The organism is Streptomyces sp. NPDC034103 (genome assembly GCF_055575395.1).
Genome location: NZ_JBVISS010000006.1, coordinates 356869 through 414539 on the forward strand (window position 1 = coordinate 356869; position 57671 = coordinate 414539).

Sequence of the window (57671 nt, forward strand, 5' to 3'; positions counted from 1 at the left end):
CGCTGTGCAAGCTGCTGCTCGAGGCGCCGGACCTGCTGCTGCTCGACGAGCCCACCAACCACCTCGACGCCGAGTCGGTGAACTGGCTGGAGCAGCACCTCGCCAAGTACGAGGGCACCATCGTGGCCGTGACCCACGACCGGTACTTCCTCGACAACGTCGCCGGGTGGATCTGCGAGGTCGACCGCGGTCGCCTGCACGGCTACGAGGGCAACTACTCCAAGTACCTGGAGACCAAGCAGACCCGTCTCAAGGTCGAGGGCCAGAAGGACGCCAAGCGGGCGAAGCGGCTCAAGGAAGAACTCGAGTGGGTTCGCTCCAACGCCAAGGGGCGGCAGGCCAAGTCCAAGGCGCGTCTGGCTCGCTACGAGGAGATGGCCGCCGAGGCCGACAAGATGCGGAAGCTGGACTTCGAGGAGATCCAGATCCCGCCGGGCCCGCGGCTCGGCAGCATCGTCGTCGAGGTCAACAACCTCACCAAGGGCTTCGGTGACAAGGTCCTCATCGACGACCTGAGCTTCACGCTGCCGCGCAACGGCATCGTCGGTGTGATCGGCCCGAACGGCGCCGGCAAGACCACCCTCTTCAAGATGATCCAGGGTCTGGAGCAGCCGGACTCCGGCTCCATCAAGGTCGGCGAGACCGTCAAGATCTCGTACGTCGACCAGAGCCGCGCGAACATCGACCCGAAGAAGACCCTGTGGGCGGTCGTCTCCGACGAGCTCGACTACATCAACGTCGGTCAGGTCGAGATGCCGAGCCGTGCCTATGTCTCGGCCTTCGGCTTCAAGGGGCCCGACCAGCAGAAGCCCGCCGGTGTCCTCTCCGGTGGTGAGCGCAACCGCCTCAACCTCGCGCTCACCCTCAAGCAGGGCGGCAACCTGCTGCTCCTCGACGAGCCGACCAACGACCTCGACGTCGAGACCCTCGGCTCGCTGGAGAACGCGCTGCTGGAGTTCCCGGGTGCGGCCGTGGTCGTCTCCCACGACCGGTGGTTCCTGGACCGGGTGGCCACGCACATCCTCGCCTACGAGGGCGATTCCAAGTGGTTCTGGTTCGAGGGCAACTTCGAGTCGTACGAGAAGAACAAGATCGAGCGGCTGGGCGCCGAGGCCGCGCGTCCGCACCGTGCCACCTACAAGAAGCTGACCCGGGGCTGATCGATCTTGCGGCACATCTACCACTGCCCGCTGCGCTGGGCGGACATGGACGCGTACGGCCACGTCAACAACGTGGTGTTCCTCCGCTATCTGGAGGAAGCCCGTATCGACTTCCTGTTCCGCCCGGAGAAGGACTTCAAGCAGGGGTCCGTGGTGGCGCGCCATGAGATCGACTACAAGCGGCAGCTCGTCCACCGGCACACGCCCGTGGACATCGAGCTGTGGGTCACGCAGATCAGGGCGGCGTCCTTCACCATCTCCTACGAGGTGAAGGACGGCGCCGAGATCTACGTACGCGCCTCGACGGTGATCGTGCCGTTCGACTTCGAGACGCAGCGGCCGCGCCGGATCACCGCCGAGGAGCGGGAGTTCCTCGAGGGGTACCGGGACGACGCCGAGGAGGAGGCCGTCGCCGCATGACGGTGCTCCATCTCGCCGACGAGGGGGAGGCGGCGGATCTCGCGGCCTTCCTCTCGCGGTTGCTCCACTACGACCGTGGGGCGGCCGTTCGGCTCCAGGCCTCCGGGACCGCGCTCGCGGTGTTCGGGCGGCCGCCGTCCTTCGAGGTGCTGGCGATCCGCGCGGTGCGGCTGGCCAAGCCGTACGAGAACGGGCTGGACGCCACGCTCGACGTGACCGTGTCCGCGGGCGAGTTGCTCGAGACCGTGGACGAGACGGGCGCGACCGCCACGGTGCCGGGGGCCGTGACCGGGCCGCCGTGGGCCGGGGTGCTGCCGCCGCGTGGCGGGTGGCAACCGGTGCCGGGGCTGCCCGCGGCGGATGACCTGCGCGCGATGGTCGGCGCGGGGGTCGCCGAATTCCGGTCCCGTACGCAGGGGTTGGCGGCCGAGAGCCGTACCCGTGCCGAACTCGACCGGATCGGGCGGGAGATCTGGTCCCGGACGGTCGGGGACACCGAGCTGCCGGTGCGGGCCGTGCACGCGGCCCAGTCGCTGGGGTTCCTGCGGTCCGCCACCGAGGAGTTGGCGCTGCTGGCGTCGGGCGCGTGGCTGCGGCTGCGCACGCCCTACGGCTCGATCGCCGTGCGGCGCGGGGGACTTGGCGCCCTGGGCGTCAGCGTCCGCTGAATCCGCCCGCGGTCGTATCCCCCAGCGTTCCCCGCGGTTGAATTCCCCCACGGTCACCGTCCGGCACGCCTGAACGGCCCCCGCGTGCCCCCTCAGCCGTGCTCGCTGTCGTCCGGCCACACGCCGATGTGGTCCGTCTCCAGTTCCAGTGCCACGCGGTCCCGCATGCCCAGGGCCTCGGTGTACTCGGCGGGGAGCTGCAGGCGGCCGGCGCGGTCGAGCATGGCGTACTCGCGGGCCACGACCGTCTCGTGGCCGGTAGTCGCGTCCACCTCGCTGCGGCGCAGCACCTCGGTGGAGGTGCGGCCGTCGCGGATGGCCACCGTGCGGCGGACCTCGCTCGCCACCGCCTGGTCGTGGGTGACGATGACGATGGTCGTGCCGAGCCGCTCGTTGGCGGTGCGGAACGCGGCGAAGATCTGCTCCGCGGTGTGGGAGTCCAGCTCACCGGTGGGCTCGTCGGCGAGCAGGACGGCGGGCGCGTTGGCGAGGGCCACGGCGATCGCCACGCGCTGCTGCTGACCGCCGGACATCTCGCGCGGGTGGCGGTCCCGGCAGTCCGCCACCTCCAGCAGGTCCAGCAGCTCCAGGGCGCGCTCGCCCTGTGCCCTGCGGGCCGTCCGGCCGGACAGCCCGACGCGGCCGGCCAGTTGCATCGGCAGGGTGACGTTCTGGGCCGCGGTGAGGTAGGGGAGCAGGTTGCGGGCCGTCTGCTGCCAGACGAAGCCCACGGTTCTGCGGCGGTAGGCGAGGCGGTCCTTCGGGGTCATCGCGAGCAGGTCGTGGTCGGCGACCCGGGCCGCGCCGGCGGTGGGGGTGTCCAGCCCGGCGAGGATGTTCATCAGGGTGGACTTGCCGCTGCCGGACGCGCCGACCAGGGCCATCAGCTCGCCCTCGCGGACCAGCAGATCCAGTCCCTGCAGGGCCTGGACCTCGATGCCGTCCGTGGTGAAGATCCGGACCAGGCGGTCGCAGGTGATCAGGGCGTCGTGGCCGTAGGCGGGAGTGTCGCGGGCCGAGGTCGCGCGGGTGGTCAGGTCGGCGAGGGTCGGGTTCGTGGTCACTGCGGCCTCCTGAAGTCGTCCGGCTTGCTCATCGCGCGTCCCCCGCCCTCAGCTCGCCCACCGAGCCCCGCCTCCCCGACCACCACGCCTGCACCCCGGCCACCCCCACGGTCACCAGCACCACCGCCGCGGCCGGGACCGCCAGGGACAGCGGGGAGGTGCTCAACTCGGCCCGGCCCGCGGGCGACTGGGCGGTGGCCAGGGCGATGGTGGTCAGATCGATGCCCGGGGACAGCAGGGCCACGGTCGCCCACCCCGTCAACGCGCCGCCCACCGCCGCCAGTACCGCCTGGGGCAGGGACTCCAGGATCAGCAGCCGACGGCCCTGGGCGCGGGTGAGTCCCATGGTGCGCAGCCGGGCCAGCAGGGCGACGCGTTCCGGGGCCGCGCGGAGCAGGGACAGCAGCAGGGCCAGGACCGCGTAGCCCGCGCCCGCCACCACCGCGGCCGTGTAGATGTCCTCGGCGCCCGACTGGAGCGGCGAGCCGGCGTAGCGGGCGCGTTCCCGCGATTTCAGCTGGAGGTGCCCCGCGCCGTCCGTCGCCTCGCGCAGGGCCGCCGCGTCGATGCGCGCGCCGGTCAGGAGCAGGGCGGTCGGGCGGGCCGCCGCCCCCGGCAGCAACTCCCGGTCCACGAGCAGGAACTCGGTGCCCGCCAGGGCCGGGGTGCGCTCGCGGACCGCCGTGACGCGGACGGTGAAGGTGGTGCCGTCCTGGAGGCGTACCTCGATCGGGCGGTCACCGTAGGTCGCGGCGACGGTGGGGGAGGCCACCGCGGGCAGCGCGCCGCCCGTCGTCGTCAACTCGCCCTTGTCGAAGGGCCCCAGGCCCGTCCGGGAGGCCAGCGCCGTGTAGCCGGCCGGGTCCACGCCCACCAGCGGCGCCGTCTCCCGGCCGTCGGCCAGTCGGGCGTCGTAGGCGATGCTCACCGCCGTCACGTCCTGGACGCCCGGCGTACGGCGGACGCGTTCGGGCAGCGCGGCGGGCAGGGGCTCGTTCGCGTCGACGCGGGCGTCGGCGCCGACGGCGAGGAGTGCCGCCCGGTCGCGGGCCTCGCTCACCCCGGACAGGACCGAGCCACCGAAGGCCGCCGTGGTCAGGGCGGTGAGCAGGGCGAGCAGCGGGAGGACCGCGGAGGCGGAGGTGCGGCCCGCGCGGGCCAGGGAGAGAGGGGCGACCACACCGCGCAGGCGGCCGGCCGGGCGGGCCAGCCGGCGCAGCGGGAGCGGGTACAGGCGGACCAGGACCAGGGCCGCGATCACCCCCGTCAACACCGGTGCCACGTACGACAGTTCGCCACCCTGTGAGCCGCGACGGCGCAGGGTCTCCACCGCGACCAGGGCCAGTACCAGCAGGGTGAGTTCGGCGACCGTGCGGCGCCGGGAGGGGCGTGCCGTGGCCACGTCCTCGCGGCCGGTGTGGATCCGTACGACCCGGTGGACGACGACCGCGCGCAGGGGCAGCGCGGCGCAGGCGGCGACCGTCACCGCGACGGCCGCCGCGAGCGCGTATGGGGTGCGGCCCTCGGGGATCAGCAGCAGCGCGGCCGTCAGGCCCAGGGCACCCGCGGGGACGGCCACCGTCGCCGTCTCGGCGGACAACCGGCCCGCCAGGCCCCGCAGGGACGCGCCGCGGGCCCGCAGCAGGGCGAGTTCGGTGCGCCGGCGGTCGGCCGCGAGCCCGCCCGCCATCAGCAGCACCACGCCCGCCACGGTGCCCGCGCCGACCGCGGCGACGGAGACCAGCGGGGTGACGCCCGCCCGCAGCCGCTCGTAGCCGGTCAGGATCTCGTCGAGGTCGGTGTCCGCGTCCGTGAGCGGGCCGGTCAGCTCGCGGATCCTCTGGAGCGTCGGACCGGCTTCCAGGGACGCCACCGCGGACTTCAGACGGTCGGCGTCGTACGCGTGCAGCTGGGCGGTGTCCGGCGCCAACTGCCAGTAGCGCCAGGGGTTTCCGGGGGTGCCCAGCAGGGCCGGGGCCGCGTCGGGGGCGAGCAGCAGGGCGCCGAGCCAGTACTTCTCCGCGTTCGCGCCGGGGACGGGGACCAGCGAGGGGCGGTGCAGGACGGGGTGCGTCGACCAGTAGGCGCCGGCCGGGTCGCGCGGGGTGACGATGCCGGTGACCCGGACCACCAGCGGGTCGCGGCCCTCGCCGGGGACGTGGAACCGGGAACCGACCTTGACGTGCAGGCCGGCGGCCGTCGCCGCGCTGACCGCCGCCTCCACCTCGCGCGTCGCCGCGGTCACCGGCGTCGACGCGCGCGGCAGCCGGCCGGTGACCGGGCCGACGTGGTCCGCGAGGCCTTGCTGGGCGACCAGGGTGACCTGCGCGGGCGTGCCGGTGGGCCGGGGGATCCAGCGGTCCGGCACCTCCAGGCTGGCGGCGGTGCGCACGCCGTACGTCGACTGGGAGGGGTCGGGGACCACGGGCCCGGGAACCGTCGCGAGGATCTTCCGGTACTGGTCGGCCAGGGTCGAGGGGCGGACGTCCTGCTCCGAGATGACGCCGTACTCGGGCTGCGCGTACAGCTGCACGGTCGTCCGGTCGGGGCCCGCCTGCTCGACGGCGCGGTGCAGTCCCGCGTCCTCGTACCGGTCGACCGCGCGCGGGAACGCCGCGGCGAGGCAGGCGGTGAGCGCCACCATCAGGGCGAGGGCGACGGCCGCACCGGGGGCCGCACGCAGCCGGATACGGATCCAGGGGGCACGGACTCGGGTCACCTCACTCGCCCCCCTGTTCCCGCAACGCCGCCACCGGATTCGCCCGCCGTGACGCCAGTACCCCCGTCACCACCAGTGGGGTCACCGCCACTGCCGCCAGCAGCAACACCACACGTGGCAGCGGGAGTTCGACCAGGACGCCCGGCACCGGACGGGTCGCCTCGGAGGTCAGGACGACCAGCGGGATCACCGCGCGGGCCAATGCGGTGCCGAGCGCCGCCCCCACCAGCAGGGCCAGCGTCACCAGGACGCCCTGCTCGACCGCGATCGTGCGGGCGAGCCCGCGCCGCGGGGCGCCCAGCGCGCGCAGCACCGCGAACTCCGGGTCCCGCTCCCGCAGTGACCCCGCCGCGCTCACCGCGAACCCGAGCGCGGCCAGCGCCGCCGCCACCCCGGCCGCCGCCGTGAACGCCGCCTCCGGGCCCGCCCCGAACGGGTCGTCCCGCAACTCCTCGGCGATCTCGTCCCGTACGACGACCTGCGCGGGGTCGAGGTCCGGGCGGGCCCGCAGCGCCGCCGCGACCTCGGTGGGCCGGTCGGTCGCCAGCCACCACTCCGTCGGCGTCACGCTCTCGCCGTACCGCGTCTCCAACGCCCGGTTCACCGACCGTAGATCGACCAGCAGGGCCCCGCCGTCGGTCACGGTCGTCGGCAGCGCCTCGACGGAGGCCACGATCCGCACCGGCAGCGTCCGGCCACCGAACGGCACGTCCACGCGCTGTCCGGTGCGGGCGCCCGCCGAGGCGAGGTAGCGGTCGGTGGCCACGGCCGTGACCTGGGCCGGGGCGGGCTGGGCGACCCGCATGCGGACCGTCAGCGAGGCGATGACCCAGGGGTTGTCGGGCGGCAGGTACCCGGTGCCGTACGCGACCGTCGGCGCTCCCGAGCCGCTCACGCGCGGCTTGCCGGGCAGGTTGCTGCGGTCCGGCGTCTCGACGATCCCGTCGGCGAGCGACCGGGCCGCCCAGTCGGCGGGCAACTCCAGCCTCCGCACCGCCCTGTCCGGCCGTACCGCCTCCAACCTGTCCAGTGTCAGGCGCTGTTGCTGTGACCGGCCGACCGGGAGGGGCTGGACCAGCTGGACGTCCGTGAGGGTCAACGGGCCGGAGGGGACGGCCAGTTCGAGGGCGTGCGGGCGCCCGTCCCCGGTGAGGGTGCCCGCCGGGAGCCGGTACGGGGTGCCGTGGCGGTCCTCCAGCGTCACCGTCGCATCGGCGGCCGTGTCCGCCGCGGCGCCGCTCAGGGTCGCCGTCAGCCGTAGCCGGGAGGTTCCCGCCGGTATCCTCGCGCCCGCCGACGCGTCCTTCGGACCGAGCCCGGCGAGCAGCGGCCCCACCGGGTCGGAGGCCAGGTCCTGGCGCATCAGCACGGTGTCGGAGCTGTGCGCGGTGTCCAGGGCGAGCACGGCCGCCGTGCGGTCGCCGGACAGCGGCAGGTCCGTGCGGACGGCGGGGGCGGCCTGCGTCACGTGCTCGACGGCCGCGTACTCGTCGGTGCGGCCGAGGCCGTCCTGACCGTTGGCCAGCACCCGCACCGGCACCCCGGCCCGGAAGTCGGCCTGGTCGTCCTGCGAGCGGTCCCAGGAGGCGCCCTGGGCGATCGCCAGCATGCCCAGCGCGACGGCGAGGACCAGCAGCAGCACCGGACCCGCGCCGCGGCCCGGGCGGCGGCCGATCTGCCAGCCCGCCAGGGCCGCGGCCAACCCCCGCCCGGCGGCCGCCCGGCGCTCGGCGAGCCGGGCCAGCGGCGGCAGCAGCCGGAGGGTGAGGACCGTACCGGCGAGCAGCGCGAGGGCGGGGGCGGCGACCAGCAGCGGGTCCACACCGAGGGCACCGGAGCTGTCGTCGGTCACGGCGCCGGTGGTCTGGCGGCTCAGCTGCCCGTACGCGACCCCAGCGACCACCAGCAGCCCGAGGTCCGCGCCCGAGCGCAGCGCGCCCGGCAGCGCCCGCGCCCGGCCGGTGGCGAAGGACGAGGTCAGCGCGGGCAGCGTCACCGCCAGGGCACAGCCCAGCGCCACGCCCGCCGCCACCAGCCACACCCCGGCCCGGCCGGCGGCCGGCACCTCCAGACGCAGTCCGATCCGGGCCAGCGCGCCCTGTCCGGCGAGCAGCCGGGTCAGCGGCCCCGCCAGCAGCGGCGCGCACACCACCGCGGGCAGGGCGAGCAGCAGCGCCTCGACGGCGGCCAGACCCGCGACCCGGGGCCGGGAGGCGCCGCGGGCCCTGAGCAGCCGCGTCTCGCCCGTGCGTTGGGAACTGAGCAGCCGGGCCACCAGCAGCAGCGCGCAGCCCGCCAGGAGCCCCAGCTGGAGCGCGACGATCAGCAGGGTGGAACGGGAGACGAGCAGCGAGCGTTCGACACGGTCGAGGGCGGCGGGCAGTTGGGTGTTCGCGGCCGTCGTCCCGCTGAGCGCGGACTCGCCGCGCAGCGCCGAGCCGCCGTCGCGGGCCGCCTCGCGCAGCGCGCCGATCCGCCCGGTCGTCAGGGTCGCGAAGTCGGCCGTCGCCAGCCACCCCGACGACCCGGCGCTCACCCGGCCGCCGGTCAGCGCCTCGGGAGCGGCGAGCAGGGGGCCGTACGTCGTGAAGTCGAGCTGGTTGACCCCGCGGCCGCGCAGGTCGTCCAGGAGCTGCCAGTACGGGGCGTCGGTGCGGGCGGGCCGGTACAGGCCGACGACCGTGATCCGCACGTCCGGGCCGCCGAGGCGGTCGACGAGGGTGAGCCGGGCGCCGGGCCCGAGCCTGAGCAGCCGGGCGGCACTCCGCGGCAGGGCGACCTCGCCGGCGGCGGCGGGCATACGGCCCTCGGTGAGCCGTACCTGGGTGCGGTCCAGGGCCGCGAAGTGCGTCAGATCCGGGTCCCCGGACCGCTCGGCGGCGGGCTGGAGCGAACGGGGCAGCGCGTACGGGCCCGACCGGGCGAGCGTCCGCACGGTGACCGGCAGCCCGTCGAAGGTCTTCCGCGCCCCTTCGCGTACGGCGGTGTCGGCGGCCTCGCGCTCCCCGGCCGGCACGTCGGCCTTGACCACCAGCGCGGTGTCGGCTGCGTTGCGGGAGTCCCCGAGGGAGTGGCGCAGCGCCGCGTCGCCGATCGCGCCCGAGTAGGCGGTGAGGGTGGCCAGGACCGCCGTGGTCAGCAGGACCGCCAGCAGCGCGGCGGCCAGCAGCGGGCGGTGCGCCCGCGCACGCCGCACGACGAACCGCGCGAATCCCCCGAACCCCGTCACCCCGACCCGGCCCCCCGCCGTGTTGTCCAGACCTCCCGGCGATGCTGTCAGAGGGAAGTGGGGGTGGGTAAGCGTTTGTGAGCCGGGCTTGACCGGATCGTGATCGGAATGCAGCGCCCTACGACCGGAATCCGGGACTCAGCCGGTCAGCTCGCGGTGTTCACCATCGAGGCCGCCGCGTACGTCAGGTAGTTCCACAGCGTGTGCTCGTGCTCCTCGGACAGACCGAGCTCGTCCACGGCCACCCGCATGTGCTTCAGCCAGGCGTCGTGCGCCGCCCGGTCCACCTGGAACGGGGCGTGCCGCATCCGCAGCCGGGGGTGACCGCGGTTCTCGCTGTACGTCGTCGGGCCGCCCCAGTACTGCATGAGGAACAGCGCCAGCCGCTCCTCGGCCGGGCCCAGGTCCTCCTCGGGGTACATGGGCTTCAGCAGCGGGTCCTCGGCCACGCCCTGGTAGAAGCGGTGCACGAGACGGCGGAAGGTCTCCTCCCCGCCGACCTGCTCGTAGAAGGTCTGCGTCTGCAGCGTGCCGCGCCGGATCTCTTTCACCCGTCCATGGTCTCAGACGGCAGGGACCAGGACCCGGGGCTTAGGACCTTTGCGGGAAGGGGGGATTCCGGATGGGGCGGCCGTGGTGCTCGCTTCGGGGACGGCCGCGCAGGACAGTGGACCTATGGGTGCGCACGCTCACCGCCGGGACCCGGACGACCTCGCCGTCGAGGCGCGCGCCGCGCTGGTGCACCGGATCGAGGCGAGCGGGGCCTGGGCGGCCGACCCGGTGTGGCGGGCGTCCTTCGAGGCGGTCCCGCGGCACCTGTTCGTGCCGTACTACTACGTCGGCGACGGGGAGGGCGGCCACGAGCGCCGGTGGGGCGAGAGTCCCGACCCGCGCGCCCGGGAGCGCTGGCTGCGCGGGGCGTACGCCGACGCCCCGCTGGCGACCCGGATGCGCGACGGGGAACTGGTCTCCTCCAGCAGCCAGCCCTCGCTCATGGCGATGATGCTGGCCGCCCTGGAGGTGGAGGACGGCGACCGGGTCCTGGAGATCGGCGCGGGCACCGGGTACAACGCGGCCCTGCTCGCGCACCGGCTCGGCGACGACGGGCTCGTCACCACCGTCGACCTGGAACCGGAGATCACCGAGGCGGCCCGGCAGCACCTGGCCGCGGCCGGCCACCACCCGCTCGTCGTCACCGGCGACGGCGCGCGCGGGGTCCCCGAACGCGCCCCCTTCGACAAGGTCATCGCGACCTGCACCCTGGCCTCGGTCCCCCAGGCCTGGCTCGCCCAGTGCACCCCCGGCGCCCGCGTCCTGGCCCCGCTCGCCACCGGCCTGATCGCGCTGACCGTCCGGGACGCCGGCCATGCCGAGGGCCGCTTCCTGCACACACCCGCCTACTTCGTGCCGCTACGGGGAGAGGGGCGCCCGGAGCCGGAGCCCGTGCCGCTCGGCGGAGTGCCGCGCGCGGCCCGCGAGGACGAGCTGTTCCGCTTCCTGGTGACGCTGAGCCGCGGCAGCCTCGATCCGCGGGAGGCCCACCAGTTGTGGGAGCGCGAGGGGCGGCCGCCCCGGGAGCGGTACGGCATCACGGTGAGCGGCGGGCGCGAGTGGGCGTGGCTGGACGATCCGGAGGGGCCGTACGCGTGGCCCCTCCGGTGAGGGTCGAGCCGGTCGAGGCGGCGGTCAGCCGCGGCGGACCGTGATCGTGGTCCAGGCACCCACATGCACCCGGTCACCGTCCTGGAGCGGTACCGGCACGAAGGGCTGGATCGGCTCCTCGGAGCCGTTGACCGTCGTACCGTTCGTCGAGTTCTGGTCGACGACCGCCCAGGTGCCGTCGGGCTGCTGGACCAGGACGGCGTGCTGGTGCGAGACGCCCGGGTCCTCCGGCGGCACCGACAGGTCGATGTCGGGGGTGTCGCCGGTGGAGTGCCGACGGCGGCCGATGGTGATCTGGTTGCCGGTGAGGGTGCGCTGCTGCTCCGGCGAGTAGGCGGGGAGGTTGAGTCCCGCGGCCTCGGGGCCGGAACGCTGCATCATCGCCATGAAGTACTCGCGGTCCGGACCGATGGTCGCGATCCACGTGGTGGGCTGCTGCGGGTAGCCCGAGCCGGGCGGGGCCTGGGTGGCGCCGGGCTGCGGATAGCCGTAGCCACCGCCGGGTCCGGCACCCTGACCGCCGCCGGGGCCGCCGGGCGCGGTGGAGGACGGCGGCGAGATCACCCAGTCGTCGTCACCGCCGCCGAAGCCACCGGGACCGCCGGGGCGGCCCGTCTCCTGCGGGAACGGCGGCGCGGGCGGGCCCCCGGGACCGGACGGCCGGTAGGCCGAGGGGGCGCCACCGGTCGCACCGGGGCCGGCGGGCGGGGTCGGGCCGGGAGGCGGGGGCACCGGTCGCGAGGGGTCGCCACCGAAGGCGCCGGGAGCGCCGGGTGCGTTGGGGCCGCCGGGTCCGCCGAAGCCGCCCGGGCCGCCGGGGTTGCCGGAGCCGTCGAAGCCGCCCTGGCCGCTAGGTCCCCCTTGGCCGCCAGGTCCTCCCTGGCCGCCGGGGCCGTCGTAGCCGCCCGGCCTGCCGGGACCGCCGGGTCCGTTGGGTCCACCCTGGCCGTCGTAGCCGCCCGGGCGACCGGGGCCGCCAGGGCCGCCGAAGCCGCCGGGTCCGCCGGGGTTGTTCGGGTTGCCCGGGGCGTTGGTGGCACCGGGGCCGCCAGGACCGCCGAAGCCGCCGGGGCCACCCGGGCCGCCGGGCGCGTTCGGGTTGCCCTGGCCACCCGGTCCGCCGGGCCCGTTGGGGCCGCCGAAGCCGCCGGGCGCGTTCGTGTTGCCTTGGCCACCGGGTCCACCGGGTCCGCCAGGTCCACCGAAGCCGCCGGGACCGCCGGGGGCGTTCTGGCCGGGGGGTCGGGGCGGGCCCGCGGGGTCGCCGCCGAAGGGCGGGATCGGCTCGGCGGGACGGTTCATCTGGGAGGGGCGGGAGCCCTGGTACTCGTAGGAGTCACCGCCGCCGTAGGACGCGCCGGGCGGCGGGCCCTGGAAGCGGACGCCCGGGCCGGGGGCCGGCGGGCGCGGGGCGGCCGGGGTGTACGAGGTGGCCGTGTTGGTCAGGAAGTTCCACCGGCACTCCTCGCAGAACGGCGCGCCGCCCTCGCGGGGGGTACGGCACTGCGGGCAGAGCTCCGGCTCGGGGTCCGGCACGGCCGACAGGTGCGGGCGGCCGCCCTGGCCGGCGCCCGGCGGGGGCGGCGGGAAGCCGTAACCGCCGGCGGGCGGCGGGGGAGGGGGCGGAGGTACGGCACCAGCCATGCGGTGACCGCAGACCTCGCACCAGTCGTCGGAACCCGACTGGTGTCCGTTCGGGCAGGTCGGCATGTCGGCGCGTCCCCCTCTCCTTCTGCGTCCAACTAGGGTCGTACTCGGGCAGAGCTAGGTCACTTCTTTACACGAACGGTCTTTGTGGACCGCGTCTCGAGAGTCATCTCGTCAGCCTCCTCGACCTTCGCCTTCAACCGCACAGTACCTGTCGCGACATCGACCACGTCCACCACCTTCGCAAGCAGTTTCGCAGTATCGGCGTTCCCCGAGGCGCTCGCGAGCTGAACGGCCCGCCCCAGTTTGGCCGTTGCTCCATCCATATCGCCCGCTTTGCGCAGATCGAGCCCTTGTTGGATGGCCTGTGCCAGTTCCGCCTGGCCGGTGTAGTGGGCGACCTGGGGGTTGATCGACGTCGAGGCGACCATGTCGTCGGTCCACACCGCCCGTACCAGCCCCTGGGCGCCCAAGTTCTGCGCGGTGCCGTCGGGTTGGGGCACCACGAGGGAGACCCGGGCGGCCAGCATCTCCTGGCCGAGGTGCGCGACGGGCACCTCGACGCACAGGTGGTAGTCACGGGACTCGTCTCCCCAGGAGCCCGTGGGGTAGTCCCCGGCGCGCGGGCCGGCCTCGGTGCGGCGGTCGGTCAACTCCACGACGGTGGGGGCGACCTGCTTGACGAACCTGATGGTCGTGCCGACCGGCGTCCACACCCGCAGGGAGACGTCCGCGACCTCCTTGCCCATGGCCGTCTCCATCATCCGCGTGAAGTCGGCGGCGAGCCCGGCCGGGTCGGCGACGATGTCCGCCGTGCCGAGCAGGGCGGAGGCGATCCCTGTGACTTCGCTCACCACCCAGTCGGTGCCCACGCCCCGGGCGTCACAGGTGAAGCGTCCGGCACACGCGTCCAGGGAGGCCTTGAGGTCCTCGGCGGACTCGTGCTCGTTGCGTCCGTCGGTGAGCAGGATGCCGTGCCGGATGGCGACGTCCGCCGAGGACAGCAGCCGGTCGGCGAGCCGCAGCCAGGTGCCGATGGCGGTGCCGCCGCCCGCGCTGAGCTTGCGCAGGGCCTGCTTGGCCTGGTCGCGGGTGGTGGCGTCGGCGACCGCGAGCCGGCCCCCGCCCGGGTACACCTCCTTGGCCACGTGCGTACCGCCGATCACCGCGAAGTGCACCCCGTCGCGCAGGGTGTCGATCGCGGCGGCCGTGGCGTCGCGGGCGTTGCGCATCTTGGTCGGCGGGTAGTCCATCGAGCCCGAGCAGTCGACCATGATCGCCACGGCCGCGTCCGGGCCCCGCCCCGGTCCGTACAGGTGCGGTGCCGTCACCGCGTTACCGATCGTGCCGCCCCCGGTGGAGGTCACCGTGACGATGGCGTTGACCTCACGGCCGCCTTCCGGCAGGTACTCGTTCTGGTACACGTCCATCGCGAACTGCGGCACGTTCGACTTCGAGAAATTGGCCATGCCTGCTGAATCCCCCTCGCAGACCCCACGGTTGTCGTGAGGTGACGACTGTGTGCGGACCGGTCCCCTCCGGCCCGCTGAGGCATCCCCGTAATCGGCCTCAGGCCGATCCTGCCCCCTGGGGCGGCGCGGGGAACGGCACGACGGCCACTGTTACGTTGTCGTGGCCCCCGCCGTCCAGGGCGTGACCGACGAGCACCTGCGCGCTGTGCAGCGGCCGCTCGGCGGCGTCCGGCGGTACGGCCTCGGCCATCTCCTGGGCGGCCTCCGCGTAGTTCCACAGTCCGTCGGTGCACACCACCACCACACCCGCACGGTCCGGCTTGAAGGAAGCGGTGTGCGGCTCCAGTTCGTAGGCGTCCGCGCCGAGCCAGCCGGTGATCGCGTGGGCCCGCTCGTCGGCGTACGCCTCCGTCTCGTTCATCAGCCCCGCCGCGACCATCTGCGCGGCCCACGAGTCGTCCTCGGTGAGCCGGGCCGGCAGCGAGGCGCGGTCCACCGGGACCCAGTAGGCACGGCTGTCCCCGACCCAGCCGACGACCAGCAGGTCGGAGGTGACCACGGCGCCGACGATCGTGCAGGCCGGGGCGTTCTGGTGGGGGGCGTGCTCACGGGCCGTGGCCGGTTCGGCGGCCAGCGAGTTGACCGCGCGGGAGGCGGCGACGATCGCCTCGTGCATGGCCTGCTGCGGGTGCGTGCCGCGCGGCAGGGCGGCCAGCAGCGAGGCGCCGGCCGCGCGGGACGCGGCGAGCGAGGCGTCGTCGGGGCGGGTCGCCGAGGAGACGCCGTCGCAGACGATCGCCACGGCGGCCGAGCGGCCGTCGGGCAGGACGGCGTTGCCGATGGCGAACGCGTCCTCGTTGCGGTGGTGGCGCAAGCCCCGGTCGCTGACGGCGGCGATCGGGCCCGACTCCTGCTCCATGTGGTCGCGTTCGCGAGGCTGGGCGTGTCCGCAGTTCTCGCAGTAGCCGTCGTGGTCGACCCGGCCGGCCCGGCAGGCCACGCACACCTTGACGCCCCCCGGCGGGGTCGGTGTCTCCTGGGCGACCCGCGGGTCGGGCGCCTGGAGCGGGTACTCCTCGGGCTCCGAGGGGTGGTCGAAACGCACACCGGTGACGGGGGAGACCGGGTTGCCGGTGGGCGGCGGCTCGTGGGCCGCCGCCGCGGGCGCGGCCGGCAGCTCCCCGCCGCCGGAGTCGGTGCCCTGGAGGTCCGTCGGCAGATGGGTGGCCGGCGGGGTGTCGGAGCTCGCCGGCGCGGAGGCGGCCGGCCAGGCGGCCCCCTCGGCCGGGCCGGAGCCGTCGATCACGACCGTCGGGGCGTCGTCCGGCGGGGCGGGCACGGCGGACAGGTCGTATCCGCACGCGCCGCAGAAACGGTCACCCGACTCGAGGGGTTCCTCGCAGCTCGGGCACTTCGACAGGGCGGTCGGCTGGGGCATCTGGGACATCAACTACACCCACGTCCGGGGGCGGTAACGGTTGGCACGTTCCACCAGGTCGATCCTCTCCTCGCTGCCCCGGGCCAGCCGGGCCAGCGTGCGGTACGAACGCTCCAGGCCGAAGCGGAGTCCCCGCTCGTCCAGCGCGCTGCCGAGCAGCACTCCGTGTGCGGGTGCGGTGCCCTGGCCACCGGAGAGTACCCAGTCCAGGGCGCAGCCGAGGACCTCGGTCGACAACTGCTCGCGGCGCGCCGGATCGAGGCCGTACGTCTCCAGCGCCTCGACCTGTCCCGCGGCCGCGGTCAGGTCGCCGAGGAACGCCATGTCACCGGTGGCCGTCGTGCGCCCGCGCAGCCGCGCTCGTACGGCGGCCACCCGGGCGGCGGTGTAGTGGATCGACGACTCCGGGACCGACTCCAGCGTCACCACGGCGCTCCGGCGGTCCCCGCTCGCGAGCTGCACGCGGGCCAGGCCGAAGGCGGCGCTCACATAGCTGGGGTCGGTGGACCACACGAGGCGGTAGTACTCGGCGGCGTTGTCGAGCTGCCCGAGCACCTCCGCGCACAGGCCGAGGGCGAGCTTCGGCGCGGGCTCGCCGGGGAAGGCGTCGTAGATCGCGTCGAAGGCGAGCGCGGCGGCCTCGTGGTCCCCGGTGACGAGGGAGGCGACGCCGCGGTACCAGACCACCCGCCAGTCGTCGGGCCGCTCCTCCTCCAGTCGCCGCAGCGCCTCCAGCGCGGTGTGCGCGTCGCCGTTCTCCAGCCACGCCCGGATCTGCCGGAGCCGCGTCTCGACGGAGGGTGCGGGAGCCGCCGCCAGCGCCCCGAGCAGCTCGGCGGCGGCGGTGGCCATGAGCCCCGCGAGGAACCCGGCGTTGGGGTCCGCGGGATCGACCCGGGGCACGGGCAGGGCCAGCGCCGCGGCGGGCGTCGCGACCACCTTGACGAGCGACTCGGCACCGCCGGGCGACGGGAGGGCCGCGCCACCCGGCACCCCGGCACCCACCGGAGGCAGACCGGCGGGAACAGGGGCGGCGGCGACGCTGGGGACCGCGGGCAGAGCACGCGAGGGAACGCCGGCCATGGCCCGGGGCCTGCGCCGCGGTTGCGCCACCCGCGCCCCGAGGCGGGACACCTCCCCGGTCAGCTTCGGGAACAACTCCGTGTCCGTCACCCGCAGTTCGGGCCCGAACAGCGTCGACAGGGCCGGGCGGGCGCGCCCCGTCTGGAGCGACACCACCTCGCGCAGGACGCCGGTCAGCTGCTCGGCCATCTCCTGCGCGGAGGCGAACCGGCGGGCCGGGTCCGGGTCGGTGGCCCGCACCAGGAGCCGGTAGAAGGACTCGTACTGCCGGAAGACCTCGATGTGGTCGGGGTCGGGCAGGGAGTCCACGAAGACGTTGGTGTAGCCCTGGAAGTCGAACGTCAGCACCGCCAGGGTGCGGGCGACCGTGTACAGGTCGGACGCCACCGACGGGCCGACCTCCGCGACCTCCGGCGCCTGGTAGCCCACCGTGCCGTAGATGGCCGACTCGTCGTCGTCCATCCTGCGCACCGCGCCCATGTCGATGAGCTTGAGCTGGTCCTCGGTCTGGATGGCGTTGTCGACCTTGAAGTCGCAGTACAGCAGGTTGCGGCTGTGCAGGTGGCCGAGGGCCTCCAGGGCCTCGATGCCGTACGCGCAGGCCTGCTCCACCGGCAGCGGGTCCCGCTTGCCCGTGGGCGTGCGGCGGCCGTTGGCGATCTCCTTGAGGGACTTGCCGCCGACGTACTCCATGACGATGTAGCCGTCGAGCGAGCCGGTGCGCTGGTCCAGGTGCTCGACGAAGTTGTAGATCCGCACGATGTTGGAGTGCTCGATCTCCGCCAGGAACCGCCGCTCGGAGATCGCCGCGGCCATCGCGTCCTGGTCGCCGGTGTCGAGCAGGCCCTTGAGCACCACCCAGCGGTCCGACACGGCGCGGTCCACCGCGAGATAGACCCAGCCGAGGCCGCCGTGCGCCAGACAGCCCACGACCTCGTACTGGCCGTGCACGATGTCGCCGGCCCCGAGCTTGGGAACGAAGGAGTACGGGTTCCCGCACTTGGTGCAGAAACCCTCCGTGCGGCCCGGCCGGTCGCCGCGGGCGCGGCCCACCGGCGCCCCGCAGTCCGAGCGGGAGCAGAACCGCTTGCGCTCGGGGACCTCCGGGTTCTCCAGGACCATCGCGCGCGGATCGGGGCGCGGCACGCCCGGGACCTGCACCAGACCCACGCCGAGCCGGCTGCGGGCACTGGTGTTGGTCGAGGAGCCGGAGCTGCGCACCGACACCGAACGGCCGGTCGTCCGGCCCGACAGCGGGCGGGAGAGCCGCCCCGACACCGAGCGGCGGGACTTCGACGACTGCGACGACGTACGGGAGCTGGCGCGGGCGCTGGAACGGGAGCTCGCGCTGCCGGAGCCGCCCGTGCCCCTGCCGCCGGCGGTGATCCCGGTCGGCGGGGACCCCACCATGCCCTTCGCCGACACCACCGGCGCCAGACCGCAGGTGTCGCAGTACAGCTCGCCGCCGCCCATGTCCTCGTACGCACCGCCGCAGCCGGGCCGCTGACAGGTCTGCTGTGCCTCACTCATGACGGGGCCTCCCCCCTACGGTCCTCGGGCCCGTCCTGCCCCGGCACCCGCGGGGCGCCGAGCAGTTCGGCGACCGCCCGCTGATAGCGCAGGACGGCCTGTTCGGCGACGCGCAGATCACAGGGCGCGCTCCACAGCATGCGGCGCGCCGCGTCGTACCGCTCGATGAGGAACGGGTCCTCGGCCAGGCCGTGCCGGGCCACCTTCGCCTTGTACGCGTCGAGGCGGCCGCGCAGCTCCGCGCGGACCGCCAGCGGCTGGGTGACCGCGCCCAACGACTCGCGGGCCCGCAGCAGTTCGTCCTCCGCCTTCCGCTCCAGGGACTCCAGGAGCGGGGACAGGCGGTGCCACTGGCCCTGTCTGCGGTACTCGGCGGCCGTCGCCAACTGCTCCTGGAGCGCGGTCGGCGGGCCACTGACCACCGGCACCTCCGTGGAGGCGATCTTCGCCAGCACCTCGCCGCGCGCGATGCGGGCCTCGGCGAGCGTGCGGTCCGCGCGGGAGAGCACGTCACGGAGCCGCACCAGACGCTGCTCGGCGTCCTGCCGGACCGTCAGCACCGCGTCGATCTCCCGGCGCACGTCCTCCAGGGCACGCGCCTCACGGTCGTAGACCGTGGTGTCGGGCCGGCCGCCGCCCGGCGCCGAACTCCCCTGCGCCGGGATCCAAAACGCCAACGGGTCCGACACCACCTCCTCGCGCAGCCGCGACAGGGTGCGGGTGATCCGCTCCAGGTCGTCACCGGCCGGGTGCTCGCCCGGCCGTACGCCCACGGAGTGCGCGAGCTTGCGGGTGCGCTGGAGCTCCGCTGCCAGGAGGTCTATCCGCGCGGGCAGGGCCGACCACACCGCGTCGGCGGCGACCACCATGTCCAGGCTCGTCGCGTACAGCTCGTTCATCCGGTCGACCAGCTCGGCCAGGCTGAACTGCTCGCTGAGCTTGCCCGAACCGCCGTGCAGCGTCGGCGCGTTGGCCGTCGCCGTGGCGCTGCCGGCCACCGTGACCGACGCGCCGCGCAGCAGCTCCGTCAGCTCCGCCAGATCGCCCTGGCTGGACCAGCGGCGCCGGGACCTGATCTCCCGGGCACCGCGCAACGCGTCCGAGTACGCGTCGAAGTACGCCCACAGCAGCGTGATCGTCGCCTCCGCGGACGCCCAGCGGTCCTTGGTGACACCCGTGAGCGCGGCGCCCTCGAGCAGCCTGCGGCCCGCGTGGTCCTGGAGCGCCAGGAGCGAGGTCTCGATCGCCTCGTGCTCCGCGCCGAGCCGCGCCAGCGCACGGTCCACCTCGTCCCGGTCCATCACCGGCCCGGGGGGGTCCGTGACGCCCATCGATCACCTCTCGCTGCTGGGTTGTCGGGTGGGGGATTCGTGTTGCGGTTCCGCCTGGTGGGTGGTGCTTCGCGTCAGCTCTTGCGCAGGTACTCCGGAGCGGGCGGTTCGGACTTCGCCGAGTCCGTCCCCAGTGTCGCCGACAGCCACGTGTCGTACGACGCCTGCCAGCCGCCCGCGGTGTCCTTGCGGTAGTCCACCAGGATCTGGTTGACCCGGCGCACCAGGTCGTCGGCGTCGAGTTTCATCGCCACGCCGTAGTACTCGGTGGTGAAGGGGGCGTCGCCCTTGAGCTCGACCGTCGGGTCCTGCGCGGCCTGGCTGGCGGCGAGCGCCCCGTCGGTGACCACGGCGTCGACCTCACCGAGCTGGAGCCGCACCAGGCAGTCGAGTTGGTTGGGGACGACGGTGGAGGTGATGTCGGTGGAACGGGGGAGCGTCCTGGCCTTCTGGCGCTCGGTCAGCTCGGTGTTGGCCGTCGAACCGGCCGCCGTGCAGACCTTCTTGTCGGCGAGCGTGTCGTCGGGGCCGGTGATCGGCGCGGACTTGGGGGCGAGCACCTGCTGACCCGTCTTGAAGTACGGGGCGGAGAACGCCACGTCGGCCATGCGGGAGCAGTTGATGGTCATCGTGCGGACCACCATGTCGACCCGGCCCGACTGGATCGCCGGGATGCGCTGGTTGGTGGGGATCGCCTTGAACTGCACGGCGTCCGGGTCGCCGAGGATCTCCTTGGCGATCCGGTGCGCCAGGTCGATGTCGAAGCCCTCCAGGGTGTTGCCGGCCTCGTCGTTGTTGGGGTCGCGGTAACCCCAGCGGTAGCTGTTCTGGTCGACGCCCACGATCAGCTTGCGCTTCTCGCCCTGACGGGCCTTGATCTTCTCGATGGTGCCGCCGTCCGCGCCCGACGGGGACAGCGTCTGCTTCTCCGGCGCCTTCTCGATCCGCGGGTCCTGGCAGGGGTCGTCCTCGGCCTTGGCCTGGCTGCCGTGGGCCACGCCCTGGCCGCCGGTGCCCGCACCGTCGCCGGACGGCCGGGTCAGCGGCAGCAGCAGGGCGAAAACGGCGGTGAGGGCGCAGACGACCGCCATCGCCGCCACACCGCCCCAGCCCTTCAGGCCGGCTCGCCTACCTCGTGCGTGTGGTGTCCGCATGGGCTTGCCCCCTCTCACCGGTACTCCGACAGCCTGCGGCCGATGCCCAGCACCGCGCCGGCCGCACCCAGCACGGCGAGCACCGCGGCGCCCACCGGGAGACCCGTCATCGCGTCCAGGCCGTCACCGGCCGCCCGCGCGAACTCGGCCTCCTCGTGGTCGAGCGCCTTGGCGAGGTTGTCGTCGACGCTGTCGAAGCACTCGCCCGTCGCGCCCTTGGCGCCGATGACCCGGTCCAGCGCCTCCTGGTAATTGCCGAACTCGTCCTGCTCACGGGCCGCCGCGTGCCGCTCCTTCCACACCGTCATGTTGCCCTGCGCGGCCGTGACCGGCTGCTTGCCGGAACTGTCGTCGGCGAGCTTCGCCGCCTCGGCCAGGCCCTTGCCGAGGGTGTTCATGTCGGTCTGGAAATCGTGGTCGTAGGCGTCCACGGTGACCTCTTCGCCCTGGGCGTTCTTGACCGTCCTGGTCTCCGCGCCGCGGGCCACCAGGGTCAGGTTCTCGTTGCCGCGCGCCTTCAGGGACGCGATGCGGGCGTCGTGCAGCACGTTCAGCGAGCGGACGCCGTGGTCGTAGGAGTCGTTCAGGCCCGCGCGCGCCACGCTGTGACCGACGATCAGCCACAACAGGACGACCGTGGCGGTCGCCGTCGCGGCCACCAGACCGTGGTTCATGACCCGGTTCGTCCGCCGGTAGTTGCGGTGCTGGGCCCAGGCGAGCGCGGCCAGCGCGACGACGCCGAGGCCGATCGCGGCCCAAGGGTAGGGCGTGGCGTCGGCGTAGTCGGCGCGCAGGCGCTGGTTCTCCTTCTTGTAGAGGTCCTCGGCCGCCGGGAGCATGTCGTTGTGCATCGTGTCGTTGGCGAAGCGCAGCCAGGCGCCGCCGACGGGGAAGCCCTGGCGGTTGTTGGACCGCGCGCGCTCCACGTAGCCCTTGTACGCCGGCAGCAGGCGGTTCAGCTCGGCGACGGTCGCGGCGGCCGGGGAGCCGGGGTCGGAGTTCGCGGCGGCCTTGACCAAGCCGGCCGCGGCCCGGTCGATGTCCCGTTCGTAGCGGTCGCGGGAGGCGGCCGTCTCCTGACCGCCCGCCAGGAAGCCGCTGGAGGCGGCGGTGTTGGCGTCGGCGAGGCTGCGGTAGATGTCGGCGGCGGCGCTGCTGAGGGGCTGGCTCTTGTGCAGGACGTCGTCGGCGGCCGCGGCGCGGTCCGTCGTCTGCCAGGCGGTGACGGCGCCGAAGGCTACGACGAGCGCGGCGAGGAAGGCGCCGATGATGCGCAGGCGGCCGGGTTCGGTGGTGGCTGCGGCGCGTAGGCGGTCGATGCCCTCGGCGAACGCGGTGCGGCGGGCCTCCGGCGGTTCGGCGGTCGGTGGGGTGGTGGTCGTGGGGGTGGTGGGCGGCGGCGGGGTGGGGGTGCCGGTGGGTGGGGGCTGCTGGGGTGGGACGGTGGGCAGCGTGGGCATGCCTGGGCCCGGTGGTGGTGCCGCGCTGCTTTTCGGCGGGTGTGTCACTGTTGACCTCCCCCATGGTCATCCGTCGCCGCAAGTATCGCTGCCGGGAGCGACATCCGCACCGGGCTTCACTGGATCTTGATCGGATTGCAGTGCGGTGCGGTGCGGTGCGATGCGCCGGACCGCGGCATGCCTGGGTGGCCCGCACCATTCCCTGTCCCTTCACACGCGGGGGGAATCTGTTCGGTTCCAGGTTCGGGGGGTGGGGGTGCGCGGCTGTGCCTGCGGCGGCCTGTGGCTTGTGGGTGGGGGTGCGCGTTGCGCCTCCGCGGTGTGTGGGGGGTCGGGGCCGTACCGGGGGGTGTCCGTCCTCGGTCGGGCGGTGCTGTGGGGCCGAGTTGTGCTGTGGGTCGGACGCCCGACACTGCGGGCGGGCACCCCCCGGTACGTCCCCTTCCCGCCGTGGCGCCGGTGGCCGGTCCGTGGGGGCCCATCCAGCCCCGGTGCGTTTTCCCTTTCCGCCGTGGTGGCGGTGGCGGTTCGTGGGGCCCATCCAGCTCCGGTGCGTTTCCCTTTCCGCCGTGGCGCCAGTGCGGTGCGTGGGGGTGGGCGCTTCCAGCCCCGGGGCGTTTTCCTTTCCGCCGTGGTGGCGGTGCGGGTGTGGGGTGTGGTCCGTCGTTCCTCGGTGGTCTACGGCTCGTAGTGGGCTCGTAGGCGTGCCTGGGCGTCCGGGGGGGCTTGTGTGTGGTCCAGGCCCAGTAGGGCCGCGCCCAGTACCGGGCTTGCTGTTACCACCTGGGGTACGGCCTTGGGGGCTCGGGTGGTCAGGCCTTCTTTTATGGCGGTGTCCAGTTGGGGGTGGCGGGCGGCCAGGATGCTGCCGCCCAGGAGGACCGGGGTTTCCTCGTGCAGGAGGTCCAGCCTGGTCAGGGCCACCGTTGCCAGGGTGACTATCTCGTCGGCCAGGCGGTCCACCAGGGCCCGGGCGATCGGGTCGCCGCTCGTTGCCGTGGTGAAGAGGACCGGGGTCAGTTCGTGGCGGCGGGCCTGGGGGAGGTGGTCCAGGTGGAGGGCCTCGATGAGGGCGTACATGGTCGGCAGGCCGAAGTGGGCGGGCAGGGTCCGGGCGAGGGCCGTGTGTTCGCCGCGGCCGTCCTCGGCCCTCGCCGCGTGCCACAGGGCCTCCTCGGTCAGGCCCCACCCTCCGCCCCAGTCACCGGAGATGCGGCCCAGGGCCGGGAAACGGGCGGTGCGGCCGTCGGGGCGCATGCCCACGCAGTTGATGCCGGCGCCGCAGACGACCGCCACGCCCCGGGGCTCGGTGACGCCGGCGCGGAGGACGGCGAAGGTGTCGTTGCGGACCTCCAGCGTCGTGCCCCAGGCGCGGGTTTCGAGGGCGCTTGTCAGGCGCTCCTCCTCTACGGGCAGGTCCGCGTTGGCCAGGCAGGCCGAGACGTGGGTCGCGGCGGTGACGCCGGCTGTCTCGAAGACCTGCGTCACCGCTTCGGCGAGGGTGTCCACGGCCTTCTCTACGCCGACCGCCGGTGGGCGGAAGCCTCCTCCGCGCGCGGTGGACAGGACCGTGCCGTCGGGGGCCACGAGCGCCACGTCGGTCTTGCTGTTGCCCGCGTCGATGGCGAGGACCTGTGCGGTCATGCCCACGCGAGGTGCTCCCGGTTGTGGGCGAGGAGCCGGGTGGTGAGTTGCTCCGCGTACGCGTACTGGCCGACCAGGGGGTGGGAGAGCAGGGCCCGGAAGACGCGCTCGCGGCCGCCGTGCAGGGCCGCCTGGAGGGCCAGGTCCTCGTAGGCCGTCACCGCCGCCATCAGGCCCGCGTGGAGGGGGTCCACCGCGGGCACCGGCAGGGGGGGCGCGCCCTTGCGGTCCACCGCCGCCTGGACCTCGATCACCGCGTCGTCGGGGAGGAAGGGGAGCGTGCCGTCGTTCAGGGTGTTCACCACCTGGTACGGGCTTCCGGCGCCGGTGAGCAGCGCCGCCGTGAGGTCCACGGCGGCCTCCGAGTAGTAGGCGCCGCCGCGCCGGGAGAGGAGCTCGGGCTTCTCGTCCAGGGCCGGGTCGGCGTACAGCGTCAGCAACTGTTCTTCCATCTCCGCCACTTCGGCCGCGCGGGAGGGCTTCGTCCGGAGTTCCCGGACGGCCTCGTCGTGCGCGTAGAAGTAGCGCAGGTAGTACGACGGGACCACGCCCAGGCGGTCCAGCAGGGTGCGGGGCAGGTGCAGGTCGGTCGCGATCGTCTCGCCGTGCCGGGCCAGCAGGCCGGGCAGGACGTCCTCGCCCTCGGGGCCGCCGAGGCGTACGCCGGTCTCCCAGGTGAGGTGGTTCAGGCCCACGTGGTCCAGGTGGATCTCGGTGGGGGCCACGTCGAGCAGGGCGGCGAACTTCCGCTGGAAGCCGATGGCCACGTTGCACAGGCCCACCGCCCGGTGGCCTTCCTGGAGCAGGGCGCGGGTGACGATGCCGACCGGGTTGGTGAAGTCGATGATCCAGGCGCCGGGGTTGGCGCGGCGGACGCGTTCGGCTATGCCTAGGACCACCGGGACCGTGCGCAGGGCCTTCGCGAGGCCGCCCGCGCCAGTGGTCTCCTGGCCGACGCAGCCGCACTCCAGGGGCCAGGTCTCGTCCTGCCGGCGGGCCGCCTGACCGCCTACGCGCAGTTGCAGCAGGACCGCGTCGGCGCCGTCCACGGCCCTGTCGAGGTCGGCGGTCGTCACGATCCGGGCCGGGTGGCCCTGCTTGGCGAAGATACGGCGGGCCAGGGCTCCGATCAGCTCCAGGCGGTCCGTCGCCGGGTCCGTCAGGACCAGTTCGGTCAGGGGGAGGGTGTCCCGCAGCCGGGCGAAGCCGTCGACGAGTTCGGGGGTGTAGGTCGAGCCTCCGCCGACCACGGTGAGTTTCATCGCGTTCAACCCTTTACTCCGGTGAGCGTGACACCCTCCACGAACGCCTTCTGCGCGAAGAAGAACACGAGGATCACGGGGGCCATGACCAGGACGGTCGCGGCCATGGTCAGGTTCCAGTCGGTGTGGTGGGCGCCCTTGAAGGACTCCAGGCCGTAGGAGAGGGTCCAGGCGCCGGGGTTCTCCGAGGCGTAGATCTGCGGGCCGAAGTAGTCGTTCCAGGCGTTGAAGAACTGGAAGAGGGCCACCGCGGCGATGCCCGGCCTCGCCATCGGCAGGACGACCTTCAGCAGGGTGCGCAGGTCCCCGCAGCCGTCCACCTTCGCGGCGTCCAGGTACTCGTTCGGGATCGTCATCAGGAACTGGCGGAGCAGGAAGATCGAGAAGGCGTCGCCGAACGCCAGCGGGACGATCAGGGGCCACAGCGTTCCGGAGAGGTCCAACTGCTTCGCCCAGAACAGGTACATGGGGATCACCACGACCTGCGGGGGCAGCATCATCATCGAGATGACCAGCATCAGGGACAGGGTGCGGCCCCGGAAGCGGAACTTGGCCAGGGCGTACGCCACCGGGACCGAGGAGACGACCACCAGGGCCGTGCCGAGCACCGCGTAGAGGAGGGTGTTGCGCCACCAGGTGAGGAATCCCGGGGTGTCGAGGACCTTCTGGTAGTTGGACCACTCCCAGGGGTGTGGGACCAGGTCGCGGCTGAGGGCCTGGGACTCGCTCATGAGCGAGGTCAGCAGGACGAAGACGAAGGGGAGCGTGAAGAACAGGGCGGCCGCGATGCCGAGGGAGTGGACCGCTATCCATTCGAGGACGCTCCTGCGGCGGGCCGTGCGTTCGACCGGGGAGGTCTTCTGCTCCTTCAACTCCCGCGGCCTGGACAGCGTTTGGGTCATCCGTCAGTCACCTGCCTGGATCAGGCCGCCTCGGCGTCGCATCAGGAGCGCGGTGCAGGCCATGGAGAGGGCGAAGAGGACCAGGGCCACGACACAGGCCGAGCCGTAGTCGAAGCGCTGGAAGCCCAGGTTGTAGACGAGTTGGGGGAGGGTGAGCGTGGACTTCTCCGGGTAGCCGGGCTCGAACATGGTGCCCGCGCCCTGGATCACGCCCGAGGCGACCTTCCCGGCGACCAGGGGCTGTGTGTAGTACTGCATGGTCTGGATCACGCCCGTGACGACCGCGAACATGATGATCGGGGAGATGTTCGGCAGCGTGATGTGGCGGAAGCGCTGCCAGGCCGAGGCACCGTCCAACTCGGCGGCCTCGTACTGCTCCCGGGGGACGTCGAGCAGCGCGGCCATGAAGATGACCATCAGGTCGCCGACGCCCCAGAGCGCGAGCAGGGTCAGGGCGGGCTTGGACCAGGTGGGGTCGTTGAACCAGCCCGGGGCCGGGATGCCGACGCTCTCCAGGAGGGAGTTGACCGGACCCGTACCGGGGTTGAGGAGGAAGGCGAAGGCCATGGTGGCCGCCACCGGCGGGGCCAGGAAGGGCAGGTAGAAGAGGGTGCGGAAGACACCCGTGGCCGTCCTGATCCTGGTGATGAGCACACCGACGCCGAGGCCGAACAGGACCCGCAGGGTGACCATCACGAGCACCAGCCAGAGCGTGTTGCGCAGGGCCGGCCAGAAGTAGGGGTAGCTCTCGAGGACGTAGGTCCAGTTCTTCGTGCCGCTCCACGTCGGCGGCCTGAAGCCGTCGTAGTGCATGAAGGAGAAGTAGACCGTGGAGATCATCGGGTACGCGAAGAACACCGCGAAGCCGATCAGGCAGGGGGACATGAAGGCCAGGGTCCTCAGGGCCGACCTGCGGCGCTTCGAGGCCAGGGTGACGGTGCTCATCGCTACTTCGCCTGCGCGATGTCCGTGTCGATCTGCTTCGCCGTGGCGGCGAGACCAGCCTTGAGGTCCTTGGCCCTGCCGCTCTCGTAGTCGTAGCCGAACTGCTGGATGGTCGTCAGGTAGACACCGCCGTTGGGGGAGGCGGGCGTTGTCGTGGAGTCCGGGTTCGCCGCGATGTCCAGGAAGGTCTTGAAGCGTGGGTCGTACGTGAGGTCAGGGGACTTGAGGGCGGCGAGCGTGGAGGGGACGTTGTGGATGGCGTTGGAGAAGTTCACCACCGCCTCGGTGTCGGTGGTGATGTACCTGACCAGTTCCCAGGCCGCGTTCCGTTTCTTGCTGGTGGCGGCGATGCCGGTGATGGTGCCGGTGATGTAGCCCTTGCCGTACTGGTCCGCCTGGTCGTCCGGGACGGGCAGCGGGGCGACGCCGATCTCGAAGTCCGGATCGGCCTCCAGGGCCATGCCCAGGCGCCATTCGCCGTCGAGCTGCATGGCCACCTGGCCGGTGTGGAAGGGGTGCTTGGGGCCCCACTCGTCGCCCAGCTTGGAGCGGTACTTCTCCAGTTTCCGGTAGCCGCCGAGGTCGTCGACCAGCTTCTTCTGGAGGGTGAAGGAGGCGGCCACGGCCGGGTCCGTGCCGATCGTCGACTTGCCGTCCGCGTCGAAGTAGGTGGGGGTGAACTGGCCCATGTAGTGCTCGGTGGTGGTCTCCCAGCCGTGGTAGTTCGGCATGAAGCCCAGCTGCTGGTAGGTGTCGCCCTGGGGGATCGTCAACTTCTCGGCGACCGACCGGAACTCGGACCAGGTCCGGGGCGGGCTCGTGATGCCGGCCTTCTTGAACGCGGCCTTGTTGTAGTAGAGGCCGTACGCGTCCCCCAGCAGCGGCGCCGTGCAGCGGTTGCCCTCGAACTGGGTGTACTCGTTCATCGCGGCCGGGAAGGTCTTGACCGGGTCGATGCCCGACTTCTCGAAGAACGGGTTGAGGTCGACCAGCGCGCCGGAGGAGCAGAACTTGCCCACGGCGTTGGTGGTGAACGAGGAGATCACGTCCGGTGACTTGGAGCCGCCGGCCCGCAGCGCCTGGTTGATCTTGTCGTCCGTCATGTTGCCCACCACGTTGACGTGGATGTTGGGGTGCGCCTTCTCGAAACCGGCGACCAGGGACGTGACCGCCTTCACCTCGGCGGGCGCGCTCCAGGCGTGCCAGAAGGTGAGCGTGGTCTCGGCGGAGGCGTCGTCGTCGGCGCTCGCACCGGACTGGCCGGTACAGGCGGAGAGGGCGAGCAGGGCCGTCGAGGCGATCAGGGCAAAAGCCGCTGTTCGGGCGCGCTGAGGCATGGCGAGATCTCCCTGGGGCGGGACGTGGGTGTGAGAGGGGGAGGGGAGGGCTTAGCGCGAGGTGTCGAAGACCTCGTCGCGGGTGGCCGCCAGCGCGCTCTCCAACGCGCCGCGCAGCACGGGGTGTTCGGGGACGGCGCCCATGACCAGGCGGGGGCGGGCCGCGGCCAGTTCCTCCAGCTCGGACTGGACGAGGGCACGCAGGGCTTCACCGCCGGAGGCGAGCGAGGCGCCGCTGAGGACGACGAGTTCGGGGTCCAGGACGGACACGAGGGAGGCGAGACCGGTGGCGAGGCGGGTCGCGTAGGTCTCCAGCAGGCGTCGCAGGGCGGGGTCCTCGGACTCCGCCGCCCGCTGGACGAGGGTGGCCGCGACCTCGGTGCAGGGGCCGGTGGGCAGGGGCTCGACGCCGAGTTCGCGGGCGAGTTCGGGGATGGCCTGGGAGCCGGCGAGTTCCTGGTAGCCGCCGCTGCCGGTCCTGCTGACCTGCCGGACCAGGGGGGCGCCCGGCACCGGCAGGAAGCCGACCTCACCGGCGCCGCCGGTCCAGCCGCGGTGCAGCCGGCCGCCGAGGACCAGGGCGGCGCCGAGACCGCCCTCGTTCCACAGCAGGACGAAGTCCTCGTGCCCGCGGGCCGCGCCCAGGCGCTGCTCGGCCACGGCGACGAGGTTGACGTCGTTCTCGTACTCGACCGGCATCGGCAGCGCGGCGGCGAGTTCGTCGAGCAGGGTCGGGGTGTGCCAGCCCGGGAGGTGGGAGGCGTAGCGCAGTCGGCCGGTGTTGGGGTCGAAGGCGCCCGGGGTGCCGATGACCAGGCGGTGGACGTCGGCGCGGGCCAGCCCCGCCGCCTTCACGGCGCCGTCGAGGGCGTCGGTGACCTGCTGGACGACGCGGGTGCCGGTCCTTCTGCCGGGGGTGGGCAGTTCGTGGGTGCCGATCGTGCGGCCGGTGATGTCGGCGACGGCGGCGAGGACGCGTTCGGGGGTGACGTCGAGTCCGGCGGCGTACCCGGCGGCGGGGTTGACCTCGTAGAGCTGGGCGTTGGGGCCCGGTCGGCCCTCGGTGGTGCCGGAGGCGAGGACGAGACCGGCCGCTTCCAGGCGGGCCAGCAGTTGGGAGGCGGTCGGTTTGGACAGGCCGGTGAGTTTGCCGATCCGGGTGCGGGACAGCGGGCCGTGCTCCAGGAGGAGGTCCAGGGCGGCGCGGTCGTTCATGGCGCGCAGCGTGCGCGGGGTGCCTGCCATGTGTACCCCTCTCCCCGGGACCGTTCAGGGGTGACTGTACGGACATTGATTGTTAGGAAGGTTTCCTGTCGGATGCAGGGACCATAGGTCTGGGCCGGGAGGGAGTCAAGGGGAGCGCGAAAAACCGCCCCGGCGGGCAACGGAGTCGTCACCTGCCGGGGCGGTCCGGGTGGGGCGGGAGGGGCCTACTGGACGTCGACGTAGTCGCCGGGGGCCTTCGCGGCGGCGGTCGTGGACGTGCCCGCGAAGACGTAGCGGTAGTAGCCGTCCTTCGACGCCGTCACCGTCGCCCTGAGGGCGCCGCCGGTCGAGGAGGTCGCCGTCTTGACGGTGCTGTAGGTGTCCGAGCCCTTGGGGCGGAACTGGAGGGTGGCCTGCTGGGAGACGTAGCCGGTGTAGGAGCCGGTCTCCCAGTTGGCGCGGGTCAGCTTGCCGGTGACCGTGAGGGTCTTGCCCTTCCGTACCGGCTCGGGGGAGGCGTCGGTGGTGAGCCTGGCGGAGCGCTGGAGCTTGGCGGTGCCCTTGTTGCCCCAGGCCGCGAAGCCGTGCTCGACGCTGATGTGGTCGTCGGAGTCGTCCAAATCGGATTCCATCTGGCCGTAGTAGCCGCCGACCTTCCAGGTGGTGGCGTCCGCCGCCTCGAAGAGGCTGTAGGAGGGGTCGACGACGACGGTGTCGGAGCAGGACTGCGTGACGGTGGTGTCCGTCGTCGCCGTCGTGGTGCACGTCGGCGACGCGTCGTCCTCGATCATGTTGTCGGAGTCCGCGAGCCCGCCGCGGTAGAGCATGACGCCCGCCGCGTTGTTCTTGTAGTCGATCGTCAGGTCCGCGGGGCGGGTCAGGGTGTACGTCACCGGGACCGTCACCTCGTGGGTGGTGCCGACGACGATCGTGCGGCCCTTGTTGACGACGACGTCCGCGAAGACGAGGTCCGGCGTGGCGGCCTGGGCGGCGGGCACGGCCAGCGCGGACAGGGCCAGGGCACCGGAGACGACGGTGCCTATGGCGAGCTTTCTCATGCGTTTCCCCACATTCAGCGCGGGCCCCCGGGCATGGCGCTCCAGAACAAGGGCCCGCTGATCGCCACAACCTATGCGGTGCGGGCCGGTGGCGGAAATGCGGAGAGGATGTGAACGGGATTGATTCCGGCGGCGGCACGCCCCGCTCCCTCACGAACCGCCTTCCGCGGGTGAACGCGGTCGCCTTCACCGGCGCGCGGCGCCCCCGGGGACCGCCTTCGCAACGGCAAGGGCCACCCTCTCGCCGCCCTCGTGGCGTGGCGGGCTACTTCGTCACGGCCGGCGGGGTTATCGGGGTGGCCGCCTGGGCCTGCGGGGAGGCGGCGTTGGCGTAGGCCGACGGGGCCGCCATGCCCGCGGTCGGGTCGGCGTCCGGGGCGGGGTCCGCGGGTGCGGCCGGGCCGCCGACGATGGGGATCTGGGCCTCGTCGAAGGCGCGCTTGACCCGCCAGCGCAGTTCGCGTTCCACCGTCAGGGCCTTGCCCGGCATGGTCTTCGCCGAGACGCGCACGACCATGGAGTCCAGCAGCACGCTGTCCAGGCCGAGGACCTCGATCGGGCCCCACAGGAGCTCGTTCCAGGGCTCGGCCTTGCTCATCCGCTCGGCGACCTGGTCGATGGTCTCCTTCACCTTGTCCAGGTCCTCGTCCGCCCGGACCTGGACGTCGACGCCGGCCGTCGCCCAGCCCTGGGAGAGGTTGCCGATGCGCTTGACCTCGCCGTTGCGGACGTACCAGATCTCGCCGTTGTCGCCGCGCAGCTTGGTCACGCGCAGGCCCACCTCGATGACCTCGCCGGAGGCCACCCCCGCGTCGATGGTGTCGCCGACGCCGTACTGGTCCTCCAGGATCATGAAGACGCCGGAGAGGAAGTCCGTCACCAGGTTCCGGGCGCCGAAACCGATCGCCACACCCGCCACACCCGCGGAGGCGAGCAGCGGGGCCAGGTTGATCTCGAAGGTGCCGAGGATCATCAGGGCCGCGGTGCCCATGATCAGGAAGCTCGCGACCGAGCGGAGCACCGAGCCGATCGCCTGGGAGCGCTGGCGGCGGCGCTCGGCGTTGACCAGGAGGCCGCCGAGCGCGGTGCCGTCGACCGCCTGGACCGTGCGGTTCATCCGGTCGATGAACTTGGTGATCGCCCGCCGGACCGCCACTCTCAGGACCGCCGCGATCACCACGATCAGCAGCACACGCAGACCGATCGCCAGCCAGGTCGACCAGTTCTGCTCGACCCAGCTGGCGGCGTTCGTGGCGCTCTCCTGGGCGTCCTCGAGCGAGGGGACGGCAGGCGTCGTCGACTCCGAGGGGGTCGGGGTCGGCGACACACCGACGGCCAGTAGGACGGCGGGCAAGGACACGGCAGGTACCTCCAGGTGCAGCGTCCGCGGCCCGGCGGATGGACAAGGTCACGGAAAGGTCACCGGGCGGCAGACCCACCACACTAACGGTGCATCGTGGGGGGATCGTTGCAATGTTCGGGGGAGAGACCGTGCTCACCTGGGAATGAAGAAAGGTGTGGTCGAAAACACTCCCAGCCCGTTACCAGGAGATGGTGGCGCTTCCACCAGGGCTGAGGGGAAACTGGCTACAGATCGTCCCGGCGCGAGCCACGTGCCGCCGACGCCCAAGGAGGCATCCGTGCCGCATGTCCTGGTCCTCAACGCGTCGTACGAGCCACTGGGCGTCGTACCGCTCCGCCGCGCGCTCGTCCTCGTCCTGGAGAACAAGGCCGTCTCCCTCGAGGAATCCGGCGCCTATCTGCACAGCGCGTCCGTCACAGTCCCCGCACCAAGCGTGGTCCGGCTCAAGCGATTCGTCCGGGTTCCCTATCGGGGGCCCGTTCCTCTGACCCGCCGCGCGCTCTTCGCCCGCGACGGGGGCCGGTGCATGTACTGCGGTGGCGTCGCAACCAGCGTCGACCACGTCATCCCGCGCAGCCGCGGGGGCAAGCACGTCTGGGACAACGTGGTGGCGTCCTGCCGCCGCTGCAACCACGTGAAGGCCGACCGCCACCTCTTCGAGATCGGCTGGCGGCTGCGCCACAAACCCGCTCCGCCCACCGGTCTGGCCTGGCGCATCATCGGGACCGGCCACCGGGACCCGCGCTGGCTGCCGTATCTGCAGCCGTACGGCGCGGAGGACGCCATGGCCCGGATCGACGGCATCTCCGCCTGACGATCCGGGCCTTCGTGCAACCGCGGACGGTCGCGCACCGGCCCCGGGGGTCCCCCGTGCCCCCGGGGCCGGTCGTTCGCGCGCTCACGTGTAACGCAGCTCCGCGGGGTTCAGGGAGCGGCGCAGCAGCGGCAGTGAGGTGGCCGCGGCCAGGAGGCACGAGGCGTAGATCCCGAAGGGGACCAGCAGCGCGGCGTACGGCATGACGTCGGGGACGTTCCCGATGAGCCGGCCGTAGCCCACGCCGATCGCCATGCCCCCGGCGCCGCCCAGCAGCAGCGCGGGCGCGAGCGGCAGCGCGGTCTCCAGCAGCAGCGCCCGGCCGAGCACCCGCCGCGGCACCCCGGCGGCGGTCTGCGCGGCCAGGCCCCGGCGCCGGGTGGCCAGCGACTCGGCGGTGCCGACGGCGAGGCCGGACAGGGTGATCACGAGGGTCACCGCGATCGCGGCGGCCACCAGGTTCAGACCCGTGGTGTAGTACGACATGCTCGCGGCGAGCTCATCGGGGTTCCTGGAGTCCAGCTCGGCGAGCAGCGACCGCCGCACCCCCACGAACCCCGTCCCGACGACCGTCACCAGCAGGACCGCCCCATGGGTGCGGGCCGCCGCCCAGGGGTCGTCGCGCAGCCGTTCCGCCGCGATCAGCGTCGCCGCGGCCCGGGCCCGGCGCGCCAGCCACCGGCCGGTCAGCCCGGCGGTCGCCCCGACGACCCCCACCGCGGCCGCGCCGACCAGGAGGAGCGCCCCGGCCACCATCAGCGGCCCGTTCACGACCTTCGGACCGCCGTGCGGCATGCCGGAGGAGGTGCTGACCGAGGCGGCCACCGCCACCACCGCCACGAGCAGCACCCCGCCCGCCAGCAGCAGCCACGACCCGAGCCCCGCCCGCGGCCGCACCCGGCGGACCCAGCCCAGCGGCGAGGCCACCACCCGGCGCAGCGCCAGCACCGCCGCCGCCGCGCCCAGCGCCGGCACGCCGAGGGCGACCAGCGCGATCCCGGTCCAGGCGAGCCAGGACGGCTGCCGCCACTGGCCGAGCAGGACCGCGACCGAGGCGACGGTGGCGAGCAGCGAGCCGAGCAGACAGGCGAGCCCCGTCTCCAGCGCCGCGATCCGCCGCACCTGCCCGGCCGACGCCCCCGCCAGGCGCAGTCCCGCGAGGCGCCGGTCGCGGTGCACGGCCCCGATCCGGGCGCACTGACCGAGGAAGCCCAGGACGGGGACCAGCAGGAGCAGCAGGACGACGATGACGCCGGAGCGGGTGCCGGGGTCGTCCAGGAGCCCCGCCGCCACGGGCACGTGGTAGCGGCCCTGGAGCGCGGCGAGGCTCACGGCCGCCAGCGCGAACCCGGTCGCGAGCGCCGCGCCCACCGCGGTCAGCCCGGCCCGCCACCACTCCCGCCGGTCGGAACCGCGGGTCAGCAGCCAGGCCAGCCGGAGGTCGGAGCGCAGAGAGCCCGGCGCCGCGCCGGTGGCGCCGGGGCGGGGCGTCGGTCCGTCGCGGTGCCGCGGGGGCTGGTCGTGCCCCGCGGCCGAGCCGCTCGGCGACACGGCCCGGTGCCCCTGCGGGGCGCCGCCGGACCGCAGGCCACTTCGCCCGGCCCGCTGGGCTCCGCCGCTTTCGGTGTTCGGTTCGCCGGTCACGCCGCCACCCCCGCCGGGGCCACGACGCCGTCGCTCAGCCGGACCTCGCGGTCCGCGTACGCCGCCACCTGGGCGTCGTGGGTGATCAGAAGGACCGCTGTGCCCTGCTCGCGGGCCGTGTGGACCAGGGCCGTCATCACCTGTTCCCCGGCGAGCGAGTCCAGGGCGCCGGTCGGCTCGTCGGCGAAGACCACCCTCGGCCCGGTGACCAGGGCCCGGGCCAGCGAGGTCCGCTGGGCCTGGCCGCCGCTCATCTCGCCGGGCCGCAGCGTCTCCTGGCCGCGCACCCCGAACCGTTCCAGCCACTCCCCGGCCCGCTCGTGGGACTCCTTGCGGGAGGCGCCCGCCAGCATCAGCGGCAGGGCGACGTTGTCGAGCGCGGTCAGCTCGGGGATCAGCTGGCCGAACTGGAAGACCACCCCGAACTCGGTGCGGCGCAGCGTGCTCAGCCGCTTCTCGGACAGGGTGTCCAGGCGCTCCCCGGCATAGCCGACCGAGCCCGCGTCGGGGCGGACGATGCCCGCCAGGCAGTGCAGCAGCGTGGACTTCCCGCTGCCGCTGGCACCGGTCACGGCCAGGATCTCGCCGGCCCGCAGCTCGACGGAGGCGCCGCGCAGGGCCTCCGTTCTGCCGTGCGCCTTGACGAGGTCGCGGGCCGCGAGAAGCGGCACTTCGTTGCTCATGCTGGGTCGACCTCCGCGGTCAGGGTGGTCAGCCGGCCGGCCGTGGTGGTCATCCAACGGAGGTCGGCGTCAAGGTGGTTGAGGGCGTAGTCCGCCGAGAGCACAGTCGCGAGGTCCGCGCCCTTGGCGGTCTTGACCTGGGTGAGCTCACGCATCCGCGCCATGTGGGCGGTGCGTTGGGCGTCGAGGTAGGTCTCCGGGTCGCCGCCGGCGAGGATCGCGACGACGACCTTGGCGAAGATCTCGTTGGTCACGAAGGGCGCGGGCGGGGTGATCTCCGCGGCCCACTCGGCCAGTTCGCGCCGACCGTCGTCGGTGGCGCGGTACCTGGTGCGCTCCGGGCCGCCGTCGGAGTCGGTGCCCTCGACCTCGGCGAGGCCGTCGCGGACCAGGCGCTGGAGGGTCGTGTAGACCTGCCCGTAGGCCAGCGGGCGGGCCTGTGGGAAACGTTCGTCGTGGCGTCGCTTGAGGTCGTAGCCATGGCTCGGCCCCGTGGCGAGCAGCCCCAGCAGGAGGTGGCGGGTGCTCATGGCGATGATTATGCACTGGCTACATGTACTGAGTGAATAGTGGTCGGTGATCGCGTACGGATGGCCGTCCAGCGGTGGCCGGTACCAGCCACCACCCCTGTGGCGTCGACGTCCGAACTGTCCCGGATGTGTCCCGATATGACACCCCATCAGGCACCGTGTTCCGGCCAACTGCCTTGTCGTATGACGAAAACGGGGTTTTACAACGGGGGGCGACTGGATTTAAAGTAAGGGTCGATGGGGAGATGATCACGGTCGGAGCAAGATCAGCCGGCCAGTCAATCGGGGGGTTCTGAAAGGTATGTTCGCGAAACTCGGTGATCTCACACTGACGTTCTGTTCGCGATGTTTCGGGACGCCCTGAACGTTGATACGCCCCACGGTGCCGGAGAATTCTCCTGACCGTCGGCCATCGTTCATTCGATTCACACATTCTTCTGTGAAGTAAAGCCAGAGAGCCGTCTTTTGCCGCGCCCTTCTCGATTCTGAGACAGGGGTCTTTTCCGCGCGCCGAGGAACGGTCGACTCAGGCTGTCGACGCTGACATGGTTCTGCCCACCTTTGGCATGGCCATGCCATTTTCTGTCCTGCCCAAGCGCACTCACAAAGTGACGAATTCCAGGTTCGAGGATGATGGCGAAAACCACGGGGTCCGAGGAATTGTCCCTGCCAGACATGCTGCGTGCGGCCGCGCTCGCCCGACCCGACCGGACCGCCGTCTCGTGCGGCACGCGGCGACTGACCTTCCGACAGCTCGACGAACGCGGCGCGGCCATGGCCGACCGTCTTCGTGGCCTCGGCGCGGTGCTGGACGAACCCGTCGGCATCTTCATGGACCCGTCCGTCGACCTCATGGCGAGCGTCTGGGGCGTGCTGTGCTCCGGCGCCCCCTACCTGCCGCTGTCACCGGAGTACCCGGACGAGCGCGTCCGCTACATGATCGCGGACTCCCGGACCCGGCTCATCCTGACCGACGAGTCCCTGGTCGGCCGCCTGAGCGCGCTCACCCCGCCGGGCGTACGCATCCTCACGGCCACCGAGACCCTCGCCCCGCACGGCACCGGGCCGGTCCCCGTCGCCGCCCCGCAGGCGCCCCCGCCCGGCGACTCCCTCGCCTACGTCATCTACACCTCCGGGAGCACGGGCAACCCCAAGGGCATCGGGATCGAGCACCGCAGCATCGTCAGCCAGATGCGGTGGATGGCCGCCGAGCAGGGCCTCGACGAGCGCCGGACGGTGCTCCAGAAGACACCGCTGAGCTTCGACGCCGCCCAGTGGGAGATCCTCGCCCCGGCCTGCGGGGCCGGCGTGGTGATGAGCGAGCGCGGCGTCTACGCCGACCCCTCGGGCCTCCTCGACCTGATCCAGGCACACGAGGTGACCACGATCCAGGGCGTGCCGACCCTGCTCCAGGCGCTCGTCGACTCCGGCCGGCTGCCGCAGTGCACCTCGCTCGCCCAGGTCTTCAGCGGCGGCGAGGCCCTCACCAAGAGCCTGGCGATCGAGCTGCTCGACGCGCTGCCGGACGCCGAACTGGTCAACCTCTACGGCCCCAGCGAGTGCACGATCAACGCCTCGGCGCACACCGTGGACCGCGCCACCGTCCAGGACGGCCCGGACCACGTGTGCATCGGCCGGCCCGTGCACGGCATGAGCTTCCACATCCTCGACGCCACCCGGCGACCCGTCGGGCCCGGGGAGTCGGGTGAGCTCCACATCGCCGGACGGCAGCTGGCCCGCGGGTATCTCAACAACCCCGAGATGACGGCGGAACGTTTCATCACCAACCCGTTCGCCACCGACCCGGACTCCGCCCGCCTCTACCGCACCGGCGACCTGACCCGCTGGAACGACGACGGCACCGTGCAGTTCCTCGGCCGCACCGACAGCCAGGTCAAACTGCGCGGCTTCCGCGTCGAGCTGGACGAGATCAAGGTGTCCATCGAGAAGCACGACTGGGTCAAGCGCGCCGCCGTCGTGGTCCGCGAGGACACCCGGGTCGGCGCCAACCTGATCGCCTTCGTCGAACTCGACCCGCACCGGGCCGCCCTGATGGACCAGGGCAACCACGGCGCCCACCACCAGTCCAAGCAGAGCCGGCACCAGCTCAAGGCCCAACTCGCCGGGCTGGGCGTACGCGAGGAGCCCGGGCTGGCGTTCGTCGACCTCCCCGGACGGGCCGCGACGGCCGAGCAGCGCCGCACGGTGTTCGCCCGCAAGACCTACCGCTTCTACGAGGGCGGCGACGTCGACCGGCAGGACCTGCTGCGACTGCTCGCCCCGTCGCCCGGACAGCCGGCCGAGCCCCGCGACCCCGACAGCCTGACCCTGGACGAACTCGGCTCGCTGCTGCGCTGGTTCGGCCGGTTCACCAGCGGCGAGCGGCTGCTGTCCAAGTACGGCTACGCCTCACCCGGATCGCTCTACGCCACCCAGCTGTACCTGGAGCTGTCCGGCGTCGCGGGCCTGGAGGCGGGCCACTACTACTACCACCCGGTCGAGCACCGGCTGCTGCTGATCGGCCCGGCACCCGCGGGGGAGCCGAGGCTGCGGGCCCACTTCGTCGGGCGCCGCTCGGCCATCGAACCGGTCTACCGCAACAACATCAGGGAAGTCCTCCAGTTCGAGGCCGGACACATGGTCGGGCTCTTCGACCACGTGCTCCCGGCGTACGGGCTGCGCATCACCGCGCGCCCCGCCGAGCCGGACGTCAAGGACGCCCTGCGCTGCCCGGCCGAGGACTACCACCTGGCGTCGTACGACATCCGGACGGCCGCCGCGCCGGCCGAACACCCCCCGGTCGACCTGTACGTGCAGGCCCATCCGGGCCGGATCGACGACCTGGCCGAGGGCCAGTACCGCTACGAGGGCGGCGAACTGGTGCGGGTGTCCGAGGAGTTGGTGCGCAAGCAGGACGTCATCGCCATCAACCAGGAGGTCTACGCGCGTTCGAGTTTCGGCATCAGCCTGATCGGCGGCGCGCCCGAACCCTGGCAGCGCTACACCGACCTCGGCCGCGAGCTCCAGCGCCTGCAGATGAACGGGTTCGACCTGGGCCTGATGTCCTCCGGCTACAGCTCCGAGACCGGCAACCCACTGCCCTCGTCCCGGCGGATCGCGCAGCTCGTCGGCCTCGGCCCGGACACCGCGTCCTACTTCGCCGTCGGCGGCCGGATCAGCGCCCAGCAGCGGCTGAGCGAGGGCATGAAGGAGGACTCCGTGCACATGCGGGGTCCCGCCGAGATCATCAAGGACAACCTCGCCGCCGCCCTGCCGCCGTACATGGTGCCCAACCGGGTCACCGTCCTCGACGCCTTCCCGCTCACCCCCAACGGCAAGGTCGACCACCAGGCCCTGCGTGAGCTGGACAAGGCCGCCGTCGACGACACCGAGGCGCCGGTCGTGCCGCCGCGCACCCCCACCGAGGAGGCCATCGCCGCGCTGTGGGGGAAGGCGCTGAAGCAGGAGCGGGTCTCCATCCGCGACAACTTCTTCGCCGCCGGCGGCCATTCGCTGACCGCGGTCGACCTGGTCAACCGGATCAACCGGGAGCTGGGCGCCGCCCTGCCCCTGCAGATCCTGTTCGACGCGCCGACCATCGCCGAACTCGCCCGCCGCGTCGACCGCGAGCCCGCCACCGCGGCCTCCCGGCTGGTGCGGCTGCGCGCCGCCGACGGCGGCCGCCCGGTGTTCTGCTGGCCCGGCCTGGGCGGCTACCCGATGAGCCTGCGGCTGCTGGCCGGCCGCCTGGACCTGGACCGCCCCTTCCTCGGCGTCCAGTCCCACGGCATCAACGAGGGCGAGACCCCCTACGAGACCTTCGCCGAGATGGTCGCCCGGGACGTCGAGCTGATCCGTCAGGTGCAGCCGACCGGCCCGTACACGCTGTGGGGCTACTCCTTCGGCGCCCGCCTCGCCTTCGAGGCCGCCCACCAGCTGGAGTCGGCGGGCGAGCGGGTCGACGAGGTGATCCTCATCGCGCCCGGCAAGCCGCCCGTGGAATTCCTCGGCGAGGCGGCCGGCCGGACCTCGGTCGATTTCGACGACGCCACGTTCGTCTCCATTCTCTATTCGGTCTTCGCCGGAAATCTCCAGAAGTCGGCGGTCGAGGAATGCCTGGCCGCGACCCACGACGAGGAATCCTTCGTCACCTTCGTCAGCGACCGGTTCGAGCACCTGGACCCTGCCTGGGTGCGGCGGATCGTCGGCGTGGTGCGACGGACGTTCCTTTTCGAGTACGACCCCCGCGAACTCGCCGAGCGGAATGTCACCGCACCGGTCACGGTGTTCCGGGCGACGGGCGACCAGAAGTCGTTCATCGACTCCGGTGAGGTGCTCACCGCCGCGCCCCCCGCCTTCCATCAGCTCGACGCGGACCACTACGAACTGCTCCGCGCGAACGGAATTCCCGAACTCGTCACCGCCCTTCAGGCCGCACGAATTCCCAGAAAGGTCATCGGAGTGCCGCACGTCAGCATCAAGCATTTCCCGAACAACCTCGAGGCCGAGCAGGTCACCGCGCTCGTCGACGCGATCACCAGTGCCGTGCGGACCGCGTTCGCGGTCGACGAGGGCGCGGTGTCCATCGCCCTGGAACCGGTGGCCCAGGACGCCTGGAACGAGCGGGTCTACCTCCCGGAGATAGCCAACGGCGGCGGGAACCTCGTCAAGGCGCCCACCTACTGAGCCCGCGACCGGATCCGACGGCGCCCACCCCCCACCAGGACATGAACCACGGAGGACCGCGATGCGCACAGTGATCACCAGGATGAGGGAGGACCTCTCCGTGATCGTGGCGCGAGACCCGTCGATCCGCACCCGCGCGGAGGCCCTGCTGCACCCCGCGCTGCCGGCGCTGTGGGCCCACCGGGTGGCACACGTCCTGTTCACCCGCGGGCACCGGCAGAGCGCACGGCTCCTGGCCTACCTGGCGCGCTCCTTCACCGGCGGCATCGAGATCCATCCGGGCGCCCGCCTGGGCCGGCGCGTCTTCATCGACCACGGGGCCGCCGTGGTCATCGGGGAGACCGCGGAGGTCGGCGACGACGTCACGATCTTCCACCAGGTCACGCTCGGCGCCGTCGGCTGGTGGAAGGACGGGCGGCGCGATCCCGGCGCCCGCCGGCACCCGGTCGTCGGGGACCGGGTGGTGCTCGGCACCAACGCGATCGTGCTCGGCCCGGTCACCGTCGGCGCGGACGCGCTGATCGGCGCCGGCTCGCTGGTGCTGGGTGACGTGCCGCCGAAGGCCCGGGTGGCGGCCCCCGCCGCCGAGATCGTGGTCCGCCCGTCGGCCGCGGAGCGCGCGGACGCGGACCAGTTGCTGCGCGCCCTGGCCACCTCCGGGTGCTGGTGACACCCAGGTCCCCGGCCCCGCCCCCACCGCCGCACGTCCCCAGCCCGTTCGCCGCATCCCACGGCCGACCACGAGTCGGCACGCCATCGGAGGCACAGATGATTCACGTCGGTGTACTGGAGAGCAACCTCTCCGGTTCCGGCTTCGAGGGCCTGCAGATCATCAAGGAACTCGACTGCCGGGTCACGTTCTTCACCCGCGATCTGGACCGCTACCTCGAAGTGCCGGGCGGTCCGGCCTACTTCGAGAAGTACGTCGACGAGATCGTGCACTGTGAGACGAACATCCTCGAAGAACTCCTGCCCGAGGTGCACCGGGCCGGCGCCGAGCACCCCTTCGACGCGTTCCTGACCCTGGCCGAGTACGACGTGGTGGTGGCCGCCGAGGTCGCCGTCCACCTCGGACTGCCCACCGTCAGCGTCGACGGCGTCGCCACGGCCCGCAACAAGGCGCTGATGCGTCGCCGCTGCGCCGAACTCGGCGTCGCGATACCGGCGTTCCGCACCGTGCAGACCCCCGCCGAGGCGGCCGTGGCCGCGGCGGAGATCGGACTGCCCTGTGTGGTGAAGCCGGCCGACGAAACCTCCAGCGCCGACGTACGGCTGGTGGAGACCGCGGAACAGGCCGCCGAGCACGTCGAGCTGATCCGGTCCCGGGTGGAGAACACCCGCGGCCAGAGCCGCTACCACGAGCTGATGGTCGAGGAGTACCTCAGCGGCCCCGAGGTCAGCGTCGAGGTCCTCGCCGACGGCGACCGGTACGAGGTCCTCGGGGTCACCGACAAGTCCGTCATCGGCCAGGGCTACTTCGTGGAGCTGGCCCACACCTTCCCCTCCAGCCTGCCCGAGAAGATGGTCGGCGCCATCGGGGACCTGGCCGTGGAGGCGCTGCGCGCCTGCGGGTTCGACCTGGGCATGGCCCACGTCGAGATCAAGGTCACCGAGTCCGGCCCCAAACTCATCGAGATCAACCCCCGGCCCGCCGGCGGCAAGATCACCTACCTGGCCGACCGCGCCCTCGGCATCAAGTCCCTGGAACTGGTGGCCCGTCAGTACCTCGGCGAGAAGCTGCCCGCCCGGGTGCTGCCCGACAAGCCGGTCGCCGGTGCCGCCATCCGCTACCTGATCGCCACGCCGGGCCGGGTGGTGTCGATCTCCGGCCAGGACCGTGCCGCCGCGCTGCCCGGCGTCGAGGAGGTCGTCGTCAAGCCCGCACCGGGTGCCGTGCTGCGCGAGCCGCGCCGCAACGGCGACCGCGCGGGCCACGTCCTGGTGATCGCCGAGACCGCCCAGCTCGCGGCGCGCACCGCCGAGGCCGCGGTCAAGGAGATCGACATCCGCACCGAGCCGGTCACCGCCCGCCCGGTCGCGGACTCCCTCGTCGACCTGATCGGCCGCACCCCGCTGCTCCGCCTCCCCGTGGACCGGGTCCTCACCGGCGTCCAGGACGGCACCGAGGTGCTGGCGAAGCTGGAGCTGTTCAACCCCTGGTCCAGCAGCAAGGACCGGGCCGCGCTGTCGATGCTGCGCGGCGCCGAGGAGCGCGGACTGCTCACGCCCGGCGCGGGCACCGTGATCGAGGCGACCTCCGGCAACACCGGCATCTCGCTGGCGGCGCTCGCCGCGGCCCGCGGCTACCGCTGTGTCATCGTCCTCCCGGACAACGCCACCCAGGAGCGCGTGGCCATGCTCCGCTCGCTCGGCGCCGAGGTGGTGGGCACCCCGCACACCGGCGGCTACCAGGCGGCCGTCGACAAGGCCGAGGAACTGCACCGGGCGACCCCCGGCTCGTGGTTCTGCCGCCAGCACGACAACCCCGACAACACCCGGGCGCACTACGAGACGACCGGCCCGGAGATCTGGGACGACGCCGAGGGCCGCGTCGACGTCTTCGTCTGCGGAGTGGGCACCGGCGGCACGCTCAGCGGCGCGGGCCGGTACCTGCGCGAGCGCAACCCCGCCCTCCGGATCGTCGCGGTGGAGCCGGCCGGCTCGCCCCTGCTGTCCGGCGGCGAACCCGGCACCCACACCATCCCCGGCTTCAACGGCGGCTTCATCGCGCCGACCACGGAACGCGACCTCATCGACGAGGTGATCGCGGTCGCCGACGCCGACGCCCTCGACACCACCCGGCGCCTCGCCCACCGCGTCGGCCTCACCGTCGGTGTCTCGGCCGGCGCGGTCGTGCACGCCTGCGGTGTGGTGGCCGCCCGCGAGGAGACGCGGGGCAAGCGCGTGGTGACCCTGCTGCCCGACACCGGTGAGCGCTACCTCAGCCTGCTCGGCCGCGTCGCCGAGGAACAGGCGGCCGGCCGGTGACGGCGCCCGTGGCGGAGCGGCCCCGCCTGCTGATGGTGATGCCCTACCGCCAGTTCGTCCGCAAGGCACAGGACGCGGGGTTCTGGGTCGCCGCGATCTGGGACCCCCGGCTGGAGTCGCCCGCCTACCTGGACGACGTACGCGCACAGGCGGACGTGTTCGTCACCGCCGACTTCCGCGACGACGAGCTGCTGCGCCGCGCCATCCGCGAGACGGCCGAGGAGCACCGCGCGTCGGTGATCTACCACATCGGCCGCGAGGAGACGATGGCCGCCGCCTACGAGGTGGCCGAGGAACTCGGCGTCGAGGTCAACCCGGCCGCGGCGGTCCGGCTGCTCACCGACAAGCACGCGATGCGCGACCTGCTCGCCGAGCGCGGCCTGTCCCCGGTCCGCTACGAGGCGGTGGCGACCCGGGAGCAGGTGCCGGACGCGGTCCGCCGGCTCGGCCGCCCGGTCGTCGTCAAGCCGACCGCGCTCGCCGGCAGCCGGGGCGTCTTCCTCTGGCGGGAGGACACGGACCTCGCGGCCTGGACCGCGCTCGTCGAGGGCTACGGCTACGACGGGCCGTTCCTGGTCGAGGAGTACCTGCGCGGTCCCGAGTACAGCGTGGAGACGCTGAGCCGGGACGGCCGGCACCAGATCGTCGGGATCACCGAGAAACTGCTGGGCGCGCCCCCGCTGTTCGTGGAGGTGGGGCACGTCCATCCCGCGCCGCTGCCCGCGGAGCGTCGGCAGGCCGTCGAGGAGCTGACGACCGAGCTGCTCACCGCGTGCGGGTACCGGTTCGGGCCCGCGCACACCGAGGTGATCTGGACCGAGGCGGGTCCGCGGATCGTGGAGTCGCAGGCGCGGCTCGGCGGCGACCGGATCCCGCGCCTGGTCGAGCTGGCCACCGGCCTCGACATCGAGCGGGCGATCTTCGCCGGTCTGGCGGGCACCCCGGCGGCGACGGCGGTGGCGACGGCGACGGCCGTGGTGCGGTTCTTCACCTTCCCGCCCGGTCACGTCGACGCCGTCCGCGGCCTGGACGAGGTCGCCGCCCTCGACCACGTCGACGAACTCACCCTCCGGCTGGGCCCGGGCGACACCGTGCCCGAGGTCCGGGACTCCAAGAGCAGACACGGGCACGTCATCGTCTCCGGCGCCTCGCCCGAGGAGGCCCGCGAGCGGTGCGCCGAGGTGCTCGCCGCCGTCGAGGTCGTCATCGACGGCACGCCCGTCCGCGCGGACGGGCGGACCGCGGCGCTCGGGACGGCCGTGTGAACAGCGACGGTCACGACTCCCCCCACCCCAGAAAGGCAGTGGCCATGCAGTGGTCCGGATCAGCTATCAGGAGGTCGCCATGACCACCCCCGCCCCCGACGCGCAGGTGGTGTTCGTCGGCTACAACGCGGCCTATCTGCGCGCGATCGACAAGAGCGTCCCGAGCGGCTCCGTCGTGGTGATCGAGGAACCCGACATCATCCGCAAACGGGAACTGAAGGACGCGGCCGGCCGCTTCGACTGCCTCGACCGCATCGTGCCCGCGAGCTACCAGCAGTCGACCGAGGCGCTCGACCTCGCGGCCGAACTGACCGCCGTGCGCCCGGTGGCCGCGGTCGTCCCCGGCCTGGAGTACGCCGTGCCCGCGACGGCCGCGCTGGCCGAGAAGCTCGGACTGCCGGGCGCCACCGAACAGGCCGCGCAGGCGCTGCGGGACAAGGTCCGGCTGCGCGAGGTCACCGGCGCCGCCGGGGTCCGCAACCCGCGCTGGCGCGAGGTGTTCGGACCCGAGGACATCCTCGACTTCGCCGGCGACGGGCCGGTCGTGGTCAAGCCCGCCAACCGGCAGGCCAGCGTCGGTGTGCAGCTGCTGGACTCCGTGGACGCCGAGAGCGCGGCCCGGGCCTGGCAGCGGACCTCGTCGGCCGCCGAGTACGAGCAGGTGCCCGACCGGGAGCTGACCTGGCGGTTCCTCGCCGAGGAGCGCCTTCAGGGCCCCGAGTGCAGCGTCGAGGCGCTGGTGCGCGACGGCGAGATCATCTTCCAGAACGTCACGGCCAAGACGGTGATCCCGGGCCCCTACCCCGTGGAACTCGGCCATCTGCTGCCCGCCCCGCTCGACGAGGACACCCAGAGCGCGTTCGGGACGGCGATGCGGGCCCTGGTCGACGCCACCGGCTACCGGACCGGCATCCTGCACGCCGAGTGGATCCTCACCGACTCCGGCCCGACGCTGGTCGAGTGCGCCGGCCGCTGCCCCGGCGACTACCTGATCGACCTCAACGACCTGGCCTACGGCACCCGCATCCGGCTGACCCTCATCGACCTGCTCGCCGGTCGCCCGGTCACCCTGCCCCAGGTCGCCGAGCAGACCGCGGCGATCCGCTTCCTGGCCGCCGAGCCGGGCACCGTCACGGAGGTCTCCGGCGTGGACACCGCCCAGGCACTGCCCGGCGTCCAGGTCGTCGAGGTCGACGTCGCGGCCGGTGACCAGGTGCGCCCGTGGGCGTCCTCCTGGGACCGCGCCGGCCATGTCATCGCCACCGGACCTGACGCGGAGACCACCCGCCGACGTGTCCTGGACGCGGACGCCGCCGTCCGCATCTCGACCGATTGAGGAACGCACATGTCTGATCTCTGGCGACGCGTCCGCGGGTGGCGCGGGTCCGTTCCCGGTGGGACGGTCGGCCTGCGGCTGGCCGTGATGGCGATGATCGACGCCGTCGGCACCGGTGCCTTCCTCGCCGTCTCCGTCCCCTTCATCACCCGGTCCGTCGGGCTGTCCGAGGGCAAGCTCGGCCTCGGTCTGACCCTGTCCGCGGCCATCGCCCTGGCCACCGCGATCCCGATCGGCGTCCTCGCCGACCGGATCGGACCCAAGAAGGTCCTGGTCGGGGTCAGCCTGTGGCGGTGCGCCTGCTTCGTGGTGTACCCCTTCGTCCAGAACCTGTGGCAGTTCCTCACCGTGGTGTGTCTGCTCGGCCTGGTCGACAAGGCGGCGGCCCCCATGGAGCAGGCCCTGGTCGGGCAGGCCACCGAGACCGACGACCGGGTCCGGGTGGTGGCGGTCCTGCGGTCGCTGCGCAACGTCGGCTTCACCGTCGGCGCCCTGCTCGGCGGCATCGGGCTGCTCATCGACAACCGGGCCGGCTACGCGGTGATCCTGCTGCTCAACGCCGCCTCGTTCGCCGTGCTCGCGACGCTCGCGTCCCGGCTGCCGGTGCTCAGCGCGCCCGCCAAGAGCCTGCGCCGCCGCTTCTCGGTGAGCGTGCTGCGCGACGGGTCGTTCCTGTCGTTCACCGGGATCAACGCCGTGCTCACCATGCACATGACCCTGCTGAGCATCGGCATCCCGCTGTGGATCGTCGGGCACACCGAGGTCTCGTCCGCGGTGATCGCCCCGCTGGTCGCGGTCAACACCGTGCTCGCGGTCGCCCTCCAGGTGCGGGCCAGCCGGGACACGGAGACCATCGCCGGCGCCTCCCGCGCACTGGTGCGGGCCGGGGTCTCCCTCGCGCTGTGCTGTCTGCTGCTGACCGCGGCCCCGAAGCTGTCGGCGGTCCTGGCCGTCGGGGTGCTGCTGCTGGCCATGATCGCGCTGACCGGCGGCGAGCTGTGGCAGTCCGCCGGCGGCTGGGGCGGCTCCTATCTGCTGGCGGCCCCCGGCCAGGAGGGCGTCTACCTGTCGGTCTTCTGGCTCGGCGTGGCCATCCAGCAGATCGCCGCGCCGATCCTGGTCAGCCTGGTCGTCACCTCCGGCACCGTGGGCTGGACCGTGCTGGCCGCGCTGTTCGCCGTGTGCGGTTTCGCGGCGCCGGTCATCGGCCGCTGGGCGCAGGCCCGGGCGGACAGCCGACCGCAGCCGGAGCCGGAGCCGGCCCCGGCCACGTGACCGACCATCCCCGCAAACGGGCCCGTCATCCGGGCCGTCCCTCTGCTCACCCGTTGATCACGACCTGATCAGGTACACCCAAGGAGAATCATGTCTGTTCCGCTGTATGTCCCCGCAGGCGGCGGCGAGTACGTCGACATCCGGGACACGAAGAGGACCTACCTCAAGCTCACCACGCCCATGTCCAACGGTGAGTTCGGCTTCTTCGAGCACCACATGGCCCCGGAGGCCAAGGGTGCCGCCCCGCACATCCACAAAGAGTCCACCGAGATGTTCTACGTGGTGAAGGGTGAGATCGAGTTCACCATCGGTGACCAGAAGGTGGTCGGCGAGCCGGGCGCGTTCGCCTACGTCCCCAAGGGTGAGCCGCACGGCTTCACCAACCGGGGCAACGAGGACGCCACCCTGCTGATCATGTTCTATCCGATCTACGACCGTGAGGACTACTTCCGTGGTCTGGGGCGCCTGACGGCCAACGGCCGCAACCCCAGCCTGGAGGAGCTCCAGGAGCACATGGCCAAGTACGACCAGTTCATGTGCTGACCCGGTGACGAGCCGGCCGTCGACCCGCTGACCGCGGATCACGGAACCCGGATCACGGAACACGGGAACGGCCGGGGCCCGGCGGCGGAATCCGCCACCGGGCCCCGGCCCGCCGTCGTCACTCGGCCGCGTCGCCCTCGGGGTTGCGGAAGCGCCACTGCAACTGGCGTACCTGCTCGGCGAATTCCGGCACCGGGCCGACCACCTCCAGGCCGGGCACCACGTCCTGGACGGTCAGCGGGGCCAGCGGCGAGGTGACCGGCACACCCCACTGCGCCTTCCAGTCCCGGGCCTGCTGGGAGGAGCTGGCGTACACGATCCGGCCGAGCCCGGCCCAGCCGTGCGCGGCCGCGCACATCGGGCAGTGCTCGCCCGAGGTGTACACCGTCGCCGCGGCCCGCTCCTCGGGGCTCAGCTTGGTCGCCGCCCAGCGGGCCAGCTCGAACTCCGGGTGCGCGGTCGGGTCGCCCGTGGTGGTCTCGCGGTTGCGCTCCTCCGCGAGGATCGTGCCGTCGGCGCCGACCAGCACGGACCCGAACGGCCAGTCGCCGGCGTCCACCGCCTCGGCCGCCAGCTCCACACAGCGGCGCAGGTACGGACGTTCCGACTCGCTGATCACGGTCGTGTTCTCGGCGTCGCTCTCGGGAAGGCCGTGGGCGTCGAGGGTCACTGTCACTCCGTCTGTCGGGGGGATGGGTCGGCCGGTGTCAGGCACGGTGCGCGGCCACGGTGGCCAGCGCCTGCCACGCCACTTCGGGGCGCAGCGTCTCGTCCGGATCACCGTGGTACGGGTCGAGCAGCACGGTGTCGGCCCCGGCGCGGCGCAGCTGCTCCAGGTCCTCGAGAACCTGCTCGATCGTGCCCTCCCCGGCGCGGCGCTCGGGGTCGTCGATCGGCTTTTGTGTGATCCGGAGAAAGATACGCGGCGCCAAATCCGGAACGGGCCGGTCGAGCTCGGCTGAAATTCGCTTCAACCGTTCCAGCGCGTCATTGAACCAGGGCATCGTGAATCGCAGCGGATGCCACGGAAGACCCCGGCGGACGGCCCGGCGAATTGCCGCGTCACTGTTTCCGCCGATCCAGATCGGAATCTGTCCCGATCCGTAGTCGGCGTCGTTCTCCCAGGCCGTACGAAGGGTGTCCAGCACCTCGTCGGTCAGTGCGCCACGCCGGGAGAAGGGGACGCCGAGCGCCTCGAACTCCTCCTTGGCCCAGCCGACGCCGACCCCCAGGATCAGTCGGCCACCACTGAGTTGTTGCAGGTTGGCGGCCATGCGGGCGACCAGCAGGGGGTGCCGGTACGGGGCGATGAGGACGGTCGTGCCCAGCTTCACCCGGGTGGTGATCCCGGCCAGCCAGGCGAGTGTCGTGACAGGTTCGTAAAACGGGGCCGGATATTGCCGGGCGACATCCGGGGTGATGGCCACATGGTCCGAGACCATCAGCAGGTCGAAGCCGAGGCCTTCCACGGTTCTGGCCCACCGGGCGAGATTATCCGGATTTGTTCCGGGCCCGAAGTTGGGGACATTCACGCCTATCTGCATGAGCGTCAGACTAGCAAGATCTCAAGGGCTGGTGGGCGCCGAAAAGAAAGTGCCCGACCGTCCTGTGAACCGGTGATTCGAGGGGAGTTCCAGCGGTGTCCGGCAGGGTGGTGTCACCGCGGCGGCACGATCGGGACGTACGCAACAGAATGTGAGGAGACGCACCAAGTGGCGGTCCGTACGTCTGCCGCGGCGCCCACGGGGTAGGGCTGCGATTACCCGCAAGGACGCCGTACTCGACAAGGAGGCCCCTGGTGGTCGCTCCCGCACACCCGCGCTCCAAACCCGTGGCGCAGCCGCCGTCCCCCGCGCCCGAGCCGCACTTCTGCGTGTTCAGCGCGGAGGGTGCCTGCGCCGACATCCCGCTGACCAGCGAGGCGCCGCTGCCCGACGCGGAACCGCTGACCTGCGAGCCGCCGCTCGCCGAGGCGAGCCACCTGACCAGCGAGTCGGCGGCCTTCGAGCCGGACCTCGCGAGGCTGTAGATGAGGGCGCCCGGGCCGGCCGAACCGCCCTGCGAGGACCTGTCCCGTCTCGCCGAGCTGCACGGCGTCGCCACCTCCTACAGTCCGTCCCCGGACCGTACGGTCGCCGCCTCGGCCACCGCTCTCACCCTCGCCCTGGCCGCCCTGGGCGTCGACGCGAGCCGCCCCGCGGCCGCCCTGGCCGCCCGCGAGCGCGCGCTGCGCGACCAGCTGCTGCCGCCGACGGTGGTCAGCTGGAGCGGCGCCCCGCCCGCGGCCCTCGAGAACCTGCCCGGCGGCACTCGGCTGCGGATCGAGACCGAACAGGGCGAGACCCGCTCCTCCGCCACCCGACTCCCGCCCGGCGTCCACCGCTTGACCGCGACCGCGCCCGACGGCCGGACGGCCGAGGCCCACCTGGTCGCCGCCCCCGCCCGGCTCCCCGCCCCGGCCGGCCGCTCCCACGGGCTCCTCGTCCAGCTCTACTCCCTGCTCTCCCAGCGCTCCTGGGGCATGGGCGACCTCGGTGACCTCGCCGAACTCACCGCCTGGGCCGGCCGGGCGCTCGGCGCCGGCTTCGTCCAGGTCAACCCGCTGCACGCGGCGGTACCCGGCGCCCCCACCGACCCCTCGCCCTACCGGCCCTCCTCGCGGCGCTTCCCCGACCCGGTGCACCTGCGGGTCGAGGACGTGCCCGAGTACGCCCACGTCACCGACCGCGAGGCGGTGCGGTCGCTGGCCGAGCGGGCCGGACGGCTGCGCGAGGCGGTGCTGGACAAGGATGAGCTGATCGACCGGGACGCCGTGTGGGAGCTCAAGCGGGAGGCGCTGGAGCTGGCGCGCGAGGTGCCGCTGGGGCCCGGACGACGGGCCGCCTACGCCGACTTCCTCGCCGAGGAGGGCCAGGCGCTGGAGGACCACGCGACCTGGTGCGCGCTGGCGGAGGTGCACGGCTCGGACTGGAGCCGCTGGCCGGCCGGGCTGCGCGACCCCCGGTCCGCACAGACCGCCCGGGCCCGCGCGGAGCTGATGGACCGCGTCGACTTCCACTGCCGGCTCGCCTGGCTCACCGACGCCCAGCTCGTCGCCACCCAGCGGGCCGCCCGGGAGGCCGGGATGCCCGTCGGGGTCGTCCACGACCTCGCGGTGGGCGTGCACCCCCAGGGCGCCGACGCCTGGGCGCAGCAGGAGTACTTCGCCGCCGGGATGTCGGTCGGCGCACCGCCGGACGCCTTCAACGCGCGCGGCCAGGACTGGGGGCTGCCGCCCTGGCGCCCGGACCGGCTCGCCGAGTCCGGCTACGCCCCCTACCGGCGCCTGCTGAAAGCCCTCTTCCGCTACGCCGGCGCGCTGCGCATCGACCACGTCATGGGCCTGTTCCGGCTCTGGTGGGTCCCCCAGGGACACCCGCCGACCGAGGGCACGTACGTCCGCTACGACGCCGAGGCCATGCTCGCGATCCTGGTGCTGGAGGCCTCACGGGCCGGGGCGGTCGTCATCGGCGAGGACCTCGGCACGGTGGAGCCCGGCGTCCGCGAGACGCTGCGCGAGCGCGGGGTGCTCGGCACGTCGGTGCTCTGGTTCGAGCGGGACTGGGAGGGCGACGGCCGGCCGCTGCCGCCGGAACACTGGCGCGCCGACTGCCTCGCCACCGCCACCACCCACGACCTGCCCTCCACCGCCGCCCGCCTGACCGGCGAGCACGTCGAACTCCGGCACCGCCTCGGGCTGCTGACCCGCACACTCGCGGAGGAACGCGCGGAGGCGGCGGCGGACACGGGGGAGTGGCTGGAGCTGCTGTCCCGCCTCGGGCTGCTGCACGGCACCGGCGGCGGCCACGGCACCTCGACGGAGGAGGCCGAGGTGCAGGCCGTGCACCGGTTCCTGCTGCGCACCCCGGCCCGGCTGGTGGGGGTCTGGCTGCCGGACGCCGTGGGGGACCGGCGTCCGCAGAACCTGCCCGGCACCTGGGACCAGTACCCCAACTGGCGGCTGCCGATCGCCGACGCGGACGGCAGACCGGTCACCCTGGAGTCCCTGGCCGGCTCACCCCGGCTGCACGCCTTGATGGAGGTGCTGCGCCAGTCGGCGCCGGGAAGCGGGGCGGGGTGACGGGCGTGGGGCGGGCCTATCCACCCCCCGGACGAGCGGCCCCGACCCGGGTTGGATATTTTGGCACCGTGGACAAGAAGAACGCCCTGCGCGCCGGTGCCCTGGCTGCCGGTACGACGCTGATGATGCTGCTCATGACGTCTCCCGCGCTCGCGCTCACCCGCGACGACGGCGACGACCCCGGTCCGGGCCTGAGCGTCATGGAGACGCTGGGCCTCTTCGTCGTGGCCCCGCTCGTGATCTTCGCGGTCATCGCGGGCCTGGTGATGGTCCTGGACCGGTCCACCGACCGCGTGCCGAGGACGAAGACCAAGGCTCCCGTGAAGGCGAAGGCCGGAGCCTGACCGAGCCGAGGGCCGACGCGGCCTGACAGCTCACCGCACGTTCCCCGAGGGCGCCGCCCCCGCCCACGTACGCGCACCAAGCCGTACGTGGGCGAGGCCGGCGCCCTCGGCGTGTCCGGGCGTCGGCGCGGCCCAGGGAGCGCGGGGCCGTGTCCCCGGCGGAGCGGTCAGTGCGGGGGTGCCTGGGTGCCGGCCAGCAAGTGGCGCAGCAGCTCGGCCAGTTGGGTGGTCTGTTCGTCGCTGAGGACGGACATCGCCTGGGTCTCGGCGGCGAGGCCGGCGCCGACCGCCTCGTCCAGGACGGTCAGCCCCTTGTCGGTGAGGGTGACCTGGAGGCCCCGGCGGTCGTGCGGGTCGGGGGAGCGGCGCAGCAGGCCCGCGCGCTCCAGTTTGTCGAGGCGGCCGGTCATGCCGCCGGTGGTGAGCATGAGCGCCCCGGAGAGCTCGCGGGGCGAGAGGGTGTAGGGCTCGCCGGCGCGGCGCAGGGTGGCCAGGACGTCGAACTCGCCGCGTGAGATGCCGTAGGGGGCGTAGGCCCGTTCCATGCGGTCGCCCATGGCGCGTGACAGCCGGAAGATCCGTCCGAAGACCTCCATCGCCCGGGTGTCGAGGTCGGGCCGCACGGTGCCCCACTGCTCGATGATCGCGTCGACGGGGTCCCTCGGGGGCTGCTGCGGCGTGGCGTTCATGGGAGGAGTATCGGTCCGCGGACCGGTCGCCCGCAAGAAAGTAGCTTGCGGGAAAGCAGCTTGCGAAAAAGTGGCTTAGCGCTAAGCTTCTTCCAAGCAAGCCACTCCGAAGGGACCCGGCCATGACCCGCCCCGCGACCGTTCTGCTCACCGCTCTGGCCCCGATCTCCTGGGGCACCACCTACGCCGTCACCACCGAGTTCCTGCCCGCAGACCGCCCCCTGTTCACCGGGCTGCTGCGCGCCCTGCCCGCCGGGCTGCTGCTGCTCGCGTTCGCCCGGGTGCTGCCGAAGGGCATCTGGTGGGGCAAGGCGGCGGTGCTCGGCGCCCTGAACATCGGGGCCTTCTTCCCGCTGCTGTTCCTGTCGGCGTACCGGCTGCCGGGCGGCATGGCCGCGGTCGTCGGCTCGGTGGGGCCGCTGCTCGTCGTGGGACTGTCGGCGCTGCTGCTGGGGCAGCGGCCGACCGCGCGGAGTGTGCTCACCGGGGTCGTGGCGGCGTTCGGTGTCAGTCTCGTCGTGCTGAGGGCGGCCGGGGCGCTCGACGTGGTGGGTGTGCTCGCGGCCTTCGCCTCGGCGGCGTCGATGTCCGCCGGGACCGTGCTGACCAAGCGGTGGGGCCGGCCCGAGGGGGTGGGGCCGCTCGCGCTGACCGGCTGGCAGCTGACCGCGGGCGGGCTGCTCATCGCACCGCTCGCGCTGCTGGTCGAGGGGGCGCCGCCCGCGCTCGACGGCCGGGCGGTCGGCGGCTACCTCTATCTGGCGCTGGCCAACACGGCGGTGGCGTACTGGCTCTGGTTCCGCGGCATCGGCCGGCTCAGCGCCACCCAGGTCACCTTCCTCGGACCGCTCTCCCCGCTGACTGCGGCGATCGTCGGCTGGGCGGCGCTCGGGCAGACGCTCACCGCGGTCCAGCTGGCCGGGATGGCGGTGGCGTTCGGGGCGACCGTGGCCGGGCAGCTCGGGCAGCTCGGGCAGGGCGAGGCGCGCGGGGTGGCGCGCACGACCCGATCATTCGGTTTCCCTGAGAGGAACGCTCGAAAGGACTCGATGGACGTGACAGGTCCGGCGCTGCGACGGTAGCTCCACCGAGATCACGCCCGCCCCTGAGCACGGGCGAGGGGCGCCCGGTGTCACACCGGGCGCCCCTCGCCGTCGTACCGGCTACTGGGCCGCCGCGTCCGCGGCCTGGGCCCTCAGGGCGCGTTCCACGCCCGCGCGGGACTCCGAGACCAGGCGGCGCAGGGCCGCGTTGGGCTCGGCGGAGGCCAGCCAGGCGTCCGTCTTGTCCAGGGTCTCCTGGGAGACCTGGATGGTCGGGTAGAGGCCGACCGCGATCTGCTGGGCGATCTCGTGCGAGCGAGCGTCCCAGATGTCCTTCAGGACCTCGAAGTACCGGTCCGTGTACGACGCGAGCAGCTCGCGCTGGCCGGTCTGGACGAAGCCCGCGATGACGGCCTCCTGAACGGCGTTCGGGAGCTTGTCGGACTCGATGACCTGCGCCCAGGCCTCGGCCTTCGCCTCCGCGGTCGGGCGGGCGGCACGGGCGGTGGCCGCGTGCCGCTCGCCGGCCGCCGTCCGGTCCCGCTCGTACTCGGCCGCGATCTCCGCCTCGTCGTAGCGGCCGGCCGACGCGAGGCGCTCCACCAGCGCCCAGCGCAGTTCGGTGTCGACGGCCAGGCCCTCGATCGTCTGCGAGCCGTCCAGCAGGGCCTCCAGGAGGTCCAGCTGCTCCGGCGTACGGGCCGTCGCGGCGAACGCCCGCGCCCACGCCAGCTGGTGGTCGCTGCCGGCCGCGGCCGACCGCAGGTGCGCCAGCGTGGCGTCCGTCCAGCGGGTCAGCAGCGTCTCCCGGGCGGCCGGGGCGGCGTACAGCTCGATCGCGAGCTTCACCTGGCGGTGCAGGGACTGCACGACACCGATGTCCGACTCCTTGCCGATGCCGGACAGGACCAGGGACAGGTAGTCGCGGGTGGCCAGTTCGGCGTCGCGGGTCATGTCCCAGGCCGAGGCCCAGCACAGGGCCCGGGGCAGGGAGGACTCGAAGTCACCGAGGTGCTCCGTGACGAAGGCCAGGGACCGCTCGTCGAGACGGACCTTGGCGTACGACAGGTCGTCGTCGTTGAGGAGCACGACCGCCGGGCGGCGCTTGCCGACCAGCTGCGGTACGGCCGTCAGTTCGCCGTCGACGTCCAGCTCGACGCGCTCGTCGCGGACCAGCTTGCCGCTGGTGTCGTCGAGCTCGTACAGGCCGACCGCGATGCGGTGCGGGCGCAGGGTCGGCTCGCCCTTGGCGCCCGCGGGGAGCGCCGGGGCCTCCTGGCGGATGGCGAAGGAGGTGATGACGCCGTGCTCGTCCGTCTCGATCTCGGGGCGGAGGACGTTGATGCCGGCCGTCTGGAGCCACTTCTGCGACCAGGTGCCCAGGTCACGCCCGGAGGTCTCCTCCAGCGCGCCCAGCAGGTCGGACAGGCGGGTGTTGCCGAAGGCGTGGCGCTTGAAGTACGCCTGCACACCCGCGAAGAACTCGTCCATGCCGACGTACGCCACGAGCTGCTTCAGGACGCTGGCGCCCTTGGCGTAGGTGATGCCGTCGAAGTTGACCAGGACGTCGTCGAGGTCGCGGATGTCGGCCATGATCGGGTGCGTGGAGGGCAGCTGGTCCTGGCGGTACGCCCACGTCTTCATGGAGTTGGCGAACGTGGTCCACGAGTGCGGCCAGCGGCTGCCCGGCGCGTACGCCTGGCAGGCGATGGAGGTGTAGGTGGCGAACGACTCGTTCAGCCACAGGTCGTTCCACCACTCCATGGTGACCAGGTCGCCGAACCACATGTGGGCCAGCTCGTGCAGGATCGTCTCCGCGCGGACCTCGTACGCGGCGTCGGTGACCTTCGAGCGGAAGACGTACTGGTCCCGGATGGTGACCGCGCCGGCGTTCTCCATCGCGCCCGCGTTGAACTCCGGCACGAACAGCTGGTCGTACTTCTTGAACGGGTACGCGTAGTCGAACTTCTCCTGGAACCAGTCGAAGCCCTGCCGCGTCACCTCGAAGATCGCGTCCGAGTCGAGGTACTCGGCGAGTGAGGGGCGGCAGTAGATGCCGAGCGGGACGGACTGGCCGTCCTTCTCGTACACGCTGTGCACCGAGTGGTACGGGCCGACGATGAGCGCCGTGATGTACGACGAGATCCGCGGGGTCGGCTCGAAGACCCAGACGTCGTCCTTCGGCTCCGGGGTGGGGGAGTTGGAGATGACCGTCCAGCCGGTCGGCGCCTTCACCGTGAACTGGAAGGTCGCCTTCAGGTCCGGCTGCTCGAAGGAGGCGAAGACGCGGCGGGCGTCCGGCACCTCGAACTGGGTGTACAGGTAGGCCTGCTGGTCGACCGGGTCGACGAAGCGGTGCAGGCCCTCGCCGGTGTTGGTGTAGGCGGCGTCGGCCGCCACGCGCAGGACGTTACGGCCCTCAAGCAGCCCCGGCAGGGCGATCCGGGAGTCCTTGAAGACCTCCGCGGGGTCGAGCGTCTCGCCGTTGAGCGTCACCTCGTGGACGGTCGGGGCCACCAGGTCGATGAACGACTCCGCGCCGCTCTCGGCGACGTCGAAGCGCACCGTGGTGACAGACCGGTAGGTACCGCCCTCTTGCGCGCCGGAGAGGTCGAGATCGATCTCGTACGACTCGACGGTGAGCAGCTGCGCCCGCTGCTGTGCCTCTTCGCGAGTCAGGTTTGTGCCAGGCACGCGGTCATCTCCTCGTTATGTGTCGGTTCGGCGGTCCGGTCATCCTTCCACGGGTCCCGCACCGAACGCGATGTCCAAAACCCGCCGGTGACCGGCGCGGACATCCGTGAGCGTGGGAGCCATGACCACCTACATCGCACGTCCCCTCACCCCCGCGACCCTGAAGGAGCTCCGCTCCACGGACGACGCGGGGCGCCGGACGGTTCCCGTGACCGACGAGGAGGGCGGGGCGCCCCTCAGGTGCTGTCTGCGGCGCAGCGCGCCGGGGGAGCGGATCGCCCTGGTCTCGTACGCCCCCCTGCGGCGCTGGGCCGCCGAGACGGGCGCCGAGCCGGGTGCCTACGACGAGCAGGGCCCCGTCTTCCTCCACGCCGAGGAGTGCGCGGGGCCGCGGGGGCATGAAGCGCACGAGGGGCACGAGGGGCACGAGGGGTACGCCTTCGACAACGACCACCGGACCGTGCGGCGGTACTCCGCCGACGGGCACATCCTGGGGGGCGAGCTGGTGCAGAGACTCGACGACGAGGCCTTCCGGGCCGCGTTCGACGACCCGGCCGTGGCGCTCGTCCACGTCCGGGCCGTCGAGTACGGCTGCTTCCTCTACGAGGTCCGCAGGCCTCGGAGCTGATGTCCCGCGGCGCCCCGGGGGCCCGCCGTCTCAGGCGGCCTCGCGCCGCGCCGCCGACCGGGACAGCAACTGGTAGGCGTGGGCCGCCGACACCAGGGTCGTGTGCCGGTGCCAGCCGGGGAACGAGCGGCCCTCGAAGTCGAGCAGGCCGTAGTGCTCGCCCAGGGCGGTGACGGTCGCCAGGGTGCCGGTGTGCAGCTCGGCCAGCGCGAGCAGGTCGGCCATCCGGTGCCCGGGCAGGTTGGTCAGCCAGACGCGGTCCAGGCGCTGCCGGCCGGTGTTCCACTCGGCGAACACCCGGCCGGCCGAGGAGAGCCGGCCGCCGCCCGGGCGCAGCCCCACGATCTCGGTCGGGCTGGAGATGACCTGGACGCGGCGCAGGCGGCCGTCGGACCCCGTGGTCACCGCCGCGTCCGGGTGCCGGGTGCCGCCCTGGAGCAACAGCTGGCGGGCGGAGACCGGGGGCGCGGGCTCCCGGTGGGCGCGGGCCCCGCCCGGCTCCGGGCTGAGCGGCAGCTGACCGCTCACCGCGAGGACGAAGCCGTGCCCCCGCCCGTGCAGCCGTTCGACCAGCGGGCGGACATCGGTGACGGTGGTCAGGTCCGCGACGACGGGCGCCCGCACCACACCGGGCT

The 57671-nt window shown here is 72.8% G+C and carries 44 protein-coding genes and 1 pseudogene (2 of these 45 only partly in view); 18 read left to right on the forward strand and 27 right to left on the reverse strand.

What is annotated here, in order from left to right:
• The 3 genes in view from ettA to ACZ56U_RS15730 are tightly spaced (at most 6 nt apart) and all read left to right on the forward strand, a layout consistent with a single transcriptional unit that may run on beyond the window.
• A protein-coding gene (gene ettA / locus ACZ56U_RS15720) for an energy-dependent translational throttle protein EttA (protein WP_469084561.1) crosses the window boundary here: on the forward strand, positions 1 to 1160 show its 3' portion. Its footprint begins 505 nt before the window's first position; the window shows 1160 of its 1665 coding nt (coding positions 506-1665); its start codon lies off the left edge, out of view; its stop codon occupies positions 1158 to 1160.
• A 6-nt stretch (positions 1161 to 1166) separates the two neighbouring features.
• Positions 1167 to 1580, forward strand: coding sequence for an acyl-CoA thioesterase (locus tag ACZ56U_RS15725; protein ID WP_469084562.1), 414 nt, complete (start codon positions 1167 to 1169; stop codon positions 1578 to 1580).
• Positions 1577 to 2248 carry a DUF8185 domain-containing protein gene (locus ACZ56U_RS15730; protein ID WP_469084563.1) on the forward strand — a complete coding sequence of 224 codons (672 nt, stop codon included), beginning with the start codon at positions 1577 to 1579 and terminating at the stop codon, positions 2246 to 2248. Before ACZ56U_RS15725 ends, ACZ56U_RS15730 begins: the two co-directional genes overlap by 4 nt.
• A 92-nt stretch (positions 2249 to 2340) precedes the next feature.
• On the opposite strand, the gene ACZ56U_RS15735 is transcribed toward ACZ56U_RS15730, so the two are convergent.
• The 4 genes from ACZ56U_RS15735 to ACZ56U_RS15750 form a co-directional block, all read right to left on the reverse strand.
• Positions 2341 to 3312 (reverse strand): ABC transporter ATP-binding protein, encoded by a 972-nt coding sequence (locus tag ACZ56U_RS15735; RefSeq protein WP_469084564.1) that lies wholly within the window; start codon positions 3310 to 3312, stop codon positions 2341 to 2343.
• 28 nt (positions 3313 to 3340) lie between these two features.
• Complete coding sequence (locus ACZ56U_RS15740; protein ID WP_469084565.1) at positions 3341 to 6031, reverse strand: FtsX-like permease family protein; 2691 nt, start codon at positions 6029 to 6031, stop codon at positions 3341 to 3343.
• A 1-nt stretch (position 6032) separates the two neighbouring features.
• Positions 6033 to 9260: an FtsX-like permease family protein gene (locus ACZ56U_RS15745; protein WP_469084566.1), complete on the reverse strand. Its 3228-nt coding sequence runs from the start codon at positions 9258 to 9260 to the stop codon at positions 6033 to 6035.
• Positions 9261 to 9406: 146 nt separating this feature from the next.
• Positions 9407 to 9811, reverse strand: coding sequence for a globin (locus ACZ56U_RS15750; protein ID WP_391241183.1), 405 nt, complete (start codon positions 9809 to 9811; stop codon positions 9407 to 9409).
• A 124-nt stretch (positions 9812 to 9935) separates the two neighbouring features.
• Between ACZ56U_RS15750 and ACZ56U_RS15755 the strand changes: the two genes are divergently transcribed.
• The gene (locus tag ACZ56U_RS15755) at positions 9936 to 10922 is read left to right on the forward strand and encodes a methyltransferase domain-containing protein (RefSeq protein ID WP_469084567.1); all 987 of its coding nucleotides are present in this window, start codon (positions 9936 to 9938) and stop codon (positions 10920 to 10922) included.
• Positions 10923 to 10946: 24 nt separating this feature from the next.
• Here ACZ56U_RS15755 and ACZ56U_RS15760 read toward each other — a convergent pair whose 3' ends face one another.
• From ACZ56U_RS15760 to ACZ56U_RS15830, 15 genes are all read right to left on the reverse strand, one after another.
• Positions 10947 to 12632, reverse strand: coding sequence for an FHA domain-containing protein (locus ACZ56U_RS15760; RefSeq protein WP_469084568.1), 1686 nt, complete (start codon positions 12630 to 12632; stop codon positions 10947 to 10949).
• A 59-nt stretch (positions 12633 to 12691) separates the two neighbouring features.
• Positions 12692 to 14038 (reverse strand): VWA domain-containing protein, encoded by a 1347-nt coding sequence (locus ACZ56U_RS15765; protein WP_469084569.1) that lies wholly within the window; start codon positions 14036 to 14038, stop codon positions 12692 to 12694.
• A 100-nt stretch (positions 14039 to 14138) separates the two neighbouring features.
• A complete protein-coding gene (locus ACZ56U_RS15770) occupies positions 14139 to 15491 on the reverse strand; it encodes a PP2C family serine/threonine-protein phosphatase (RefSeq protein WP_469084570.1) in 1353 nt (450 codons plus the stop codon).
• Positions 15492 to 18092, reverse strand: a complete 2601-nt coding sequence (locus ACZ56U_RS15775) for a serine/threonine-protein kinase (RefSeq protein ID WP_469084571.1) — start codon at positions 18090 to 18092, stop codon at positions 15492 to 15494. It lies immediately after the preceding gene.
• Positions 18089 to 19423, reverse strand: a complete 1335-nt coding sequence (locus tag ACZ56U_RS15780; protein WP_469084572.1) for a coiled-coil domain-containing protein — start codon at positions 19421 to 19423, stop codon at positions 18089 to 18091. Before ACZ56U_RS15780 ends, ACZ56U_RS15775 begins: the two co-directional genes overlap by 4 nt.
• 74 nt (positions 19424 to 19497) lie before the next feature.
• Positions 19498 to 20577, reverse strand: a complete 1080-nt coding sequence (locus ACZ56U_RS15785) for a glutamate ABC transporter substrate-binding protein (protein ID WP_469084573.1) — start codon at positions 20575 to 20577, stop codon at positions 19498 to 19500.
• A gap of 14 nt (positions 20578 to 20591) precedes the next feature.
• Positions 20592 to 22037: a hypothetical protein gene (locus ACZ56U_RS15790; protein WP_469084574.1), complete on the reverse strand. Its 1446-nt coding sequence runs from the start codon at positions 22035 to 22037 to the stop codon at positions 20592 to 20594.
• A gap of 678 nt (positions 22038 to 22715) precedes the next feature.
• A complete protein-coding gene (locus ACZ56U_RS15795; protein ID WP_469084575.1) occupies positions 22716 to 23681 on the reverse strand; it encodes an N-acetylglucosamine kinase in 966 nt (321 codons plus the stop codon).
• Positions 23678 to 24943, reverse strand: a complete 1266-nt coding sequence (locus ACZ56U_RS15800; RefSeq protein ID WP_469084576.1) for a 6-phospho-beta-glucosidase — start codon at positions 24941 to 24943, stop codon at positions 23678 to 23680. The genes ACZ56U_RS15795 and ACZ56U_RS15800 overlap by 4 nt, the downstream gene beginning before the upstream one ends.
• Before the next feature lie 5 nt (positions 24944 to 24948).
• Positions 24949 to 25845: a carbohydrate ABC transporter permease gene (locus ACZ56U_RS15805; RefSeq protein WP_469084577.1), complete on the reverse strand. Its 897-nt coding sequence runs from the start codon at positions 25843 to 25845 to the stop codon at positions 24949 to 24951.
• Between the two features lie 3 nt (positions 25846 to 25848).
• Entirely contained in the window at positions 25849 to 26790 is a 942-nt protein-coding gene (locus ACZ56U_RS15810) for a carbohydrate ABC transporter permease (protein WP_469084578.1), read from the reverse strand.
• A 2-nt stretch (positions 26791 to 26792) separates the two neighbouring features.
• Positions 26793 to 28127 carry an ABC transporter substrate-binding protein gene (locus ACZ56U_RS15815; protein ID WP_469084579.1) on the reverse strand — a complete coding sequence of 445 codons (1335 nt, stop codon included), beginning with the start codon at positions 28125 to 28127 and terminating at the stop codon, positions 26793 to 26795.
• Between the two features lie 51 nt (positions 28128 to 28178).
• Positions 28179 to 29372 carry an ROK family transcriptional regulator gene (locus ACZ56U_RS15820; RefSeq protein ID WP_469084580.1) on the reverse strand — a complete coding sequence of 398 codons (1194 nt, stop codon included), beginning with the start codon at positions 29370 to 29372 and terminating at the stop codon, positions 28179 to 28181.
• Between the two features lie 185 nt (positions 29373 to 29557).
• The gene (locus tag ACZ56U_RS15825; protein ID WP_469084581.1) at positions 29558 to 30391 is read right to left on the reverse strand and encodes a hypothetical protein; all 834 of its coding nucleotides are present in this window, start codon (positions 30389 to 30391) and stop codon (positions 29558 to 29560) included.
• A 265-nt stretch (positions 30392 to 30656) separates the two neighbouring features.
• On the reverse strand, positions 30657 to 31751 hold the full coding sequence (locus ACZ56U_RS15830) for a mechanosensitive ion channel family protein (RefSeq protein WP_469084582.1): 1095 nt from the start codon (positions 31749 to 31751) through the stop codon (positions 30657 to 30659).
• A gap of 280 nt (positions 31752 to 32031) precedes the next feature.
• Between ACZ56U_RS15830 and ACZ56U_RS15835 the strand changes: the two genes are divergently transcribed.
• Complete coding sequence (locus ACZ56U_RS15835; protein WP_391241230.1) at positions 32032 to 32568, forward strand: HNH endonuclease; 537 nt, start codon at positions 32032 to 32034, stop codon at positions 32566 to 32568.
• 84 nt (positions 32569 to 32652) lie between these two features.
• On the opposite strand, the gene ACZ56U_RS15840 is transcribed toward ACZ56U_RS15835, so the two are convergent.
• The 3 genes from ACZ56U_RS15840 to ACZ56U_RS15850 all read right to left on the reverse strand — a co-directional run bounded on the left by ACZ56U_RS15840 (position 32653) and on the right by ACZ56U_RS15850 (position 35425).
• The gene (locus ACZ56U_RS15840; protein ID WP_469084676.1) at positions 32653 to 34020 is read right to left on the reverse strand and encodes an ABC transporter permease; all 1368 of its coding nucleotides are present in this window, start codon (positions 34018 to 34020) and stop codon (positions 32653 to 32655) included.
• A 188-nt stretch (positions 34021 to 34208) separates the two neighbouring features.
• Positions 34209 to 34895: an ABC transporter ATP-binding protein gene (locus ACZ56U_RS15845; protein WP_469084583.1), complete on the reverse strand. Its 687-nt coding sequence runs from the start codon at positions 34893 to 34895 to the stop codon at positions 34209 to 34211.
• The gene (locus ACZ56U_RS15850) at positions 34892 to 35425 is read right to left on the reverse strand and encodes a PadR family transcriptional regulator (RefSeq protein WP_469084584.1); all 534 of its coding nucleotides are present in this window, start codon (positions 35423 to 35425) and stop codon (positions 34892 to 34894) included. Before ACZ56U_RS15850 ends, ACZ56U_RS15845 begins: the two co-directional genes overlap by 4 nt.
• A gap of 675 nt (positions 35426 to 36100) precedes the next feature.
• Between ACZ56U_RS15850 and ACZ56U_RS15855 the strand changes: the two genes are divergently transcribed.
• The 8 genes and pseudogenes from ACZ56U_RS15855 (at position 36101) to ACZ56U_RS15890 (ending at position 47518) form a co-directional block, all read left to right on the forward strand.
• Entirely contained in the window at positions 36101 to 40111 is a 4011-nt protein-coding gene (locus ACZ56U_RS15855; RefSeq protein ID WP_469084585.1) for an amino acid adenylation domain-containing protein, read from the forward strand.
• Between the two features lie 61 nt (positions 40112 to 40172).
• Positions 40173 to 40781, forward strand: coding sequence for a serine O-acetyltransferase EpsC (gene epsC / locus ACZ56U_RS15860; protein WP_469084586.1), 609 nt, complete (start codon positions 40173 to 40175; stop codon positions 40779 to 40781).
• 455 nt (positions 40782 to 41236) lie between these two features.
• A pseudogene (locus tag ACZ56U_RS15865) lies at positions 41237 to 41848 on the forward strand (ATP-grasp domain-containing protein); the annotation flags it as partial.
• Between the two features lie 12 nt (positions 41849 to 41860).
• Positions 41861 to 43099 (forward strand): cysteine synthase, encoded by a 1239-nt coding sequence (locus ACZ56U_RS15870; protein WP_469084677.1) that lies wholly within the window; start codon positions 41861 to 41863, stop codon positions 43097 to 43099.
• A complete protein-coding gene (locus tag ACZ56U_RS15875) occupies positions 43096 to 44364 on the forward strand; it encodes an ATP-grasp domain-containing protein (RefSeq protein ID WP_469084587.1) in 1269 nt (422 codons plus the stop codon). The genes ACZ56U_RS15870 and ACZ56U_RS15875 overlap by 4 nt, the downstream gene beginning before the upstream one ends.
• 79 nt (positions 44365 to 44443) lie before the next feature.
• Entirely contained in the window at positions 44444 to 45700 is a 1257-nt protein-coding gene (locus ACZ56U_RS15880) for an ATP-grasp domain-containing protein (protein ID WP_469084588.1), read from the forward strand.
• A gap of 9 nt (positions 45701 to 45709) precedes the next feature.
• A complete protein-coding gene (locus ACZ56U_RS15885) occupies positions 45710 to 46975 on the forward strand; it encodes an MFS transporter (protein WP_469084589.1) in 1266 nt (421 codons plus the stop codon).
• 90 nt (positions 46976 to 47065) lie between these two features.
• The gene (locus ACZ56U_RS15890) at positions 47066 to 47518 is read left to right on the forward strand and encodes a cupin domain-containing protein (protein ID WP_469084590.1); all 453 of its coding nucleotides are present in this window, start codon (positions 47066 to 47068) and stop codon (positions 47516 to 47518) included.
• Positions 47519 to 47636: 118 nt separating this feature from the next.
• Here ACZ56U_RS15890 and ACZ56U_RS15895 read toward each other — a convergent pair whose 3' ends face one another.
• Positions 47637 to 48188 carry a nucleoside deaminase gene (locus ACZ56U_RS15895; RefSeq protein ID WP_469084591.1) on the reverse strand — a complete coding sequence of 184 codons (552 nt, stop codon included), beginning with the start codon at positions 48186 to 48188 and terminating at the stop codon, positions 47637 to 47639.
• A 37-nt stretch (positions 48189 to 48225) separates the two neighbouring features.
• Complete coding sequence (locus ACZ56U_RS15900; protein WP_469084592.1) at positions 48226 to 49062, reverse strand: LLM class flavin-dependent oxidoreductase; 837 nt, start codon at positions 49060 to 49062, stop codon at positions 48226 to 48228.
• Positions 49063 to 49349: 287 nt separating this feature from the next.
• On the opposite strand from ACZ56U_RS15900, the gene ACZ56U_RS15905 reads away from it, so the two are divergent.
• From ACZ56U_RS15905 to ACZ56U_RS15915, 3 genes are all read left to right on the forward strand, one after another.
• Positions 49350 to 49547, forward strand: a complete 198-nt coding sequence (locus ACZ56U_RS15905) for a hypothetical protein (RefSeq protein WP_469084678.1) — start codon at positions 49350 to 49352, stop codon at positions 49545 to 49547.
• The gene (gene malQ / locus ACZ56U_RS15910) at positions 49548 to 51638 is read left to right on the forward strand and encodes a 4-alpha-glucanotransferase (protein WP_469084593.1); all 2091 of its coding nucleotides are present in this window, start codon (positions 49548 to 49550) and stop codon (positions 51636 to 51638) included. It begins immediately after the preceding gene.
• Positions 51639 to 51706: 68 nt separating this feature from the next.
• Positions 51707 to 51982: a hypothetical protein gene (locus ACZ56U_RS15915; protein ID WP_469084594.1), complete on the forward strand. Its 276-nt coding sequence runs from the start codon at positions 51707 to 51709 to the stop codon at positions 51980 to 51982.
• Positions 51983 to 52149: 167 nt separating this feature from the next.
• Here ACZ56U_RS15915 and ACZ56U_RS15920 read toward each other — a convergent pair whose 3' ends face one another.
• Positions 52150 to 52671, reverse strand: coding sequence for a MarR family winged helix-turn-helix transcriptional regulator (locus ACZ56U_RS15920; RefSeq protein WP_469084595.1), 522 nt, complete (start codon positions 52669 to 52671; stop codon positions 52150 to 52152).
• Between the two features lie 122 nt (positions 52672 to 52793).
• Between ACZ56U_RS15920 and ACZ56U_RS15925 the strand changes: the two genes are divergently transcribed.
• Positions 52794 to 53753 (forward strand): EamA family transporter, encoded by a 960-nt coding sequence (locus tag ACZ56U_RS15925; protein WP_469084596.1) that lies wholly within the window; start codon positions 52794 to 52796, stop codon positions 53751 to 53753.
• A gap of 81 nt (positions 53754 to 53834) precedes the next feature.
• Here ACZ56U_RS15925 and pepN read toward each other — a convergent pair whose 3' ends face one another.
• Positions 53835 to 56408 carry an aminopeptidase N gene (gene pepN, locus ACZ56U_RS15930; RefSeq protein ID WP_469084597.1) on the reverse strand — a complete coding sequence of 858 codons (2574 nt, stop codon included), beginning with the start codon at positions 56406 to 56408 and terminating at the stop codon, positions 53835 to 53837.
• A gap of 121 nt (positions 56409 to 56529) precedes the next feature.
• Between pepN and ACZ56U_RS15935 the strand changes: the two genes are divergently transcribed.
• Complete coding sequence (locus ACZ56U_RS15935; protein WP_469084598.1) at positions 56530 to 57036, forward strand: DUF1203 domain-containing protein; 507 nt, start codon at positions 56530 to 56532, stop codon at positions 57034 to 57036.
• A 30-nt stretch (positions 57037 to 57066) separates the two neighbouring features.
• Here ACZ56U_RS15935 and ACZ56U_RS15940 read toward each other — a convergent pair whose 3' ends face one another.
• Positions 57067 to 57671, reverse strand: the 3' portion of a protein-coding gene (locus ACZ56U_RS15940) for an IS701 family transposase (RefSeq protein ID WP_469084679.1). 592 nt of this gene lie beyond the right edge of the window; 605 of the gene's 1197 nt are visible here — the last part of the coding sequence; its start codon lies off the right edge, out of view; its stop codon occupies positions 57067 to 57069.

Bases quoted from the DNA above. Each gene is read 5' to 3' on its own strand.
- ACZ56U_RS15825 (WP_469084581.1), bottom strand. From the start codon at position 30,391: ATGAGAAAGCTCGCCATAGGCACCGTCGTCTCCGGTGCCCTGGCCCTG.
- ACZ56U_RS15760 (WP_469084568.1), bottom strand. From the start codon at position 12,632: ATGCCGACCTGCCCGAACGGACACCAGTCGGGTTCCGACGACTGGTGC.
- ACZ56U_RS15730 (WP_469084563.1), top strand. From the start codon at position 1,577: ATGACGGTGCTCCATCTCGCCGACGAGGGGGAGGCGGCGGATCTCGCG.
- ACZ56U_RS15780 (WP_469084572.1), bottom strand. From the start codon at position 19,423: ATGGGCGTCACGGACCCCCCCGGGCCGGTGATGGACCGGGACGAGGTG.
- ACZ56U_RS15935 (WP_469084598.1), top strand. From the start codon at position 56,530: ATGACCACCTACATCGCACGTCCCCTCACCCCCGCGACCCTGAAGGAG.
- ACZ56U_RS15920 (WP_469084595.1), bottom strand. From the start codon at position 52,671: ATGAACGCCACGCCGCAGCAGCCCCCGAGGGACCCCGTCGACGCGATC.
- ACZ56U_RS15820 (WP_469084580.1), bottom strand. From the start codon at position 29,372: ATGGCAGGCACCCCGCGCACGCTGCGCGCCATGAACGACCGCGCCGCC.
- ACZ56U_RS15845 (WP_469084583.1), bottom strand. From the start codon at position 34,895: ATGAGCAACGAAGTGCCGCTTCTCGCGGCCCGCGACCTCGTCAAGGCG.
- ACZ56U_RS15795 (WP_469084575.1), bottom strand. From the start codon at position 23,681: ATGACCGCACAGGTCCTCGCCATCGACGCGGGCAACAGCAAGACCGAC.
- ACZ56U_RS15890 (WP_469084590.1), top strand. From the start codon at position 47,066: ATGTCTGTTCCGCTGTATGTCCCCGCAGGCGGCGGCGAGTACGTCGAC.
- ACZ56U_RS15810 (WP_469084578.1), bottom strand. From the start codon at position 26,790: ATGAGCACCGTCACCCTGGCCTCGAAGCGCCGCAGGTCGGCCCTGAGG.
- ACZ56U_RS15790 (WP_469084574.1), bottom strand. From the start codon at position 22,037: ATGCCCACGCTGCCCACCGTCCCACCCCAGCAGCCCCCACCCACCGGC.
- ACZ56U_RS15765 (WP_469084569.1), bottom strand. From the start codon at position 14,038: ATGGCCAATTTCTCGAAGTCGAACGTGCCGCAGTTCGCGATGGACGTG.
- malQ (WP_469084593.1), top strand. From the start codon at position 49,548: ATGAGGGCGCCCGGGCCGGCCGAACCGCCCTGCGAGGACCTGTCCCGT.
- ACZ56U_RS15815 (WP_469084579.1), bottom strand. From the start codon at position 28,127: ATGCCTCAGCGCGCCCGAACAGCGGCTTTTGCCCTGATCGCCTCGACG.
- epsC (WP_469084586.1), top strand. From the start codon at position 40,173: ATGCGCACAGTGATCACCAGGATGAGGGAGGACCTCTCCGTGATCGTG.
- ACZ56U_RS15880 (WP_469084588.1), top strand. From the start codon at position 44,444: ATGACCACCCCCGCCCCCGACGCGCAGGTGGTGTTCGTCGGCTACAAC.
- ACZ56U_RS15775 (WP_469084571.1), bottom strand. From the start codon at position 18,092: ATGAGTGAGGCACAGCAGACCTGTCAGCGGCCCGGCTGCGGCGGTGCG.
- ACZ56U_RS15900 (WP_469084592.1), bottom strand. From the start codon at position 49,062: ATGCAGATAGGCGTGAATGTCCCCAACTTCGGGCCCGGAACAAATCCG.
- ACZ56U_RS15925 (WP_469084596.1), top strand. From the start codon at position 52,794: ATGACCCGCCCCGCGACCGTTCTGCTCACCGCTCTGGCCCCGATCTCC.
- ACZ56U_RS15800 (WP_469084576.1), bottom strand. From the start codon at position 24,943: ATGAAACTCACCGTGGTCGGCGGAGGCTCGACCTACACCCCCGAACTC.
- ACZ56U_RS15885 (WP_469084589.1), top strand. From the start codon at position 45,710: ATGTCTGATCTCTGGCGACGCGTCCGCGGGTGGCGCGGGTCCGTTCCC.
- ACZ56U_RS15850 (WP_469084584.1), bottom strand. From the start codon at position 35,425: ATGAGCACCCGCCACCTCCTGCTGGGGCTGCTCGCCACGGGGCCGAGC.
- ACZ56U_RS15855 (WP_469084585.1), top strand. From the start codon at position 36,101: ATGCTGCGTGCGGCCGCGCTCGCCCGACCCGACCGGACCGCCGTCTCG.
- ACZ56U_RS15805 (WP_469084577.1), bottom strand. From the start codon at position 25,845: ATGACCCAAACGCTGTCCAGGCCGCGGGAGTTGAAGGAGCAGAAGACC.
- ACZ56U_RS15785 (WP_469084573.1), bottom strand. From the start codon at position 20,577: ATGCGGACACCACACGCACGAGGTAGGCGAGCCGGCCTGAAGGGCTGG.
- ACZ56U_RS15755 (WP_469084567.1), top strand. From the start codon at position 9,936: ATGGGTGCGCACGCTCACCGCCGGGACCCGGACGACCTCGCCGTCGAG.